Source organism: Streptomyces cadmiisoli (assembly GCF_003261055.1).
GTDB classification, from domain to species: Bacteria; Actinomycetota; Actinomycetes; order Streptomycetales; family Streptomycetaceae; genus Streptomyces; species Streptomyces cadmiisoli.
Window position 1 is genome coordinate 3793542 of sequence record NZ_CP030073.1, and the last position, 56130, is coordinate 3849671.

Genomic DNA, 56130 nt, shown 5'->3' on the forward strand with positions numbered 1-56130 from the left:
TCCTCGAAGATCTCCCTGACCCAGAACAGCCCGGGGGTGCCCGGCTCCTCCGAGACCGGTGACGGCTTCGGCGCGGCCACGGTCTGGGGCGACGTCAACGGCGACGGACACGCCGACCTCGCGATCGGCTCCCCCGGCGAGGACGACACCAGCGGCAACACCGACCGCGGCCAGGTCAGCGTCATGTACGGACCCGACTTCACCAAGGGCTTCTCGTACACCACCTCCACGGTGACCGCGAAGGGCGCCAAGCTCGGTACCGCGGTGGCCGTCGGCGACTTCGACGGCGACGGCAAGGCGGACGTCTTCTCCGCCGGCACCGGCACGGGCGGCAACTACCACGTCCGGCTCGCGGGCGGCGCCGTGAAGGCCGACCGGCTCACCACCGCCACGGGCTCGGTCGCCCACCTCGACGCCGCGACCGGCGACTTCAACCGGGACGGCTACGCGGACGTCGCCCTCAACTACCGGGACTCCGCGGGCATCGGCCGGGTGGTCCGCTTCGCCGGGTCCGCGACCGGCCTGGCCAAGGCCGGGGTCCTGTCCGTCAAGGGCGGGCGCGCCGTCGCCGCCGGCGACATCGACGCCAACGGCTACGACGACCTCGTCATCGGCCAGCCCGTCGCCGCCGAGTCCGGGGCCATCTCCGGCGGCCAGGTGACCATGCTGTTCGGCACGTCGACCGGCTTCACCACCACCGGTATGAAGGTCGTCCACCAGGACACCGCCGGGGTCCCCGGCGGCAACGAGTCCGGTGACGCCCTCGGCCTCTCGGTCTCGATCGGCGACTACAACGCCGACGGCCACCCGGACGTCCTGGCCGGCGCCGGCAACGAGGACCTCACCCGCGGCGGGGTGAACCAGGTCAACGCGGGCAGCGCGCTGCTGATCAAGGGCACGTCGTCCGGCCTCACCGGCTCGGGCGCGCTGGTGATCTCCCAGGACACGGCCGGTGTCCCCGGCTCCAGCGAGTCCGGCGACAAGGTCGGCTCGGCCGTCTCACTGGCCGACCTGTCGGGGTACGGACGCACCGACCTGATCCTCGGCGCGTCGGGCGAGGACGGCACCGACGGTGTGCTGATGTACCTCCCGAGCAACAGCACGGGCCTCGGCTACACCCGTACGGTCCTGCTCACCAAGTCCGTCATGGGCACCCCCACGGACGGCATGCTGGGCACGACCCTGACGCCGTAACCGCGGACCCGGGGGCCGGGGCCCGCCCTGAGCGGGCCCCGGCCGTCACGGCCGGGCGGCCTCCCGGGTCGCGTCCCGGCACAGCAACCGCAGCGAGCCCGCACCCGTGAAGCATCGGCGGGCCTCCTCGAACGGGTCCCACAGCCGGCCGTCGGGCGTGCGGACCCAGTGGTCGCCGCCCGTGGCCCACCACTCGGCGTCCGTCTGACGGACGATCACCTCCCCCGCGTACGCGCCGAGTCCGCGCAGCACGCTCTCCACGGCGGCGTACGGCGTGTCCTCCCGGCGCAGTTCGTCGATCAGCCGGTCGACGCGCCACAGGCTCTGCGCGGAGTAGTCGAGGTGCAGCCGCGCCCCTTCGCGCAGCGTAGAGACCACGTCCGCCGCCCAGCGAAGCGGCTTGGCCGCGGCCGAAGGTCTGGCTTCCTGCTGTGTCGTCACAGTCGTCGCACTCGTCACACTGGGAAAAGCGCGGCGGCGCGACGATTCGTCACTCGGACACAGGCGGTTCCCGCAACCGGCGCAGTATCGCCGCGGCGCCACCCCGGGACGGTCACAGAATCCTTTCCTCGCGGGTTCGGCGGTTCAGGCGAGCCGCGCCCGGCGCGACACCACCGCCCGCAGCACCCGGCGTCCCTCGGTGGAGACCTCCAGCGCCCGCCGCAGCCCGCCCGTGCCGTGCTCCGCGAGCAGTTCCAGGACGGTGATCTGGCGCCGCAGTTCGGCGGCGACCAGCGGTGACATCCCGTCCGTGCTGCCCGCGCGCCGGGAGTCGATCGAGGCCGCATCCTCCTCCGCGGGATCGAGGAGGCGGTGGATCTGCAGGGAGGCGACGGAGCAACCGTCGGCCCACACCCGCGCCTCGGCCGCGGACCGCACGCCCGGGGCGGCCGCCAGCATCCGCCGGACCAGCAGCGCCGCCTCGTCCTCGGCGTCCTCGGCACGGACGACGTCGCCCACGCCCAGTTGTGCGCGCGCCTTGTCCAGCAGCCCGCCCCACTCGCCCGCCTCCCCGCCGTCCGCGAGGTTCGCCCACAGCGGGCGCAGCACTTCGTCGTCACCGCCGAGCAGGGGCACGCAGCGATCCAAACAAGCCAGCCCGCTGGCGGCCAGTCCGCGCTCGTCGGCCTGCGCGATCAGTTCCACAAGGCTCATGCACGCCTCCCGATCCGGGGCGCCATCCCTTACGGAGCCCGCACTTTCCCTTACTGCGCGCGACGCCGCCGCAGTGTCACAGGGGTACCACGCCAAGTCGGTCGAGGAGGCGGAAGAATAGGTTTTCGGCCAACTGCTCAGGTTCGGCGGTCAGTACGTCGAGCAGCGGCTCCGCGGGCACGGCGTGCCCGGCCTCGGCGGCCCAGGCGACGGCTCGCTCGGCCGCGTCGCGCGGTTCCAGGAAGTAGTCGTCCAGCGTCAGGCCCTCGCTGCCCGCGCCGAGGTACCCGGCCGTCGCCGCCCGCGCCAGACAGGCCGTCCACGCGCCGCTGTGCGGGGCCGCCGCCTCGATCACCACGCAGGCGCTGTCCATGACGTATCCGAACAGGGCGGGCGCACCGGTCTCGGCGGCCAGCGCGTTCATGCTCCCGACGTCACCGTCGGCACCCGCGTGCTCCCACACCTGCCACCCGTCCGGCGCCGACTGCCGCAGCGCGGCGTCCGGCACCCCCGACAGCGCGTCCAGTTCCGCGAGCGGCCGCTCGTCGCGTCCCACGACGAAGTATCCCCAGTAGCCCATGTCCGTCCCCCCGGCGTCTCGGCTCGGCCCTGAGCGCCGAATACACCACAGCCGGAGGGCATTTCGCAGCCATTCGCACCGTCAGCCCAGCTGATCGGCCAGTTTGCCGAACTCCGCCCAGGTGAGTTCGGGTCTGGTCGGATCCCACAGCTTCTGGACGGTGGCCCGCAGCGGCATCCGGATCCCGGCCGCCACCTGGTCCTGCGTCTGGGAGTTCGCCAGGTCGCACCACACCGCGAGGGAACCGCCGAGGATCTGCGCGTCGTACTGCGCCGGCACCGCCTCGGTGCCGCGCAGCACACGCGGCGTCCACTGCTCGTAGATCCGCTGCCCGGTCGGATAGACGAAGGTCTGCGGCTCGCCGAGGACGTAGTAGAGGAACTCGTCGTTGTAGTTGACGACCTGGCGCCCCGCGGCCAGATACTCGGCCGGGACGCGCGCGCCGATCTCCTTGCCCGTCCAGTACGCGACCTTGATGTCCTTGTCGGGCTGGACGGAGGTCCCGGCGTAGAAGCCGTCGTTCCAGGCGCGCGGGACGCGGCCGTTGGCGCGCACCGTGGCGGCGCGGTCGTTGAGCCAGCCGGTGGCCAGGTCGGCGACGGTCCCGCCGGAGCCGTACTCCCGGCGCGCGGCGGCCGCGAGCTGCGGGTACGAGGCCTGCGGGTCGGACACCATGAGCGCCTGGTACTCGTCGCCGCCGAGGTGCCACTGATCGCCGGGGAACAGTCCGGCGTACTCGTCGAGCAGATCGTCGACGATCTCGGCGGCGGCCGGCTTCGAGATGTCCACCGCGCCCCTGGCGGGCACGCCCTGCGCGTTGCGCAACTGGAGATCGGGGTGGGCGGCGATCACGGCGCCCAGATGGCCGGGCGAGTCGATCTCGGGCACGACGGTGATGTGCCGGCTCCGGGCGAGCCGGACGATGCTCGTCACCTCGGCCTTGGTCAGATGCTGCGCGGACACGATCTCCGGATGCGACGCCGACTCGATGCGGAAGCCCTGGTCGTCGGAGAAGTGCAGGCCCAGCTGGTTGAACTTCAGGTCGCCCAGCTCGCGCACCCGGTCCTCTATCCAGCCGGCCGTGAAGTGCTTGCGCGCGATGTCCAGCATCAGCCCGCGCTGCGGCTTGGCCGGCTCGTCGCGCATCACGCCCTCGGGCGCCGTGGCACCGTCGCGCACGGTCTGCTTCAGGGTGCGGGTGCCGTAGAAGACACCGGCGTCGGCGGGCGCGCTGATGGTCACCTGTCCGCCGCGCACGGTCAGGGTGTACGACTCCGGGTTCGCGCTCCCGCCGCGGCCGAGCGCCAGCCGCAGGTCCCCCGCGCGCGTGTCGTCGCGGTCACCGCCGTACGACATCCCCAGTTCGCCCGCGATGAGCCGGCCCTCGTCGGCCAGCCCGGCGTCGCTGACCACCACGCGCTGGCCGCGCGCCGGGCGCCAGCCGGGACCGCGCTCGGGAGTGTGGCCCCGTACGGCCGGGATCGAGTTCGGGGCGGACGACAGCGGGTACGAGCGGGTGGGCGAAGGGGTCGGCTCGGCCGCGGTACCGCGGCCGGAGACGGTCGGGCCGCCGTCCTCCCCGGCCCACAGCCCGAGACTCAGCGCCACCGCGACCACGGCGGTGACGGCCACCGTGATCAGCACCCGCCTGTGCTTCACCTTCGTTGCCGGTGCCCGGCGCCTGTGCTGGCTCACCCGGCCAATTTAGTCGTCGAACGTCCACCACGCGCTCTCAAACTCTCCCGTGCGAGTGAATTTCGCGCATCCCTCGGACAGCCGATGACCACTCTCGATAACGTGACGACACATCCCACACAACATCCCCTGTCGACACACACGCAAAGCCCACGAGGACCCCCGCTGCCTGCGCACCGTCTCCCAGACCTTCCCGGCCACCTCGCCATACCGGAACAGAGCCGCGGCGGGCCCGCCGCGCTGGACCTGTTCAACACGGCGCCGGCCGAGGCCGTACAGCCCGTCCTCCTCGCCTGTCTGCACAGCCGCCCCTGGTCCCGCCGGCTGACCGCCCACCGCCCCTACCCCGACCTCGACGCGCTGCTGGCCGCGGCCGACGAGGCGGCGTACGACCTGACCCCGGTGGAGCTGGCCGAAGCGCTCGCCGGGGAATCCCTCCCGGAACTCCCCGAGGACGCCTATCTGGCGGCGCACACCGCGCTGAGCGCGGCCCAGGCCGCCTACGAGGCCCGATTCGGACACGTGTTCGTCATCTGTGTGGACGACCTCACCCCGGACGAGGTACTCGACCGGGTGCTGGCCGCCATCCGGTCACGGTTGGCGAACGATCCGGAGGAGGAGCGGATCGTGGCGGCGGAGGAACTGCGCCGGCTGGCGCGCGGGCGGCTGATCCGGGCGCTCAGGGGCACGGCCCCGTGACGGCACGCGGTTCCGCCACATGGGCCACCGACAGGGCCGCCGGCGGTCACAACAGCACCGCGCCGGCCGATAACAGGACAGCCCACCCCCAATAGGCCGTTCGATTGCCACTTTGATCACATCGGCAGGCCCGCCGTAAGCGCCGCAGGCAACCGTCGCTACGATGCTGGGGGCCGGTGGACCGTACCCGGCCGGGCCCGTCCGACCACCAAGCCGGCAGGCCTCGATCCCCACTCCCGGAGGGTTCTTCCGTGCCGGCTGGAACGCTGTACCGCGGCCGGGAAGGAATGTGGTCCTGGGTGGCTCACCGAGTCACCGGCGTCCTCATCTTCTTCTTCCTGTTCGTACACGTGCTGGACACCGCGCTCGTCCGTGTCTCCCCCGAGGCCTACGACGAGGTCGTGGCCACGTACAAGAATCCGCTCGTCGCCGTGCTGGAGTACGGCCTCGTCGCCGCCATCCTCTTCCACGCACTCAACGGCCTGCGCATCATCGCCGTCGACTTCTGGTCGCAGGGCCCGCGCTACCAGAAGCAGATGCTCTGGACCGTCGTCGGCGTGTGGGTCGTGCTGATGCTCGGGGCGATCTACCCCGTCCTCGGCCACGCCGCTCGTGAACTGTTCGGGAGCTGACGCCCATGTCCACCACCGAGACCACCGCTTCCGGGATCGGCCCCGTCGAGGGCGGCTCCGTCTACACGGTCGACAACCCGGCGCCCTTCATCGAGCCCCCGCGCAAGCGTACGAAGAAGACGCCGAAGAGCACCCGCGGCAACTTCGAGATGGCCGCGTGGCTGTTCATGCGGCTGTCCGGCATCGTCCTCGTCGTCCTGGTCATCGGCCACCTGCTGATCCAGCTCGTGCTGGACGGCGGCGTCTCCAAGATCGGCTTCGCCTTCGTGGCCGGCCGCTGGGCGTCCCCGTTCTGGCAGGTCTGGGACCTGGCGATGCTGTGGCTCGCGATGCTGCACGGCACCAACGGCCTGCGCACGGTCATCAACGACTACGCGGAGCGCACGAACACGCGCCTGTGGCTGAAGGGCCTGCTGTACACCGCCACGGTGTTCACGATCCTGCTGGGCACGCTGGTGATCTTCACCTTCGACCCGAACATCCGCTAGGCACGGGGCTGAGGTATTCCTGATGAAGATCCACAAGTACGACACCGTCATCGTCGGCGCCGGCGGCGCCGGTATGCGCGCCGCCATCGAGGCGACCAAGCGCAGCCGCACCGCGGTCCTGACCAAGCTCTACCCGACCCGCTCCCACACGGGCGCCGCGCAGGGCGGCATGGCCGCCGCGCTGGCCAACGTGGAGGAGGACAACTGGGAGTGGCACACCTTCGACACGGTCAAGGGCGGTGACTACCTGGTCGACCAGGACGCCGCCGAGATCCTGGCGAAGGAGGCCATCGACTCGGTCCTCGACCTGGAGAAGATGGGCCTGCCGTTCAACCGGACGCCCGACGGCACCATCGACCAGCGCCGCTTCGGCGGTCACAGCCGCAACCACGGCGAGGCGCCGGTCCGCCGCTCCTGCTACGCGGCCGACCGCACCGGCCACATGATCCTCCAGACGCTGTACCAGAACTGCGTCAAGGAGGGCGTGGAGTTCTTCAACGAGTTCTACGTCCTGGACCAGCTGATCACCGAGGTCGACGGCGTCAAGCGGTCGTCCGGTGTCGTCGCCTACGAGCTGGCGACCGGCGAGATCCACATCTTCCAGGCGAAGGCCGTGATCTACGCGTCCGGCGGCACCGGCAAGTTCTTCAAGGTCACGTCCAACGCGCACACGCTGACCGGTGACGGCCAGGCCGCCGTGTACCGGCGCGGTCTGCCGCTGGAGGACATGGAGTTCTTCCAGTTCCACCCGACCGGCATCTGGCGCATGGGCATCCTGCTGACGGAGGGCGCCCGCGGTGAGGGCGGCATCCTGCGCAACAAGGACGGCGAGCGCTTCATGGAGAAGTACGCGCCGGTCATGAAGGACCTCGCCTCGCGTGACGTCGTGTCCCGCTCCATCTACACGGAGATCCGCGAGGGCCGCGGCTGCGGTCCCGAGGGCGACCACGTGTACCTGGACCTGACGCACCTTCCGCCGGAGCAGCTGGACGCCAAGCTGCCCGACATCACCGAGTTCGCGCGGACCTACCTCGGCATCGAGCCCTACACGGACCCGATCCCGATCCAGCCGACCGCGCACTACGCGATGGGCGGCATCCCGACCAACGTCCAGGGCGAGGTCCTCGCCGACAACACGACGGTCGTCCCCGGCCTGTACGCGGCCGGCGAGGTCGCCTGCGTCTCCGTGCACGGAGCGAACCGGCTGGGCACGAACTCGCTGCTGGACATCAACGTGTTCGGCCGCCGGGCCGGTATCGCGGCGGCGGAGTACGCGCAGAAGGCGGAGTTCGTCGAGCTGCCGGAGAACCCGGAGTCGCTCGTCATCGAGCAGATCGAGCACCTGCGGACGTCCACCGGGACCGAGCGGGTGGCGACCCTGCGCCGTGAGCTCCAGGAGACCATGGACGCCAACGTCATGGTGTTCCGTACGGAGCAGACGATCAAGACGGCCGTGGAGAAGATCGCCGAGCTGCGCGAGCGCTACCGGAACGTCGCGATCCAGGACAAGGGCAAGCGGTTCAACACGGACCTCCTGGAGGCCGTCGAGCTGGGCAACCTGCTCGACCTGGCCGAGGTCATGGCGGTGTCCGCACTGGCCCGCAAGGAGTCCCGCGGCGGTCACTACCGCGAGGACTACCCGAACCGCGACGACGTCAACTTCATGCGCCACACCATGGCGTACCGCGAGGTCGGCGCCGACGGCACCGAAACCGTCCGTCTCGACTACAAGCCGGTCGTCCAGACCCGCTACCAGCCGATGGAGCGTAAGTACTGATGGCTACCCCCGTTCTGGACAAGGTCGAGGCGGAATCCACCTCCTCGCCCTACATCACCGTGACCTTCCGGGTCCGCCGCTTCAACCCGGAGGTCTCCGCGGAGGCCACCTGGGAAGACTTCCAGCTGGAGATCGACCCCAAGGAGCGTGTCCTCGACGGCCTCCACAAGATCAAGTGGGACATCGACGGCACCCTGACCTTCCGCCGCTCCTGCGCGCACGGCATCTGCGGCTCCGACGCCATGCGGATCAACGGCAAGAACCGCCTCGCGTGCAAGACGCTGATCAAGGACATCAACCCCGACAAGCCGATCACGGTCGAGCCCATCAAGGGCCTGACGGTCCTGAAGGACCTGGTCGTGGACATGGAGCCGTTCTTCCAGGCGTACCGGGACGTGATGCCCTTCCTGATCACGAAGGACACCAACGAGCCGACGCGTGAGCGTTTCCAGACGGCCGAGGACCGCGAGCGCTTCGACGACACGACGAAGTGCATCCTGTGCGCCGCCTGCACGTCCTCGTGCCCGGTCTTCTGGAACGACGGCCAGTACTTCGGCCCGGCGGCCATCGTCAACGCCCACCGCTTCATCTTCGACTCGCGCGACGAGGCGGGAGAGCAGCGGCTGGAGATCCTCAACGACCGTGACGGTGTGTGGCGCTGCCGCACCACGTTCAACTGCACGGACGCCTGCCCGCGCGGCATCGAGGTGACGAAGGCGATCGCCGAGGTCAAGAAGGCACTGATCACCCGGCGGTTCTGACGTCCTCTCCGCTTCGCCCGTGAGGGCCCCGTGACCGGTGAAACACCGGAGACGGGGCCCTCACGGGCGTCACGGCCACTTCACCCGAGGGGCCTTCCGAACGGGGGTTCCGCACTCGTTCCGGACTACAGCTGGCTGAGGATCGTCGGGTCGGTGATCTTTGTGTCGTCGGCCAGCATCATCGCCTTGCTGAGGATCACCGCGAGCATCCGGTCCCCCTCGTACGGCAGGTAACCCGGCTGCGGGGACGACGGGTTGGACTTCGGGACGATGCACAGGTACTGGTCGTTCGGGGTCATCAGGATGTTGCCCGAGCCGAGGTGGATCTTGTACGTGTGGCGCTCGCCCTTCACGTGCAGGAAGCGGCCCTCCAGGGTGCAGCGGTCGGCGACGGCCAGCCGGGGTATCAGGCGTTCGAGCAGGGTGCGGCGGGTCTCGGCGCTCTGGCTCAGCTCGCCGAAGCCGTACGACGTCCAGTACTCGCGGAAGCGGCCCTCGGGGCCGCCGTCCTGCCACGTCGGGTCGTTGCCGACGCTCGCGACACCGACGAACAGGTCGACGTCGCGCAGGACTTCGGACAGCACGAGCGGTGGGATCTCGGCGAGGGGGATCGGGTCGACCCGGGCCGTGTCGTCGGGCAGCCACATGCGGTACTCGCCGCCGTAGCAGTGCGCCCAGTTCTCCGGGGCGCCGATCGGGTAGAAGCGGACCTGGTCGGTGCGCAGGCGCAGGTAGCTGCCGGATTCCGTGGTGTCGACGCCGTAGTCCTCGCCCTCGCCCTCGATCCAGTACTCGGCGCGCAGGCCCCACTGCGGCAGTTCGCGGGTGGCCGGCGGCGCCTCGTCGTCGACGCACAGACGGAGCTTGTTGCGCCAGCCCCGGACGGCGGCCAGGGAGTGGAACTGGTGCTGCCGCAGAATGTGCGCCGCGAACCGGTTGGAGTAGGTGCCCGTGGCGCGCTCCGCGTCGGTGAGCAGGTACACCTCCCGGTGGGCCTGCTTGAACGGCTGGGTGATGCCGTGGCGCTCCAGCCAGTCCCGCCAGGCGACGATCCGGGCGGGTTCGTCGCCGACCGGGTGCCACAGCCCGACGTCGCCGCCGCCGGTCACCGGGTCGTCGGTGAGGGTGCGCAGCGCTCCGTCCGCGAATCCGACCGTGGTGCCGTCGACCGTCCACAGCAGGCGGCGGGCGAGGGTGCCGATCAGCGGATGGTCCAGGTAGCGCTCGCGCCACGTGTCGTAGGACCAGGTGCGCCGGGCGAGGAACTGGCGGTCCATGCGCTCGCTCTGCGCGGAGAGCATCTTGTCGATGTCCTTGACCGCGGCCTTCAGCTCCTTGAGCTCCTCGGCATGGTCCCGCTTCACGGCCGCGGGGACGCTCTTGACCTCCTTGCCGGCCGCGTTGCGCCAGCTGAGCTGCGCCTTGGCTCCGTGCACCACGACGAGGGCGGTCGCGTCGCCCAGCCGGTGGTGGGCCCGGCCGACCTCGGTCAGTCCGTAGGCGGGCACCGCCAGTTCCTCGATCTCCTCGCGGCTGAGGCCCATCGCCTCGGCCCGCGCGTCGAGCGCGGTGTTGAGCAGTTTGAGGGTGCCCTTGTAGGTGACGCGGGTGGCCAGGCGGGCCAGTTCGGCGAGGGCGGCCTCGCCGTCGAGGCGGGCGAGGGCGTTGACCCCGGCGTTGGCGACCTTGGGGTTCACCGGTCCGAGGCCGGGGACCTTGCGCAGCGCCGTCTCGACGAGGGCACCGAGGACCCGGGCGGACTCGGCGCGGGCGGGCAGGAAGGACAGCAGCCAGGTGATGCCGCGCAGCGCGTTGGCGTTGTACGCGTCGAAGGCGGCGTTGGCGTACGAGCCTTCGTAGGCCAGGTGCAGCGGGTGCGTGCGGGGCCGGCCGACGAGGGGCAGCCAGGACAGCAGCCGCTCGCGCGCCGCGTCCGCGCCGACGGCGCCGATCAGTGTGCGGCCGGCCTCCTCCCACTTCGCCGTGGGGCGGGTGGCGGTGGCGGTGGCCGCGTGCGCGAGCAGCCGGTGCCAGTCCTCACCGAGCCCGTCCAGCTCCTTCAGCGCCTGGTCCGACCAGGCCTCGCCGGGGTTGAGGACGGGGCCGGGGATCCGCCGGACGAGTGCGCCCAGTCTGCTCGCTCCGTTCCACAGCGTCAGCTGCGAGCGGCGGATCACGGCGACGAACAGCCCCGGCAGTTCGCGCCCCTCGGCGAGCTCGCGGTCCGCGATGCGGATCAGACCGTCGACGTCGTACTGCGTGTCCAGCTCGGCGGCGGCGCGCATCAGCGCGGACCGGCCCTCGTGCGACAGTTCGTCGGCCGTGTTCATCAGCCACCCACCAGCGGGACGAGCTTCAGGAACGTGACCTCGGTGCCGAGACCGAGGTCGATCTCCTCGTCCGCCTCGGTGACCTGCCGGTCCCCGACCAGCACGAGGAAGCCGTTCCCGGCGAACGCGCGGAGCGCCAGCTCGGTCTGCCGCTCGGGGTCTATCCGGCGGGGGGTGCGCAACGCGTACCCGTTCAGCACGCGCTCCGTGTCCTCGGGCTGCACGAGGCCCTGGAACACGCCCGGCGTGCGCGCGTTGTACTCGGCGACCTCCTGGAAGACCCGACGCCGGATCAACTCACCTACGGTGAGCCGCTCCTCGGCGACGGCCAGCTCCCAGCCCGCGCCCCTGTCCCCGGTCGTCGTCTCGTCGACGAACGTCACGATTGCCATGTCGCCGAATGTAGAGCCCACCACTGACAACGGGCCGCCGGGCGGGCAGCGCGGGTGCCCAGATGGGGAGCGCGGGTGTCCGGGCGGGACGCCGCGCCCGTCGGAGGGGTCCCGGGGTCCCCGGGCGCCGGGTCCGGCGCGGTCGGGGGATCGTGCGGCCGCAGGACCGGTCCGTCGCTTCTGCCACCGCCGGATGCGGGGAGCCCGCCGCATCGCCCCTCCCCGACCACGCAGCCCCCGGCCCGCTCCACCCCGCGCCCTCCCTTCCCCCTCCCCCTCACCTCAACGAGTGATCACATGGTCGGACCACGGTTCGGTGACCGCGGTCCCGGCCCGCCTCCCCCCTAGCCTGATGACATGTCAGATGACGAGTCGTACGAGCTGCTCGGTTTCGACAACGTGCTGCTGCCGGTCGGGGATCTCGACGAGGCGGTGAACTTCTACGAGCGCGCCGGGTTCACGACCGGCTTCCGGCTGGACGAGGCCGGGATCGCGCTGCTGAAGGTCGGGGGTGAGACGCCCGGGATCCTGCTGCGGCAGGAGCACGAGTTCGGGCACCGCCCGCCGCCGTGGCCCTCGGCGCGGCTGTGGGTGGAGGTGCCGGACGCCCGGACGGCCGCGCGCGTCCTGACCGACGCCGGCATCCCCCTCCTCGACGAGCCGTCCGCCGTGGCCACGGGCTGGACCGTCGAGGTCGCCGACCCGTGGGGCAACGTCCTGGGGTTCACCGACTACAGCAAGCGGCCGGAGCTGGGCCGCAGGCTCTGACGCCCGCCACGGGACCGGCGCTTCCGGCTGACTAGGCTCTCTTCCCGTGGCCGCGAAGAACGACAGCCCTCCACCGAGCGACCGGACCGCTGCGGACGGGCCGCCCGGCGAGGGCGGTGCCCCGAGCAAGTCCGAACAGACCCGTGCGCTGATCCTGGAGACGGCGATGCGGCTGTTCCGGGAGCGGGGGTACGACAAGACCACCATGCGGGCCATCGCGCGGGAGGCGGGTGTCTCCGTCGGCAACGCGTACTACTACTTCGACGGCAAGGAACACCTGATCCAGGGCTTCTACGACCGGATCGCCGCCGATCACCGGGAGGCGGTCCGCGAGGTCCTGGACCGGGAGACCGGCCTGGAGGCGCGGCTCGCGGGTGTGCTGAAGGCCTGGCTGGACGTGGCCACGCCGTACCACGAGTTCGCGGTGCAGTTCTTCAAGAACGCCGCCGATCCCGACAGCCCGCTCAGCCCCTTCTCCCCTGAGTCGGAGCACGCGCGCGTGGAGGCGGTCGGCGTGCACCGGGAGGTCCTCACGGGTTCGAAGGCGCGGGTGCCGGCGGATCTGCGCGATGTGCTGCCCGAGTTGATGTGGCTGGCCCAGATGGGCCTGTGCCTCTATTGGATCTTCGACCGGACCGAGGGGCGCGAGCGCAGCTACCGGCTGGCCGAGCGGGGGGCGCGGCTCACCGCCCGCGGGGTGTCCCTGGCCCGGTTCCGGGTACTGCGGCCGCTCGTGCACGAGGTGCACGAGCTGTTCACGGACTTTCTCCCGGGGATGGCCAGGGCCCTGCCGGATCCGGCGGGCAGGGCGCGGGGCGAGTGATCGCCGCCGCGCCGAGGAACCTCCCCGAACGGTGCGGAAGCCCTGAGCCGTCAAGAAACCCCGAACCGTGCGGAAGCCCTGAACCGTGAGACGTCCCTCGGCGCCGGACGGCGGCGGGCCGGTCGACGGCAACCCGCCCCCACCGCACGGTCGACGGCACCCGCCCGCCGCACCGTCGACGGCCTTCCTCCCTCGCTCAGTTGACGGCGTCCACCTCACCCTCCGCCAGCTCCAGGTCGTGCACCACCGGCCCGTCCGCCACCAGGACGTGCCCCGCCCGGGACGGGTGGGACTCCGCGGCGGCCGCGACCAGGTACGTCCCCGGGCCCGGCACCGCGACGATGTACGAGCCGTCCGCCAGCGTGGTCACCCGGTCCAGTTGCCGGCCGCCCCGGGACAGCAGTGTCACCGTCGCGTCCGCCACCCGCTCGCCGTCCGGCGTGCGGACGAAGCCGTGGATGACGGAGGCCGGGCCGTCCGGCTCCGGAGCCCGCTCCGGCGCGGACTCCTCACGCGGTTCCACCGCCAGATGCGGCAGCCGCTTGTCCAGACCGGCCGGCAGCCACCAGTTGGCCCGGCCCAGCAGGTGCATCACGGCCGGTACGAGCGCCGTGCGCAGGATGAACGCGTCCAGGGCGACCGCCGCCGCCAGGCCTACACCCGCCATGGCCGCGCCGTAGTCACCGCTGAGCACGAAGGCCAGGAAGACGCACACCATGATCAGGGCCGCGGAGTTGATCACCCGGCTGGTCTCCGCCAGGCCGACCCGTACCGCGCGCGCGTTGTCCTTCGTGTGCACCCATTCCTCGTGCATGCGGCTGACCAGGAACACCTGGTAGTCCATGGACAGCCCGAACAGCAGGGACAGCATGATGATCGGCAGGAACGCGGCGATCGGCCCCTCCTTGCCGAGTCCCAGCAGGTCCAGCCCCCAGCCCCACTGGAAGATCGCCACGAGTGCCCCGAAGGACGCGGCTGCCGCGATCAGGTTCATCACCGCCGCCGTCAGCGGCACCACCAGGGAACGGAAGGCGACCGTCAGCAGCAGGAAGCCGAGGCCGATGATCGTCGCGACGAAGTAGGGCAGCCGGTCACCCGTGACGGCCGCGAAGTCCTTCGACACGGCGGTCACCCCGCCGACGTGGGCCCGCGCCTCCTCCTCCGGGATGACGTCCTCGCGCAGGGTGTCGATCAGCCGGTCCGTCTCGACGGCCTGCGGTGACGTGGCCGGCACGACCTGGATGACGGTGACCCCGTTCGCGGGCGGTGCCGCGGCCACCTGGGCGACGCCCTCGGTGTCCCGGATCGCGGCGACCAGCCCGTCGGCGCCGTCACCGGCCACGACCACCTGGAGCGGGCCGTTGAAGCCGGGGCCGAATCCCTCGGCGAGCAGGTCGTAGGCCTGCCGGGTGGTCGAGGAGGCCTCGTCGTTGCCCTGGTCGACGGTGCCGAGCCGGAGCGACAGCACGGGCAGCGCGAGTACCACCATCACGGCGAGGCCGAGCGCGGCGACGGACCGCGGGCGCCGCTGGACGGTGGCCGACCAGCGCGCCGCGAGGCCGCCGGCCCGCTCGGGTTCGGGCCCCTGCTCGGCGAGGTTGCGGCGCTGGCGGCGGCTGAGGACCCGCTTCCCGAGGAAGCCGAGCATCGCCGGCAGCAGTGTGATCGCCGCCAGGACGCTCAGGACGACGGTCAGCGAGGTGCCGAGCACGACGCCGTCCAGGAAGCGCAGGTTCGTCACCAGCATCCCGGCGAGCGCGATGCACACCGTGCCGCCCGCGAACAGCACGGCCCGGCCTGAGGTGTTGAGCGCGGTGACCGCCGACTCCTCCGGGTCCATGCCGCGCAGGAGGCCGCGCCGGTGCCGCATGACGATGAAGAGGGCGTAGTCGATGCCGACGCCGAGGCCGATCAGCGTGGACAGCAGCGAGGCCAGTTCGGGCACGTTCGTGACGTGGCTGAGCAGCTGGACGGAGAACATGCCCGTGCCCACGCCGAAGACGGCGACCAGGATCGGCAGCAGCATCGCGAACAGCGAGCCGAAGGCCAGGAACAGGACGACGGCCGCCGCGCCGATGCCGACCAGTTCGGCGGTACCGGTGGGCGGTTCCTGGACGCGGGCGACGGCCTGGCCGCCCAGTTCGACCTGGAGGCCGTCGGTCCCGGCGGCCTGCGCGGTGTCGACGACGTCCTGGACCAGTTCCTTGGGCACGGCGTTCGCCTGTTCGGCGAAGGTGACCTGGGCGTACGCGGTCCGCCCGTCCTCACTGATCCGCGCCGCGCCCCCGTCGCCGTACGGACCGGCGACCTCGCCGACCCCCTCCATCCCCGCGATCTCCCGCAGCGCGGGTTCGACGCGGGAGCGCACGGCGTCGTCCCGCACCGATCCCTCGTCTACCCGCCACACCACCGTGTCGACGTCCCCCGAGCGCTGCGGGAAGGCCTTCTGCATCAGGTCGTAGGCGCTCTTGGAGTCCGTGTTCGGCAGGGAGAAGACCTCCGCGTAGTTGGTGCCCGTGCCCGTGGCCGAAAAGCCCAGGCCGAACAGGGCACCCACCCACAGCAACAGGACCACCAGCCGGTGCCGATAGCACCATCGTGCCAATGTCGCCACGCTCAACGCTCCTTATTCCGTGGTCGGTCGGTCCCCCAGGTCCTGGGCCACAGCATTGGCGGCGGCACGCGCGCGTGGACACGGTCCGCCCATGACTCTCAAGCAACTCCAAAGCGCGGGCGGCCCCGTTGTCGGTGGGCGCGCCGATACTGGGGGCATGACGACGGCTCCCGGCACCGTGCTGGTCGTGGAGGACGAGGTGAGCATCGCCGACGTCCTCACGATCGCCCTGCGCTTCCACCGCTTCGAGGTCATGACCGCGGGCACGGTCCGCGAGGCGCTCGCCCTGGCCGAGCGCACCCGCCCCGACGCGGCGCTGCTCGACGTCATGCTCCCGGACGGCGACGGCCGCGCCCTCGGCCGTGAACTGCGCGAGCGGCGGCCGGACCTGGCGCTGGTGTTCCTCACGGCGCGCGACTCGCCCGCCGAGATCGTCGGCGCGCTCGGCTTCGGCGACGACTACATCACCAAGCCCTTCAACATCGACGAGGTCGTCGCCCGGGTCACCGCGGTGCTGCGCCGCACCCGCCCCGCGGACGTGCTTCCGCAGCTCCCGCCGCTGCGTTACGGCGATCTGGAGCTGGACGAGACGACGTACTCGGTGCACCGGGCCGGCCGTTCGGTCGAGCTCACCCCCACGGAGTACGCGCTGCTGCGCTTCCTGGTGCGCAACGGCGGCCGGATCGTGCCCAAGGAGCAGTTGCTGCGGCACGTCTGGCAGTACGAGCACGCGCCGTCGGAGTCGACCGTCGTCGAGACCTACATCAGCTACCTGCGGCGCAAGCTGGACCCACTGGGAGCACCGGTGATCACCACCCGCCGGGGCGTCGGCTACGGGCTGGCATGAGGACCGTCAAGGGCCGCCGCGCACACGGCCCGCGCTCCCTGCGCGGCAAGCTGACGCTGGCCAACGTGGTGCTGCTGGCGCTCTCCATCGTCGCGGCGACCGCCGCCAGCCTGATGGGCCTGCGGCACTATCTGCTGGACGCCATCGACAGCGAGCTGCTGTCGTCCCGCAGGTCCGTCGGCGAGGCTCCGCTGACCTTCGAGCAGATCGACTCGCTCACCGCGCTGTTCGCCCTCAGCGAAAAAATGGGATCCGGCTCCTCCGGCGATGACACCGACACGCTGGTGCAGGGCTCCGTCTTCGTGGCCGTGGACGCGGCCGGCCGGCCTCTGGCGATCGGGGGCCTGCCGGTGACCGGGACGCAGCGCGCGCTGGCCGCCGCGGTGGCCGATCCGGCGCCGCTGGTCGCCGACACCGAGCCGCGCGACCTCCAGGTCCGGGGCGATCACTACCGCGTCACCGCCGGCCGGCTCGACGACGGCACCACCGTCCTGCTCGCCACCTCGACCGAGCCCGTCAGCCATGTCGTCGCCAAGGCCCTCAAGCTGGACCTCGCCGTCGGCTCCCTGCTGCTGGCCCTGCTGGCCTGCCTGACCATGATCAGCGTGCGCCGCCGCACCCAGCCGCTGGAGGACATGGTGGAGACGTCGACGGCGATCGCCGAGGGCGACCTGACCCGGCGCGTGCCGTCCAGTCGCGAGCCCACCCTGGAGGTGGAGCAGCTCCGGCTCGCCCTCAACTCCATGCTCCACCAGGTGGAGTCGGCGTACCGCACACGCGAACGCAGCGCCGCCCAGCTGCGCCGCTTCGTCGCGGACGCCTCGCACGAGCTGCGCACCCCGCTGTCGGCGATACGGGGCTACCTCCAGCTGTACGACAAGGGCATGCTGCGCGATCCGGTGGACCGAAAGCGGGCCTGGGAGCGGGTGATGGCGGAGGCGGACCGGATGGGCCGGCTGGTCGACGAACTGCTCGTCCTGGCCCGTCTGGACCAGCAGCCGCAGCTGCGCTTCCGCGACGTCGACCTGAGCCTGCTGGTGCGGGAGGCGGCGCAGGACCTGCGGGCTCAGCAGCCCGAGCGGCCCCTCACGGTGGCCGCGGACGGCGCGCTGCTGGTGCACGCCGACGAGTCCGGGCTGCGGCAGATCCTCGGCAACCTGCTGGCCAACGTGCGGATCCACACCCCCTCCGACGTGCCCGTGCGGCTCGCCGCGCAGCGCCGCGACGGGACGGTCCGGCTGTGCGTCGCGGACGACGGGCCGGGCCTCGACGCGGAGGACGCGGCCCGGGTGTTCGACCGCTTCTTCCGCGCGGGCGGCGGTGCGGGCAGCGGCCTGGGCATGGCGATCGTGCAGGGCGTGGTCCACGCGCACGGCGGCGAGGTGGCGGTGGAGACGGCACCGGGCGAGGGGCTGGCGGTGACGGTGACCCTGCCGGACCGTCCGGCGCCGGCGCCGGAGGACTGCGCCGGCGTACGGCCGCCGGACGCCGCGGCCCCGTCCCGGCCGTCGTAGGAGCTGCGCACGGGCGGCCACGAGGGCCCACACGTCTTGCCGCCGCCCCGGTTCCACACGCCCCACGCGGCGGCCGTGCGCTCCACGAGGTCCGGGCCGCGTCCGCTCTCCTCCTGCTCGTCCACGGTCCGCGGCCGGGGTTCGGGGCGGCCCTCGCCGGACACCTCTATGAGGCGGGAACCGTCGGCCAGGGCGGTCACCGCGACCTCGAACTCGTGCGCCCGCCAGGCCCCGTGGCGTACGGCGTCGGTGGCGAGTTCGGACACGAGCAGCACGGCGTCGGCGAGCGTCCGGTCGTCGGGGTGGCGCCCCCGCTCGGCCAGTTGGTCCCGTACCCGGCGCGGGGCCAGGCCGACGGACGCCGGGTGCCGGGTGCCGGGGCAGCCGGGGCAGCCGGGGCAGCCGGAAGGAGTGACGTCTCACCACGCTCGCTCCTCACCGCGCACACTTCCGTCACATGATGCTGTGCCGGGTGCTCCGCGCGGTGGCACTTGAGGTGTCCCGGCGCCCCGGGACCACGTCAGAAGCCGGTGAGCCGCCGCGGCCGGTCACCGTGTCGACGCCAGCTCCACGACCGTGATGTCGGAGGGGGCGCCCACCCGGGTGGGCGGACCCCAGGCGCCCGCGCCGCGGCTGACGTACAGCTGGGTGTCGCCGTAGCGCTCCAGGCCGGCCAGGGTGGGGTTCGCGGCGTCGGCGACGAGGTTGGCGGGCCAGAGCTGGCCGCCGTGGGTGTGGCCGGACAGCTGGAGGTCGACGCCGTACTCGACGGCGTCGTGGATCTGCACGGGCTGGTGGGCCAGCAGCACGCACGCGCGTGCCCGGTCCCGGTCGCCGAGTGCCTTGGCGTGGTCCGGCCCCTGGCCCACGGAATCGCCCGCGAGGTCGTTGACGCCCGCGAGGTCGAAGTGGGGCAGCTCCGTGCGGGCGTTCTCCAGGGGCCGCAGGCCGAGGCGCCGCACCTCGTCGACCCACTGCTCGGCGCCGGAGAAGTACTCGTGGTTGCCGGTGACGAAGTACGCGCCGTGGCGGGCCGTGAGCTGGGCCAGGGGCGCCGCGGCGGGCCCCAGGTCCCGCACGCTTCCGTCGACGAGGTCGCCCACCACCGCGATCAGGTCGGGCTGGGTCGAGTTGATCGTGTCCACCACCCGCTGGGCGAAGCCGCGGCCGAGAACCGGGCCCAGATGGACGTCGCTGACCACCGCGATCCGGAAACCGTGCGCCGTGCGCGGCAGTTTGGCCAGCGGCACGGTGACCCGCTTGACCCGCGGGCCGCGCAGCACGCCGTAGGTGCCGTGGGCGACGGTGCCGACCGCGGCCGCCGCGGCGGCACCGGCGACGACCCGGGAGACGAACAGGCGGCGCGACGGAGCGGGCGTGACGGCGGGCGGGCGCGGCGGTTCGACGGGCTCGGGCTGCGCGGGGGGCGCGCCGGCCGGTATCGCCTCGGGCTGCGGCTGCGGAACCGTCGCGGCCACGGCGGGCGCCCGCTCACGGTCCCGGCGTTCGAGGAAGCGGCGCAGCAGCGGCCGTACGACCTCGCCCGCCAGTACGGCCAGCAGCAGGTAGAGGGAGAGCGCCAGCCACAGGAAACCGGGCCAGGCGAGGGTCCGCTGGAGCCAGAAGGGAGCACCCGCGCGTTCGGCGACGAACGCGGTCACGGCGACCACCCAGCCGCCGGCGAGCAGCACCGCGCCGACGAGACGGACCGGGCCCGGGGCCCTCGTCGTGTCGCGGAACAGGCGGCGCCACAGGTACCAGTTCGCCGTCACGAGGACGCTCACGACGACGAGCAGGAAGACGATCACCATGCTGCTGTTCTCTCCTCGACCGGATGCCGGTGTCTATGAAGTTCGACGCAGTGCGCGCAGTCCGCGCAACCCGATGACCCCGACAACCGTCCCCAATACGAAGGAGACGACGGCGAGCGTCAGATGGACCCAGAAGTATGCCGTCGGATCTCCGTCGTCGAACGCCAGACCGCTGCCGTCCTTGATCAGGTTCTTGACGAAAGTGACCCAGATGACCCAGCTCCACACCCCGAAGGCGAGCAGGAACCAGGACATCGGGCGGCTGAGTTTCATGCGTTCAGTATCTCCGCCGGATGTCCGGTTCCGTTCGCGGGGTGGGGAGGGCGGCGGGACTTCCCGGCGCCGGGGCTGTACGTTCTCGCTCGTGCCCGCACCCAAGATGACCGCCAGGCGATCTCTACTGGCCGCTTCCACGACCTTTTTGTCCGTTTTGTTGACCACGCCCACCGCGTTCGCGGCGCCCGGTCCGTCGACCAGCCCGTCGGCCACTCCCCCGGCGAACATGTCGACCGTGGGTGGCGAGCGGCTCGGCCGGGCGGGCACCCAGGTGAACCTCGCCACAGGTGTCCCGGTGCTCCCCAAGGACGTCACGGCCCGCTCGTGGATCGTGGCCGACGCCGAGTCCGGCGAGGTGCTCGCGGCGCACAACGCGCACTGGCGGCTGGCCCCGGCCAGCACGTTGAAGATGCTGTTCGCCGACACGGTGCTGCCGAAGTTCCCCAAGACGATGAAGCACAAGGTCGCCGTCTCCGACCTCGCGGGCATCGGCGTCGGCTCGAGCATGGTCGGCATCAAGGAGGACGAGACCTACTCGGTCCACGACCTGTGGCTCGGCGTCTTCCTGAAGTCCGGCAACGACGCGGTGCACGTGCTGTCCCAGATGAACAAGGGCATCGACAACACCGTCAAGGAGATGAACGAGCACGCCGAGGACCTCCAGGCCCTCGACACGCACGTGGTCAGCCCCGACGGCTACGACGCGCCCGGCCAGGTCTCCTCCGCGTACGACCTGACGCTGATCGCCCGCTCCGGACTCCAGAAGAAGGACTTCCGGGAGTACTCCTCCACGGCCACGGCGAAGTTCCCCGGCGCCACGACGAAGAACAAGAAGGGCAAGTCCGTCCGCGGGTCCTTCGAGATCCAGAACACCAACCGGCTGCTGACCGGCGACTACGACATCTCCCAGTACCGGGGCATCGCGGGCGTCAAGAACGGCAACACCACCAACGCGGGCGCCACCTTCACCGGTGTCGCCGAGCGCGACGGCAGGGTGCTGCTGGTCACGGTCATGAACCCCGCCAAGAGCGGGCACAACCAGGTCTACAAGGAGACCGCCCGGCTGTTCGACTGGGGGTTCAAGGCGGCCGACAAGGTGGACCCGGTCGGCGAACTGGTGCCGCCGAAGGGCGCCGAGGGCACCGGTGGCGAGCCGGGCGCCAAGGCCTCCGCGGGCGCCCCCGGCGCGGGCGAGGCGGGCGGAGCGGGCGCCGCCGGCGAGTCGGGCAAGTCGGCCGCGAGCGCGGCCACGGCGAGCGGCTCCAGCGGCATCGGTGTCGCGCTCGCGATCACCGGCGGGGTGCTGGTACTGCTCGGGGCCGGTGTGTTCCTGGTCAACCGCCGCTGGCCGCTGCCGGATCTGGTGCGCCGCCGCCGCTGACGCCGCCGGCCTCCCCCGCCTCCTTGCTCTGCGTCGCCGTCCAGGCGGCGCAGTACAGCAGGAGTTTCGAGGTGAAGTTGATCCACAGCAGCAGCGCCACGGGGACGCCGAACGCGCCGTACATGCTCTTCGTGGCCACCCCCTGCAAGTAGCCGCTCAGCAGCAGCTTCAGTACCTCGAAGCCGACCGCGCCGATCAACGCCCCGACGATCAGCCGCCGTCGGGACGGTTCGACGCCCGGCAGCAGCGTGAGCATGTACAGCAGCAGCAGGAAGTCGCACAGCACGGCGACGAGGAACGCGGCGACACGCAGCAGCAGACTGCCCCAGCCGTGCTCGGCCAGGCCCAGCTGGCGGATGATCCAGCCGACCGCGGCGGAGGCGACGGCCGAGGCGGCGAGGGTGACCAGCAGCGCCCCGCCGAGGCCGACGAGCACACCCGCGTCCTTGGCCTTGAGCACGAAGGGGTTCTCCTCGTCGTCGGGCAGCTCCCACACCGCGCGCAGGCAGTCCCGCATCGACCCGACCCAGCTGATGCCGGTCAGCAGCAGCAGGGCGGCGGCGATGAGGCCGACGGTGCCCGCGTTCTCCACCAGGGAACCGATGTTCAGCTGCTCGGAGATGCCGGGGATCTGCTCGGCGATCTTGTCCTCCAGCTCCTTCTGCCGGTCCGGCCCGAGCGTGGCGGCGCCGATCGCGGCCCCCACGGTGAGCAGCGGGAACAGCGCGACGAAGCTGGTGAACGTCATCGCCGCGGCCAGCCGTGTCCACTTGACCCGGTCCAGCCGCTCGTACGACCGCCAGGCGTGCGTGAGCATCAGACGGCCGGCCAGTGGGCCGACGACGGGGAGCTTCTTCAGCCAGTCCATGATCCGACCCTGCCCTCCGTGCGGCCGTGAATGCGGTCCGGGGCGTCCGTCGCGTCCGACGGGGCCGGCGTCCCCGCCGGTTCCGCCGATTTCGACGCCCGTTGTCCGAGTGCCCCGGAACCGCATGTCACTGTTCACGTCAACACCGCGGGAATTCCGGCAATATTGGGCGACATCCCATTAATCACCCATTTCGGGGAGGCGGCGAATGTCCCCGAAACCAATGGCCGCCCCGGGCACTACGGTCACCGAAGAGTCCGCCACAGGCCCGCCACCAGGAGTGTGATCGTCGTGAAGGACGCCTCCGGCCTCCCCCAGTCCCTCCTCGTCCTCGGCGGTACGTCCGAGATCGCGCTCGCCACCGCCCGCCGGATGATCGCCCGCCGCACCCGCACCGTCCGGCTGGCCGGCCGGCCCTCACCCGGCCTGGAGCGGGCCGCCGAGGAGCTGCGCGCCCTCGGCGCCGACGTCCGCACCGTCACCTTCGACGCGCTCGACCACGAGTCCCACGAAACGGTCCTCGGCAAGGTATTCGCGGAGGACGACATCGACATGGTGCTGCTCGCCTTCGGCATCCTCGGCGACCAGGCGTACGACGAACGCGAGCCGGCCGGCGCCGTGCGGGTCGCGCAGACCAACTACACGGGCGCCGTGTCGGCGGGCCTGGTCGCCGCCCGCGCCTTGCAGACACAGGGACACGGCTCGCTCGTGGTGCTGTCCGCCGCGGCCGGCGAACGCGCCCGCCGCGGCGACTTCATCTACGGCTCCAGCAAGGCGGGCCTGGACACCTTCACCCAGGGCCTGGGCGACGCGCTGTACGGCACGGGCGCGCACGTGATGGTCGTACGCCCCGGCTCCGTGCGGGCGAGGACGGCCGCCGGTCCGGCCCGCTCACCGCTGTCGACCACCCCCGAAGAGGTCGCGACGGCGATCGAACTCGGCCTGCGCCGGGGCTCGGAGGCGGTGTGGGTGCCGGCGTCGCTGCGCCCGGTCACGACGGTGCTGCGGCACCTGCCGCGCGCGGTGTTCCGGCGCCTGCCGCTCTAGGACCTGTCGTCAAATTCCCGCCTGCCCCGCGACGCCCGGGCCGCCCTTCGGGCAACGACAGCAATGTGACGACAGGCCCTAGCGGCGGCGCCTGGGGGCCGCCCGCCGTGTGTCACGGCTCCTGCCCGCCGCCGGCTTCGGCCGGCCCCGCCGGGCCGGGTCACCGGCTGGGGATGGTGCCCCGCTCCACATGAGCGGCCTGCGGCGGCACCACCGCGCCGCCGAAGGTGAAGTCGCGCAGCTTGCGCCACACGGCGTCGGCCCCTTGCTCGTACAGGCCGAAGCCGGTGCAGGCCCACTCGGCACGGTAGTCGGCGAGCTCGGCGTAGGCGCGGTCCATGGCCTCGTCGGCGATGCCGTGCGCCACGGTGACGTGCGGGTGGTAGGGGAACTGCAGTTCGCGGGCGAGCGGCCCGGACGGGTCACGGACCTGCTGCTGGAGCCCGGCACAGGCCTCGGCGCCTTCGACCACCTGGACGAACACCACCGGTGACAGCGGGCGGAAGGTGCCGGTGCCGGACAGTCGCATCGCGAAGGGGCGCCCGGCCGCCGCGACCGCGCCGAGGTGGGCCTCGATCACGGCCAGGTCCGGTTCGCCGACCTCCGTCGGCGGCAGCAGGGTGACATGCGTGGGGATGCCGTGAGCGGCGGCGTCGCCGAAGCCCGCGCGCCGCTGCTGGAGCAGGCTGCCGTGCGGCTCCGGGACCGCGATCGACACCCCGATCGTTACGGTCCCCACGTCGTCTCCTGTCGTCGTGTCGAGTACGGCTCGTGCGGGCACGGACGGCCGCGGATGCGGCCTGTGGCTATCGACTGTACGGCCACGGAACTGCCCTGGGCAGGCGCAGCCGTAGTGATGTGCAGCGCTGTGCGGTGGTGAGCGCCGAGTGCCGGCCCGGTGTCCGCCCCGTGCCCGGGGCCCGGTGCTCGGCTCGGTGCCCGGCTCAGTGCTTGGCCGGGAGGAAGCCCACCCTGTCGTAGGTCTGCGCCAGCGTCTCCGCGGCGACGACACGTGCCTTCTCCGCGCCCTTGGCGAGGATCGAGTCGAGCGTCTCGGGGTCGTCCAGGTACTGGTTGGTCCGCTCCCGGAACGGCGTCACGAACTCGACCATGACCTCGGCCAGGTCCGTCTTCAGCGCGCCGTAGCCCTTGCCGGCGTACTGCTGCTGGAGTTCCTCGACGGTCGTCCCGGTGAGGGTCGCGTAGATCGTCAGGAGGTTGCTGACGCCCGGCTTGGCCTCGGGGTCGAAGCGGATCACGGTGTCCGTGTCGGTGACCGCGCTCTTGACCTTCTTGGCGGTGGTCCTCGGCTCGTCGAGCAGGTTGATCAGGCCCTTCGGCGTCGACGCCGACTTGCTCATCTTGATCGACGGGTCCTGGAGGTCGTAGATCTTCGCCGTCTCCTTGAGGATGTACGGCTTCGGGACCGTGAACGTCCGGCCGAAGCGGCCGTTGAAGCGCTCGGCGAGGTCCCGGGTGAGCTCGATGTGCTGGCGCTGGTCCTCGCCGACCGGCACCTCGTTGGCCTGGTAGAGCAGGATGTCGGCGACCTGGAGGATCGGGTACGTGAACAGCCCGACGGAGGCGCGGTCGGCACCCTGCTTGGCGGACTTGTCCTTGAACTGGGTCATGCGGGACGCCTCGCCGAAGCCGGTGAGGCAGTTCATGATCCAGGCGAGCTGGGCGTGCTCGGGGACGTGGCTCTGGACGAACAGCGTGCAGCGCTCCGGGTCGAGACCGGCCGCGAGGAGCTGGGCGGCGGCCAGCCTGGTGTTCGCCCGCAGGTCCGCCGGATCCTGCGGGATCGTGATCGCGTGCAGGTCGACGACCATGTAGAACGCGTCGTGCGACTCCTGGAGGGCCACCCACTGGCGCACGGCGCCGAGGTAGTTGCCGAGGTGGAACGAGCCTGCGGTCGGCTGGATTCCGGAGAGCACACGGGGTCGGTCAGAGGCCATGCCCACCATTCTCTCAGGTCCCGGGGACCGGTCCGGAACCGCTTCGGAACGGATGGGAACCGATCGGCCTCCAGCGGTGTAACAAGAGAGTGAGGACGCGGGAGGGGGGCCGCATCGTCGATGAGGCCGCGGTGATCGCACGCGTACGCGCCGGAGAGCCGGAGGCGTACGCGGAGCTGGTGCGGGCCCATACGGGCATCGCCCTGCGGGCGGCCGCGGCACTGGGGGCGGGCGCGGACGCGGAGGACGTGGTGCAGCAGGCCTTCGTCAAGGCGTACTGCGCGCTGGGCCGGTTCAGGGACGGCTCGGCGTTCCGGCCGTGGCTGCTGTCGATCGTGGCGAACGAGACGAGAAACACCGTGCGGACGGCGGCCCGCCAGCGCACCCTCGCCGGGCGCGAGGCGGCCTTGGTCGAGGCCGAGCCGCCGATACCGGAGACGGCGGACCCGGCGGTCGCGACCCTGCACACGGAGCGCCGCGCGGCCCTGCTGAGCGCGCTGGACGAGCTGAGCGAGGAGCACCGGCTGGTCGTCACCTACCGCTATCTGCTGGAGATGGACGAGTCGGAGACCGCCCAGGCGCTGGGCTGGCCACGCGGCACGGTGAAGTCCCGGCTCAATCGCGCGCTGCGCAAGCTGAGCCGGCTGCTGCCGGACTTCGAGCCCGGGGAAGGGGGTGACGAGCGTGCGTGACAGGTCGTACGACGGCGCGGGCGAGCCCCGGCGCGGGCGGGACGGCACCGCGGACTCCGGGCTGCCCGAGGAGCTGCGGGCGCTCGGCCGGTCCCTGGATCCGCCGGGGGCGGACGGGGCGGAGTCGATGGTCGAGCGGGTGCTGGAGCAGCTGCTCGCCGAGCGGGTGCCCGTGCCGGTGCCCGAGCCGCCGGGGTTCGGCGGGCGGCTGCGGGCGGTGCGCCGGTGGGCGCGGGTGCGGTGGCACTCGCTGACGGCCGCGCTGTGCGGGTTGCTGACCGTGCTCGCGCTCACACCCCCGGTGCGCGCCGCGGTCGTCGACTGGTTCGACTTCGGCGGCGTCGAGGTGCGCTACGACCCGTCGGCGGTGCCCTCCGACGGCTCCGGTGCGCCCGGCTGCGGCCGGTCGGTGCCGTCGGCGCAGGCCGCGCGGCGGGCGGGTTTCGAGCCGCTGGTGCCCGGGGCGCTGGGCGAGCCGGACTCGGTGGCGGTGGCCGGCGTGCCGGGCGGGCGGTCCGTGGTGACCCTGTGCTGGCACGAGCGGGGCGGCACGATCCGGCTGGACCAGTACGCGGCGGGCCTGGACATGACCTTCGTGAAGACGGTGCGCGAGCAGCCGCAGTGGCTGACGCTGGACGCCGCCGGGGCGGGGTCGGAACCGGCCCTCTGGTTCGCACGGCCGCACCTGCTGAGCTTCTGGCTGGTGGACGGCGACGGGGACCGCTTCTCCCGGGCGGAGCGGACGGCCGGGCCGACGCTGCTGTGGACGCACGGGACGCCGGACGGCGAGGTGACGCTGCGGCTGGAGGGTGTGGCGGCCCGGGAGCGCGCGGTGGACCTGGCGCGGTCGGTCGGGGAGGGCTCGGGCGGGCCGTCCGAAGTGCCCGGCGAATAGTGCGGGCGAAGTGGGAACCCCGGCGGGCCGGGCGGTGTACCAGGAGTGACACGCGGCTCGCGGACGAGCCGCACGGGGATCGCCCGGTAGGGGGTTCGAATGCGCGGGCACGTGATGTGGTGGAAGGACAGCCGTCGTGAACTGGCGGCGCTGGCGGCGGTGTTGGCGGCGGCGCTGGCGCTGCTGATGGGGAGTGCGCCGGTCGCTTCGGCGGGCGGCCCGACGAGCGTGCTGATCGTCTCTCCGGAGAGCACGCGGACGGCGGCGCTGTACTCCACCGACGAGGAGTACGACCGGTTGCAGCAGCTGCTGGGCGAGCCGTCCACGGCGACGGCGGTCAAGCCGCCCGAGGCCGATCTGTCCCGGGCACGGCTGATCAATGTCACCTGGATGGTGCACGACGTGTCGCCCTGGCGGTACGACCAGGTGTACCCGTCCTCCGAAGACGGCAAGGTCTGGATCCACACGTCGAGGAACCTGCCGGACACGGTGAACGGCGTGTGGCACCGCGCCGAGCGGCCGGCCGAGCTGCGCACGCTGCTCGAGGGGCTGGGCGTGCTGGGTCCGGCCGCCGAGAAGGGGTCCGGCGGGGTTCTCCCTCAGGACGGGCCGTCGCAGGAGTCCGCCGCGGGTGACGGGGCCGGTTCCGGCGCCTCCGGCGGCGAGGCCGCCGCCTCGCCGACCGGCGCTGCCGCCGCGGGGGCGGGCTCGGGATGGTGGTGGGCGCTGCCGGGCGCGGCGGCCGGAGCGGTGCTGGCGCTGGTCCTGCGTCCGTTCGCGGGCCGTGTCCCGCTGGGCCGGCTGCGGCCGGAACCAGGCCCGAGGCAGGAGCTGCGTGACATATGAGTCGCGGAGCGCGGCGCCGGGCTCACCGGCGCCGGGCGCCCGGCGCGCTGCGGAAACACCGCGCGGTGGTCCGGCCGGGGCCGGACCACCGCGGCGGGCGATCACGAGATGAGCTGTCCGGTCTCCGAGCCCGGTGCGGGCCTTTCGTCCGCGTCAGCCGAGGTCGATCTCCGGGTAGAGCGGGAAGCCGGCGACCAGGTCGGTGGCCCGGCGGGAGATCTCGTCCGCGATCTTCGGGTCGAGGATGTGCTGGGCCTTGGACGGTGCGCCCTTGGCGGTGGTGCCGGGCTCGGTGGTGGCCAGCACGCGGTCGATGAGACCGGCGACCTCGTCCATCTCGGCGGTACCGAGGCCGCGCGTGGTCAGGGCGGGGGTGCCGATGCGGATGCCGGAGGTGTACCAGGCGCCGTTGGGGTCGGCCGGGATGGCGTTGCGGTTGGTGACGATGCCCGAGTCCAGCAGGGCGGCCTCGGCCTGGCGGCCGGTGAGGCCGTAGGAGGAGGTGACGTCGATCAGGTTGAGGTGGTTGTCGCTGCCGCCGGTCACCAGGGTCGCGCCGCGGCGCATCAGGCCCTCGGCGAGGGCGCGGGAGTTGTCCACGATGCGCTGGGCGTAGTCCTGGAAGGAGGGCCGGCGCGCCTCGGCGAGGGCGACAGCCTTGGCGGCCATCACGTGCGGGAGCGGGCCGCCGAGGACCATCGGGCAGCCGCGGTCCACCTGGTCCTTGAGGGAGTCGTCGCAGAGCACCATGCCGCCGCGCGGGCCGCGCAGCGACTTGTGGGTGGTGGTCGTGACGATCTGGGCGTGCGGGACCGGGTCGAAGTCACCGGTGAGGACCTTGCCGGCGACGAGCCCGGCGAAGTGCGCCATGTCCACCATGAGCGTGGCACCGACCTCGTCGGCGATCTCGCGCATGATCCGGAAGTTCACCAGACGGGGGTAGGCGGAGTAGCCGGCCACGATGATCAGCGGCTTGAACTCGCGGGCGGTGGCGCGCACGGCCTCGTAGTCGAGGAGGCCGGTGCCGGGGTCGGTGCCGTAGGAGCGCTGATCGAACATCTTGCCGGAGATGTTCGGGCGGAAGCCGTGGGTGAGGTGACCGCCGGCGTCCAGGGACATGCCGAGCATGCGCTGGTTGCCGAAGGCGCGACGCAGCTCGGCCCAGTCGGCCTCGGTGAGGTCGTTGACCTGGCGCGCGCCGGCCTTCTCCAGGAAGGGGGCCTCGACCCGCTGGGCGAGGACGGCCCAGAAAGCGACGAGGTTGGCGTCGATGCCGGAGTGCGGCTGGACGTAGGCGTGGCGGGCGCCGAACAGCTCGCGGGCGTGCTCGGCGGCGAGGGCCTCGACGGTGTCGACGTTGCGGCAGCCGGCGTAGAAGCGGCGGCCGACGGTGCCCTCGGCGTACTTGTCGCTGAACCAGTTGCCCATCGCCAGCAGCGTGGCCGGGGACGCGTAGTTCTCGGACGCGATCAGCTTGAGCATCTCCCGCTGGTCGGCGACCTCCTGCCCGATGGCGTCGGCGACGCGCGGTTCGACGGCACGGATGACGTCGAGGGCGGAACGGAAGGCGGTGGACTCGGTGGAGAGTGGCTGCTGCTCTGACATGTCGGCCTCCGGGCTGCGTGGCTTTCGGCGTGCGCGGTTCACGGTTCGGCCCAGGCGCACGGCACTCGCTCGCCAGGCCCGTGTCCGGGCCTCGGGGGCCGCTCCCCGATGGTCGGTCCCATCCCAGCGCGCCAGTCACGGCCCGCCGGTCAGCCTACCGGGCGCGCCGGACGATCCAGTTCCCACGTCCACCATGCGAGCGACGATAGGAAAGGGGCGAGCCTCATCTCCGGGAGTTGCCGTGACCGCTACGGAAAGCCTCATCGCCGCCGCAGAAGCCCACAGTGCGCCCACGTATCACCCGTTGCCGGTGGTCGTCGCCAGCGCCGACGGGGCGTGGATGACGGACGTGGAGGGCCGGCGCTATCTGGATCTGCTGGCCGGCTATTCGGCGCTGAACTTCGGGCACGGCAACCGGCGGCTGATCGATGCGGCGAAGGCGCAGCTGGAGCGGCTGACGCTGACGTCGCGCGCCTTCCACCACGATCGTTTCGCGGCGTTCTGCACCGAGCTGGCGGAGCTGTGCGGCATGGAGATGGTGCTGCCGATGAACACGGGCGCGGAGGCGGTGGAGTCGGCGGTGAAGACGGCCCGGAAGTGGGGGTACCGGGTCAAGGGCGTGTTCGCGGAGATGGCGAAGATCGTGGTCGCGAGCGGCAACTTCCACGGCCGTACGACGACCGTCATCAGCTTCTCCACCGACCCGGAGGCGCGGGCGGACTTCGGGCCCTACACGCCGGGCTTCGAGATCGTGCCGTACGGGGATCTGGCGGCGATGCGGGAGGCGCTGACCGAGAACACGGTCGCCGTCCTGCTGGAACCCGTTCAGGGCGAGTCGGGGGTGATCGTGCCCCCGGCCGGTTACCTCCCGGCGGTGCGGGAGCTGACCCGGGAGCGGAACATCCTGTTCATCGCCGACGAGATCCAGTCCGGGCTGGGGCGGACGGGGAAGACCTTCGCGTGCGAGCACGAGGGCGTCGTACCGGACGTCTACGTGCTGGGGAAGGCGCTGGGCGGCGGGATCGTGCCCGTGTCGGCGGTGGTGTCGTCGGCCGATGTGCTCGGGGTGTTCCGGCCCGGGGAGCACGGGTCGACGTTCGGCGGGAACCCGCTGGCCTGCGCGGTGGCGCTGGAGGTGATCGCGATGCTGCGTTCGGGTGAGTTCCAGGCGCGGGCCGCGGAGCTCGGCGGGCATCTGCACCGGGAGCTGGCGGCGCTGGTCGGCACCGGGCGGGTGTCGCAGGTGCGCGGGCGGGGGCTGTGGGCGGGCGTGGACATCAACCCGCGGTACGGCACGGGGCGGGAGGTGTCCGAGAAGCTGATGGACCGGGGGGTGCTGGTGAAGGACACCCACGGTTCCACGGTCCGCATCGCGCCGCCACTGGTGATCTCGAAGGAAGACCTGGACTGGGGGCTCGCGCAACTGCGCAATGTGCTGGGCGCTTAGAGCGGGAGCCGGGACGGTCCCACCGGCGCCCGCCTCTCTGTCCGCCCGACCGACCCGCCCGACCGACCGCCCCGACCCGCCCGACAGCCGGTCCACCCGCCCGTCCGTCGCCGGCTACCCGTCCAGCCGTCCCCCTAAAGGATGACGTGCGGCAGGAAGCGGGCGTACTCGTCGGTGATCAGGCCGGCCGATTCGCGGATGCCGAGGCCGGCCGACTCGTCCTCCACGATCCAGGCGCCGAGGACGACATGGTTGCCGTCGAAGTCGGGCAGGGGGGCCAGTTCCTGGTAGCAGCAGGGCTCCTCGCGCGAAACGGGGTCCGCGCCCGGCCGGTGGACGGTCACTCCGGCGCCCTCGCGGCCTAGCAGCGGTTTGGCGACGTAGCCGGTGGTGGTGGCCAGTTCGCGCGGGCCGTCGAGGTGGGCCGGCAGCAGGTTCGGGTGACCGGGGTAGAGCTCCCAGAGGACGGCGAGCAGCGCCTTGTTGCTGAGCAGCATCTTCCAGGCGGGTTCGATCCACAGCGTGGTGCCGGTGCCGCCGCCGTTGTCGAGGGTGTCGAGCACGTGGTCGGCGAAGCGGTCGGTGGTGAGCCACTCCCACGGGTAGAGCTTGAAGCAGCTGCGGATGAACCGGAGGCTGTTGTCGACGAAGCGGCCGGACAGCCGGTCCCAACCGATCTCCTCCATCGAGATCCAGTCCGTGTCGAGCCCGGCCTGTTCCGCGGTCTCCTTGAGGTAGGCGACGGTCATCAGGTCCTCGCCGAGCTCGTCGGCGCTGGAGTGCGCGAAGTACAGGGGGTTGCCGGGCGGCAGCAGGGCGGAGTGCTTGCGCCAGGCGGCGACGAGGCGTTCGTGGAGGGAGTTCCACTGGTCGGCGCCGGGGAAGCGCTCCTCCATCCAGAACCACTGGGGGGAGGCGGCCTCGACCAGGGAGGTGGGTGTGTCGGCGTTGTACTCCAGCAGCTTCGCCGGGCCCGTTCCGTCGTAGCGCAGGTCGAAGCGGCCGTAGACGGAGGGGAGTTCGGCGCGGCGCCGCCAGGCCTCGGCGACCACGCGGGCGATCCGCGGGTCGGTGATGCCGAGGTCGGCGAAGCGGTCGGCGGCGACGATGTGCTCGGCGGCGGCGAGGCACATGCGGTGCAGCTCCTCGACGACGTCCTCCAGCGCCTCGATCTCCGCGAGGGAGAAGACGTAGTAGGCGCTCTCGTCCCAGTAGGGGCGCAGGGAGTCGTCGGGGTAGCGGGTGAGCGGGTAGATCAGCCCCTGTTCCTCGACTGTCTGCTGCCAGCCGGGGCGGGGCTCGATGGTGCGGCGTTCCACGGGGAGGCTTCCTTGCGTGTCGGGCGGAGTCCGTGCGGGGCCGCCCGCTCAGCCGCCGCCGCTGCCGCCGGAGCAGCCGAAGCCGCCGCGGTCGACCGCTTCGCTGCGGCTGAAGGTGCCGTAGTCGGCGTAGCTCCCGCTGACGTCGGCGTCGTAGTACCAGTCGGCGTCGACGGTGGCGCCGCCCGACTTCCGGTTCTTGCCGTACGAGGAGCCCGACGAGGAGGAGTTGCAGTTGTTGTCGGCGACGATCCTGTAGCCGTTGGCGTAGTCGTAGCTGTCGCGGTCGACGCAGCGGCGGTCCGGTTCGGACCCGCAGGAGGTGAGGGCCGCGGCTATGACCCCCATACCGCCGAGCACGACGGTGCTGGAGCGCAGCCGGCGCCGGTTTTCTGCCATGTCCTCGTCTCCCCGTCGACAGTCGTTCCGACGGGTGATCATAGGGGAGGGACTTGAATGTGCGCGATCACGTCAGGCGGGAAGGAACCCTGCTTCCGGGGCGCCGCGCTCCTAGGGTGTGGGGCATGACCACCTACGGCAGCGACACGACGACCGTGCGGTGCGCCCCCGCGCCCGTTTCCCGTCCCGACCGGGCCTCCGCGGGCAGTGCCGCGTGGTGAGCAAGGCGGAGGCGTTCCGCGCCCTGCACCGGCGGCCCGGTCCGGCCGACCCGCTCGTACTGCCCGGTCCGTGGGACGCGGTGAGCGCCCGGATCCTGGCCGAGGCCGGGTTCCCCGCGCTGGCGACCCCGAGCGAGGGAGTGGCCGCCGCTCTCGGGTACGCGGACGGGGCGGTTCCGGCGGACGAGATGTTCGCGGCGGTCGCCCGGATCGCGCGGACCGTGGACGTACCGGTGTCCGCGGACATCGAGAGCGGCTACGGCCTGCCGCCGCGTGAGCTGGTGGAGCGGCTGGTGGAGGCCGGCGTCGTCGGCTGCAACGTCGAGGATTCCGCGGGCGGTGTCCTCAAGGATCCGCGGGCGCATGCCGAGTGGCTCGCCGAGATGCGGGCGGCGGCGGGCGACCGGCTGTTCGTCAACGCGCGGATCGACACGTTCATCCACGGGATCACCGATCCCGAGAAGGCCGTCGAGCGGGCCGTGCTGTACGGCGCGGCGGGCGCCGACTGCGTCTATCCGATCGGCGCGCCCCCACAGGTGCTGCCGGTGCTGCGCTCCGCGATCGAGGGGCCGATCAACGCGTTCGCCGGGCTCGACGGGCCGGACCCCGCCGAGCTCGGCGAACTGGGCGCCACCCGGGTCACCTTCGGCGGGGCCCTCCAGCAGCGCGCCGCGGACACGCTGCGCGGGATCGTGGCGGGCCTGCGGCGTCCCCGGACGTAGCGGTCGCGGCCGGTCAGGGCAGCCACGCGCGCCAGGTGGACTCGTGGCTGTCCACCCACTTCCTGGCCGCCTCCTCGGGGGTCAGCCGCTGCTCGGCGATCATCAGGGAGACCGCGTTCTGGTCCTCGGTCGTCCACCGGAACTTCTTCAGGAAGGCCGCCGCCTCGCCGCCGTCCCGGGCGAAGTCCGCGTTGAGGTACTTCTGCAGCGGGGTGTGCGGATAGGCGCAGGCGACCGCGGCCGGATCGGCGTCGCAGCCCTCCTCGTAGGCGGGGAGCTTCACCTCGGTCATGGGGACCTTCCGGAACAGCCACTGGGGCGAGTACCAGTACGTCAGGAAGGGCTTCTTCTCCTTGGCGAACTGCTTGATCTGGGTGATCTGCGCGGCCTCCGAACCGGCGAACACCACCTGGTAGTCCAGCTTCAGGTTCTTCACCAGTGCCTTGTCGTTGGTGACGTAGGACGGGGAGCCGTCCATCAGCTGGCCCTTGCCGCCGCTCTCCGGGGTGCGGAACTCGTCGGCGTACTTGTCGAGGTTCTTCCAGTCGGTGACGTCGGGGTGCTGCTTCGCGAAGTACGTCGGGACGTACCAGCCGATGTGGCCGGTCACCCCGAGGCCGCCGCCGTTCACGATCGTCTTCTTGTCCTCGACGTACCGCTGCTCCTCCTCGGGGTGTCCCCAGTCCTCCAGGAGCGCGTCGACGCGGCCCTGGCTGAGGGCGTCCCAGGCGGGGACCTCGTCGATCTGGACGGTGTCGACGCGGTAGCCGAGTTCGTGTTCGAGCAGGTACCGGGCCACGGCGACGTTCGCCTGGGCGCCCACCCAGGACTGCACGGACAGGGTCACGCTCTTGGTGCCCTGCGCCCCCGCGAACGGCGAGGCCTGCTGGGTCATGTCGGCGGCACCGCAGCCGGTGGTCAGAGCGAGCAGACCGGCCGCCGCCACTGTGCCCGTACGCGTACGCATGTCAGGCTCCCTTCTTCGCACGGCGATCGGTCGGCTGCGTCACCCGGTCCAGCATCAGGCCCAGGCAGACGATCGCCGCTCCGGCCACCAGACCGGTCGCCAGGTCGCCCTGCGCGAGGCCGAAGACCACGTCGTAGCCGAGCGCGCCGCCGCCGACCAGGCCGCCGATGATCACGACGGCGAGGACCAGGACGACACCCTGGTTGACGGCGAGCAGCAGCGCCGGGCGGGCGAGCGGCAGCTGGACCTGGCGGAGCTGCTGCCCGCCGGTCGCGCCGAGCGAGCGGGACGACTCCATGGCCGCGGGGTCGACCTCGCGCAGTCCCTGCGCGGTGATGCGGACCACGGCCGGGAGCGCGTACACGACGGCCGCGGCGACGGCGGGGGCGCGGCCCACGCCGAACAGTGCGACGACCGGGATCAGGTACACGAACTGCGGCATCGTCTGGAAGACGTCGAGGACGGGGCGCAGCAGCCGTTCGAAGCGGTCGCTGCGGGCCGCGGCGACCGCGGTCGCGAAGCCCAGCACGAGGGTGACGGCGACGGCCGCCAGGACCTGGGAGAGCGTGTCGAGCGCCGGCTCCCACACCCCGAGGACACCGATCGCGGCCATGGCGAGGACCGCGGTGAGCGCGGTGCGCCAGGTGCCGATCAGCCAGGCGAGGGCGGCCACCACGAGCAGCACCGACCACCAGGGCAGCCACAGCAGTCCGTCACGCAGCGGGTCCAGCACCCACGTGGTGAACCGCCCGGCCCAGTCGGCGGTGCCGCCGACGACCGGCACCCCCGAGTACAGATGGGCGGTCATCCAGTCGACGGCGCGGTTGACGGGCTCGGCGATGTTCAGCGTCCAGGCTTCGGGCCAGTCGGTGCGGCCGAGCAGCCGCCCGGCGACCGCGACAGCCAGGGCGGCGCCCAGGGCGTACGTCCATCCCGCTCGGTGTCCTGCGGTGCCGCCGTCGCCGGCGGCCGCCGTCACCCGGTCCAGGACGACCGCGAGCAGCACGATCGGGATTCCGGCGGCGAGCGCCGCGCCGACGTCCACGGTGGCGAGCGCCTGGTACACACGGTCGCCGAGGCCGCCCGCGCCGATCACCGACGCGATGACGGCCATGGACAGCGCCATCATGATCGTCTGGTTGAGGCCCAGCAGGAGCTGCCCGCGGGCCAGCGGGATCCGGGCGGTCACCAGGCGCTGGCGGGCGGTGGCGCCGAGGGACTCGACGGCCTCCAGGACACCCTGGTCGGCGCCGCGCAGGCCGAGCGCGGTGAGGCGGGCCATGGGCGGGGCGGCGTAGACGACGGTGGCGAGGACGGCCGCCGGGACACCGATGCCGAAGACGAGCACCACGGGCAGCAGATAGGCGAACGCCGGCAGCACCTGCATGGTGTCCAGGACCGGCCGCAGGGCCCGGTCCATACGGTCGGACAGTCCCGCCGCCAGGCCCAGCAGGGCGCCGACGGCCACCGACGCGAGCACCGCGACCACCATCAGGGCCAGCGTCTGCATGGTCGGCACCCACATGCCGAGCAGGCCGCAGGCCAGGAACGCGGCCGCCGTGCCGAGCGCCTGCCGCACCCCGGCGAAGCGCCAGGCCAGAAACGCCGCGACGGCGGTGACACCGGCCCAGCCCGCCGCGAGGAGGGCGAGGTAGACGGCGCGTACGCACAGGACGACGGCGTTGCTGACGTGGCCGAAGAAGTAGAGGAACAGGGGGTGGCTGTCCCGGTTGTCGATGATCCAGTCGCTGACACCGGTCAGCGGCCCGGTCAGGTCGACGGTCAGGGCCTCGGGCCAGGCGCCGCCGGTCCAGCGGGCCTGGGCGAGGGGCACCAGGACGACGGCGGCGAGGGCCAGGAGGCCGAGTTTGGCCGCGGCGCGGTTTCTGAGCAGGGCGGGCAGCGCCCGCGGGGCGGTCGCGGTGATCGATGCCATCAGACCGCCTCCGTGCGGGTGCGCACCGCTCCCGCGGTACGTCCGTTCGGGGTCACGCCCGCCACGACGCCGAGCAGCCCCTCGGAGTCCACCGCGCCGACGCAGCGTCCGGCGTCCATCACGCGGACCGGGCCGCCGCTGCGCGCCACCGCCTCGATCGCCTCGGACACCGTGGCGCCCGGAGCGAGCGCCGGACCGGAGTCCGCCTCCCGCGCGGACGCGGGCCGCATCGCGGAACGCACCGTGATGACCTGCTCGCGGGGAACGTCGCGGACGAACTCGCGGACGTAGTCGTCGGCCGGTGAGCCGACGATGTCCTCGGGAGTGCCGAGCTGGACGATTCGGCCGTCCCGCATCAGGGCGATGCGGTCGCCGAGCTTGAGGGCCTCGCCGAGGTCGTGGGTGATGAAGACCATCGTGCGGCCCTCCTCGCGGTGCAGCCGGACGACCTCCTCCTGCATGTCCCGCCGGATCAGCGGGTCGAGAGCGCTGAACGGCTCGTCGAACAGCAGCACCTCGGGATCGACCGCCAGCGCCCGCGCCAGCCCCACCCGCTGCTGCTGGCCGCCGGACAGCTGGCCGGGCCTGCGCTGCTCCATGCCCTCCAGGCCGACCTTGGCGACGACCTCGGCGGCCCTGGCCCGCCGTTCGGCCCGGCCCACGCCCTGGATCTCCAGGCCGTAGGCCACGTTGTCGAGGACGGTGCGGTGCGGGAGCAGGCCGAAGTGCTGGAAGACCATCGCGGCGCGGTGCCTGCGCAGTTCGCGCAGCCGGGCCCTGTCCATCGCGCGGACGTCCTCGCCGTCGATGGCGATGGTGCCGGCCGTCGGCTCGATGAGCCGGGTCAGACAGCGGACCAGCGTGGACTTGCCGGAGCCGGACAGGCCCATGACGACGAACACCTCGCCCTTGCGCACCTCGAAGCCGACGTCGCGGACGGCGGCGGTGCAGCCGGTACGGGCCCGCAGCTCGGCGGGGTCGAGGGCGGTGAGGCCGGGGTCCGCGGGGACCCGTTCGGGCTTGGGGCCGAACACCTTCCACAGCCCGTCGACGGAGAAGACCGGGGTACTCATCACGCACCGCCCCCGATCAGCTCCACGGCCCGTTCCCCGACCATCAGCACCCCGATCATCGGGTTGACGGCGGGCATGGTCGGGAACACCGACGCGTCGGCGATCCGGATGCCGTCCAGGCCGCGGATCCTCAACTGCGGGTCCACCACCGCGTCCGGGTCGTCGGCGGCGCCCATCCGGCAGGTGCCGGCGGGGTGGTAGACGGTGTGCGCGACCTTGCGGGCGTACTCGCCGAGCTCCTCGTCCCCGGTGACGTCGGGGCCGGGGCAGACCTCGCGCTTGAGCCAGTGGGCGAGCGGCTCGGCCGCGGCGATCTCGCGGGCGAGCCGGATGCCGTCGACGAGGGTGCGGCCGTCGTGGTCGTCCTCGTCGGTGAAGTAGCGGAAGTCGAGGGCCGGTTTCACGGACGGGTCGGCGCTGGTCAGGTACAGCCGGCCGCGGCTCCTCGGCTTGGGGATGTTGGGGGTCATCGAGACGCCGAACGGGGGGCGTTCGTAGCCCAGGCGCTCCGGGTTGTCCGTGAACGGGATCTGGTAGAAGTGGAACATCAGGTCCGGGCCCGCGTGTTCGGGGTCGCGGCGCACGAACAGACCGGCGTCGGAGTCCATCGCGGAGTTCTCCGGGATGGGTCCGTGGGTCTCCCAGACGATCACCGATTCGGGGTGGTCGAGCAGGTTCTCGCCGACACCGGGCAGGTCGTGCGCCACCGGTATGCCGAGCGCCTCCAGGTCCGTCTTCGGGCCGATGCCCGAGTGCAGCAGCAGCCGCGGGGAGTCGACCGCGCCCGCGCACAGCACCACCTCGTTGCGGGCCCGTACGAGGAGTTCCTCGCCGTCCTTCGTGCGGACGTGGACGCCTTCGGCGCGGGTGCCGTTCAGCTCCAGCCGGTACGCCCAGGTCTCCAGGAGGATCGTCAGGTTGGGCCGCTCGTCCATCACCGGGTGCAGATACGCCACCGACGCCGAGGACCGCTTGTTGTTCTCGGGGTGGTAGGCGAGGTCGAAGAAGCCGACGCCCTCGGTGAACGGCTTCTTGTTGAAGCCCTCGACGCGGGGCACGCCGAGCGCCGAGCGGGCGGCGTCGACGAAGTCGCGGGCGATGGCGTTCCGGTCCTTCTCGTCGACCGGGACGATGTTGTTCAGCAGACGGGCGAAGTACGCCTCCATCCGGACGGCGCCCCACCCCTCGGCGCCGGCCTCCTCCCACTCGTCCCAGTCGGAGGGCAGCGGCTTGAACGCGATGAGCGTGTTGTGCGAGGAGCAGCCACCGAGGACGCGGGCGCGGCTGTGCCGGATGTGGGAGTTGCCGCGCGGCTGCTCGGTGGTCGGGTAGTCGTAGTCCAGTTCGCCGCCGAGCAGACCCATCCAGCGGCGCAGGGTCAGGACGTCGTCGCGGCCGACATCGCTCGGGCCTCCCTCGATCACGGCGACGGTGACGTCGGGGTTCTCGGTGAGGCGGGAGGCGATGACGGAGCCGGCGGTGCCGCCGCCGATGACGACGTAGTCGTAGACGCGGGTGGTGTCGGACATGGGGTGGTACTCCAGGGTGAGGGGGGTGGCCGGGAGGGGACGTCGGGCTCAGCCGGAGAACCAGCGCACCGGCCGGGGCGCGAGGTTCTGGTAGACGTGCTTGGCCTCGCGGTACTCGGCGAGTCCGGCCGGGCCGAGCTCGCGGCCGACGCCGCTCTTGCCGAAGCCGCCCCACTCCGCCTGCGGGAGGTAGGGGTGGAAGTCGTTGATCCAGACGGTGCCGTGCCGCAGCAGGCCCGCGACCCGGCGGGCCCGCCCGGCGTTGGCGGTCCAGACGGCGCCGGCCAGGCCGTACTCGGTGTCGTTGGCGAGTGCGACGGCCTCGTCCTCGGTGCGGAAGGTCTCGACGGTCAGGACCGGACCGAAGACCTCCTCGCGGACGACCTTCATGTCGCGGTGGCACTCGTCGAGGACGGTCGGCTCGTAGAAGTAGCCGGTGGCGGGCCTGCCCTCACCGGGTTCCGGCCGCTTGCCGCCGCAGCGCAGCACCGCGCCCTCGGCCAGCGCGGAGGCGACGTACGCCTCGGTCCTGGCGCGCTGCTGCTCGGAGACGAGGGGGCCGCACTCGACGCCGGGCTCGGTGCCCCGGCCGAGGCGGATCCTGGCGGCCCGGCGGGCGAGTTCGCTGACGAACCGTTCCCGCACGCTCTCCTCGATGATCAGCCGGCCGCCCGCCGAGCAGACCTGGCCGCTGTGCATGAAGGCCGCGTTGAGGGCCTGGTCGACGGCGGTGTCGAAGGCCTCGTCGGTGGCGCAGGCGTCGGCGAAGACGACGTTGGGGTTCTTGCCGCCGAGTTCGAGGGCGACCTTCTTGACGCCCGGCGCGGCGGCGGCGGCCACCTTGGTGCCGCTGACCAGGCCGCCCGTGAAGGAGACCAGGTCCACGTCGGGGTGCTCGGTGAGCCGGGCGCCGACGGTGTGGCCGGGTCCGGTGACGATGTTGGCGGCCCCCGCGGGCAGTCCGGCCTCCGCCAGCAGCTCGATCAGCGCGACGGTCGTCATCGGGGTGATCTCGCTCGGCTTGATCACAAAGGTGTTGCCGGCCGCGAGGGCGGGGGCGATCTTCCAGCTGGCCTGGAGGAGGGGGTAGTTCCACGGCGTGATCAGCGCGCAGACACCGACCGGCTCGTGGACGACGACGCTGTGGATGTCGGGCGAGCCCGCGTCGACGACCCGGCCGGGGGCCTCGGCGGCGACCAGGTCGGCGAAGTAGCGGAAGGCGTCGGCCACGCAGTCGATGTCGACACGGCCCTCCTCGACGGTCTTGCCGGCGTCCCGGCTCTCCAGCAGGCCGAGCCGTTCCCGGTCGCGCGCCAGCAGGCCGGCGACGCGGCGCAGCAGGGCGGCGCGCTCGGCGACGGGGGTGCGCGGCCAGTCGCCCCGGCCGCCGTCGAAGGCGCGCCGGGCGGCCGCCACCGCGAGGTCCGTGTCCTTCTCGTCACCCTCGGCGACGACGGCGAACGGCCGGCCGTCCGCGGGGTCGAGGATCTCGCGTGTGGCGCCGGAAACGGCGTGCCGCCACTCCCCCTCGATGTGCAGGGTGCCGCGCGCCCGCGGCTCCTGATCCGTGTGGTGTTCCGTTCTGTCCGCCATGCCTGGTCTTGCCTTCCGCTCCTGTTCAGGACCGTGAGCGCCTGCCCTGGGGCCGCGCCGGCATGCGAAATCGGTGAGCGAAAGTGCGCTGTGTCACTGAAGATGCGGACAAATGGGTTGAAATGCCTGGTGGTGGGTGAGGGGTGCTCGCTGTCACATCGCCGTGTCGCAGGTCACCGTCGACGGGCAGAACCAGTCCAGGCCCGTGCCGGCCAGCTCGAACTCGTCGTCCCGGCCGTCGTCGTCCCGGCCGTAGGCGGCGATCGCGTACCGCGCGCCGTCCGCGGCCACGAACCGCACGTCGACCACATGCCACGTGCCCACGTCCGGCTCGCCCCGGATCGAGTCGGCCAGATACTCCAGCCTCGCCCCCGTGACGTCCCCGGCGAGGTCGTCCAGGGCGAGCCGGTCGAAGCCGGGCGCCTTCGCGGTCTGCGGCGACAGGAACAGGTCGAAGGACTCCTGCGGCGACGCCTCCGCCACCTCGAACACCTGGAGCCGCTGCTCGCCGGTCGGGCTGCGGAAGTTGACCACGTCCATGCCGTACTCGGACGCGACGGTCTGCCGCGTCCAGCCGATGGGCAGGGCGATCCGGAAGCCCTGCGGATCCACGAACGGCGCGTAACCGACGGGGAGTTCGGGGCCGGTGGGGCTCGGTGAAACGGACGGGGACGGCTCCGCCTCCGGTGTCGCGGAGAGGTAGGTGTCCGACGACACGGAGGGCGACACGCTCCCGCCCGCCTGAGGCTCGGCGGACCGTCCGGGCCCGTCGTCGGCGTCCCCCCTGTTCACCTGCACCAGTACGAGCGCCACCGTCACCCCGACCACCGCGGCGGCCGCCACCACCGCGGCCCACATCTGCCGCCGCTCCCGCCACCCCGGCGCGGCCGGCGGCGACGGCCGGACCGGATCGGGCCACGGGACCGGCGGTGCCGGGACACCGGCGCCGTCACCCTGTGGCAGGTACTCGGGCCGGGCGGGCGGGGGCGGCGTGACATGGGCCGTCCCCTCGGTGCCGTCCTCCCAGCGCTGGGTCCGCTCGTTCCAGTACCGCTCTCCCCCGCTCATCGCGCACCCCTCACATTCCGAGCAGCCCCGCCACGGCTCCGGCCGAGGCGAGCAGGCTCACCAGGGCCTCCGAGTCCGTGAGCAGTTGCCGCAGCCGCTGGAGCCTGCCCTGCCCGACCGCTCCGGTACGGGTGATCTCCTCCTCGGTGCCGGCCAGTTCCGTGTCGAGTTCGGCGGTCCGCCCGTCGGCCCGCACCCGGGTCAGGTCGGCGCGCAGTTCCCGCACCGCCGCCAGCAGTTCCTCGGCCGCCGGGTCGCGGCGGTCGCCCGTGCCGTGGTGGCTCTCGGCCCGCGCGTGGCTGCCGATGGCGAACGTGCTGTGCGAGACGTCGCCCAACCGGACGCTCGGCTCATCCCCTGTGGTCATCGTCGTCGGGTCCCCTCTGCGTGGTCGACGCGGCGCGTGCGTTGGCGCCCACCGCGAAGGTGCTGTCCTTGACGGAGTCGATGTGCACACCGCCGTTGCTGATGTTCACGACCTTCTGGACGAACTCGCCGGTCCGGTAGCCGTGCGCGGCCAGGGCCGTCCGCACCCCGTGCGCGATACGGTCCTGCACGCTCCTGAGGTACCGGTCGACGTCCATCTGCTGGAACAGCGACCCGGAGGGCGCCGCGCCCAGTTCGCGCACCGAGAGCGCGGGGCCCTCGGGCAGCGCGTTGCCGTACCCGCCGGTGAGCGACTGCCAGCCGTGCGCGGCGCCTTGGCACAGCGTCACCACGGAGCGGATCGCCGAGCCGGGCACCTGGCCGACGGCCCAGGTCGCCTGGCCGAGGGCGCTGTTGCTGCGGAAGCGGTGGGCCGTGCGGTCGGCGTCCTTGAAGTCGGCGCGGATCGGCTGGAGCACATGCGGGGCGATCTCCAGCATCAGCATCCGGCCCTGGGTGTGGACGCGGACGAAGACCGTGACGACCAGTTCCTCCTCCCAGCCGCCGACCCGGACCCGCAGGAAGTGGCGGCGCTTCTCGGCGCCCTCCTCCACCGCGCGGGCCCGGTGCGCCTCGAACGCGGACTGGTCGTAGGGCGCTTCCTCGCGGCGGGCGAGACCCTCCGCGGGCAGGAACACGCACTCGTCGATCTCCAGCCAGCGCAGCCGGTCCCGCACCGCCTCGCCCGCGTACTCCGCGGGCAGCCGCAGCCCTTCGAGCAGCGGACGGATGGTGTCCAGCACCGTGCGGTTGCTGAGCGGCCGGGCCTTCTTCGACTCGTCGGACCGCAGTTCGACGGCGAGCACCCAGGTGTCGTAGGCGGCGCCCGCGCCGCAGAACGGGTGTGCCTCCTGGTACATGATCAGCGGCTTGTGCTGTTCCAGCCGGATGCGTTCCTTCAGACGCTGGAACCGCCGGCTCTCCGCGCTCTCCGCGGGGTCGGAGGCGGCGTCGGCGAAGCGTGCCGGGGCCAGCTCACCGTCCAGCGCGCGGGCGAACTGGCTGCGCTGGGCGCCGGTGCACAGGGCGACGGCCACGAACAGCACCAGCGCGAGCCACGCCTGGAGCGGATGGACGGTGCCGTCACCGCCGGCCAGCTGGGACAGGCCCGGCAGCAGCTCCTTGAGGAAGGCCCCGAAGCCCGAGGAGTCCTCGGGCGGACCGTACGGGCCGTACGTGGGGTCGTAGGTGCCGGACGAGGAGGAGTCGTCGTCGGTGCCGGTGAACGCGAGGACCACGGTGGCCACCAGGAACACGGCGAAGACGACACGGCCCAGCCAGCGCATGACGAACGCGGACAGCCGGCGCGCGACGGGCGGGTTGTCGTCGCCGCCGCGCACGCCGGCGGCCAGGGCCAGCATCAGGCCGGGCAGCAGATAGCCCGCGAGCAGCATGTCGGTCGCCAGCAGGCCCACCACCCACAGCCCGACGATCGCCCCGGCCCAGGCCAGCTCGAGACGCCGGGCGCGCAGGGCGTGGGCGAGGACCCGTGCCGCGTCGAGACCGAGCGAGGGCGCGACGATCCGCTGCTCGTTGAGGTGCAGTTCCTCGATGACCCGGTCGCGGTAGGCGGAGTCCAGGTAGGAGCCCGCGCACAGCAGGCGGGTCGCCTCGCTGGCGTGCGGCGGGGTGGGAGGCGGCGCCGGGGTGGCCGGTGGCACGGCCGGTTCGGGCGTCGGCGGTGATTGCGATGGCACATTGGCGGTAGTCACACGATCCCCCGATACATGAAATGTCGTGTGTCCCAAGTCACTTGAGTGACCCTCAGGATAGAGGGCGCAAGAGGGTCGGGCGAGAGAAAAGTCACGGATCGGAAGGGATTGATCGCGCCATGTGAACACATGTGCCCCTCACCGGGCCGATTTCCCCGACCTCCCGGCCGCCCGGCCACTGGACCCCGCCCTTTCCTTTGACTAAAGTCAAAGAAATATGGAACCAGTGTCGACGGAGCAGGTGGCGGCCTTCCGCCGCTTCAACCGCTGCTTCACGCGCCGCATCGGGGTCCTCGACGACCACTACCTCGGGCAGGACCGCCCGCTCGGGGAAGCCAGACTGCTGTTCGAGATCTGCCGGTCCGGTCCCGCGGTGTCCCTGCGCGAACTGCGCGGCCGGCTGGGGCTCGACGCCGGTTACCTGAGCCGGATGGCGAAGACGCTCCAGGCGCAGGGCCTGATCCGGTTCGGCACCGATCCCCGGGACAGCCGGCTGCGGACGGTCGAGCCGACCCCGGCCGGCCGGGCGGAGGTCACGGAGCAGCAGAAGCGGGCCGACGCCCTGGCGGCAGGGCTGCTCGGCGGGCTGAGCGGCAGCCAGCGCGCGCGGTTGACCGAGGCGATGGACACCGCCCGGCGCCTGCTGCGCCTGGCCGGCATCACCGTGCGCCTGGTCGACGGGGCCTCGGCGGACGCGCGCGCCTGCCTGGACGCCTACGCCGCCGACCTCGCGGAGCGGTTCCCGGAGGGTTTCGACCCGTCCGACCTGGTACGGCCCGAGGAGGTGTCCGGGGACGCGGGCGCGTTCCACGTGGCGTACGAGGAGGGGCGCCCGGTCGGCTGCGGCGGACTGCGGCGCCTGGAGCCGGGCATGGGCGAGATCAAGCACGTGTGGGTGCACCCGGACGCCCGGCGGCTGGGCCTGGCCCGCCGGATCCTCGGGGAACTGGAGCGCGAGGCCGCCGGACGGGGCATGACCGCGGTACGGCTCGACACGCACGCGGTGCTCACCGAGGCCCGGGCGATGTACCGGGCGTGCGGCTACACGGAGATCCCGGCATACCTCGAACACGTCTACGCCAGCCACTGGTTCGAGAAGCGACTCACCGGCACGGCGCCCGACTGACCGGCACCGCTCCCGGCCCACCCGCGCCGCGGCACTCCGCGCGACCCGCTCCACGCCACGTGGTCCGCGCGACCCGCTCCACGCCACGTGGTCCGCGCGATCCGCTCCACGCCACGTGGTCCGCGCGACCCGGTCCGCTCCTCGCTACGCGGCCCCCTGCGCCGCGGACTTCGCCAGTTGCACGGCTTCGAGCAGGCCGAGCCCCGGGGCCGCCTCGCGCAGGTGCTTGATCGCCTTGACCGAGTCGACCGGCCCCTCGTACCCGACGGCGGCCAGCCGCTCGCGCACCCAGCGGGCGCGCAGGTCCGCGTCCGAGGCCCGGGCGGCGCGCTCGGCGATCCCGACGGCCCGTTCCAGGCCCGGGCGTTCCTCGGGTCCCGCCTCGGCCAGTGCCTGCCGCAGGTCCGCGACGGCGGCGTCGGCGTCGCGCACGAAGAGGATGGTGCGTGGGTGCTTGTCTCGTCCGGCCATACGGCCATCCTCGGGGCCGCACCGTCCGGCCCTCCACCCACTTGAGGTGTTCCAGAGCCTCGGCGCGTGCCGCGGGCCCGTGGACACGACGATCCCCGGGCCGCGGCGGCCCGGGGATCGTCGTGTCGTGAAGCGGGGTCAGATGAGGCCGAGGCTGCGGACCGCCTCGCGCTCCTCCTCCAGCTCCTTGACGGAGGCGTCGATACGGGCGCGGGAGAACTCGTTGATCTCCAGGCCCTGGACGATCTCGTACCTGCCGTCCTTGGTGGTGACCGGGAAGGAGGAGATCAGGCCCTCCGGGACGCCGTAGGAGCCGTCCGACGGGATGCCCATGGAGGCCCAGTCGCCCTCGGCGGTGCCGTTGACCCAGGTGTGGATGTGGTCGACGGCGGCGTTCGCGGCCGAGGCGGCCGAGGAGGCGCCGCGGGCCTCGATGATGGCCGCGCCGCGCTTGGCGACGGTCGGGATGAAGTCCTCGGCGAGCCACTTCTCGTCGCCGACGACCTCGGCGGCGTTCTTGCCGGCGACCGTGGCGTGGAAGATGTCCGGGTACTGGGTGGCCGAGTGGTTGCCCCAGATGGTGAGGCGCTTGATCTCGGAGACCGGGGTGCCCGTCTTCTTCGACAGCTGGGTCAGCGCGCGGTTGTGGTCCAGGCGCGTCATCGCGGTGAAGCGCTCCGCCGGTACGTCCGGCGCGGCGGCCTGCGCGATCAGCGCGTTGGTGTTGGCCGGGTTGCCGACGACCAGGACCTTGATGTCGTCCGCGGCGTGCGCGTTGATGGCCTGGCCCTGCGGCTTGAAGATGCCGCCGTTGGCCTCCAGGAGGTCACCGCGCTCCATGCCCTTGGTGCGCGGGCGGGCGCCCACGAGGAGGGCGACGTTGGCGCCGTCGAAGGCGACGTTCGGGTCGTCCGAGATGTCGATGCCCTGGAGCAGCGGGAACGCGCAGTCGTCCAGCTCCATCGCGGTGCCCTCGGCGGCCTTCAGCGCCGGGGTGATCTCCAGGAGGCGGAGCTTGACCGGCACGTCCGCGCCGAGCAGCTGGCCGGAGGCGATGCGGAAGAGCAGGGCGTAACCGATCTGGCCGGCCGCGCCGGTGACGGTGACGTTCACGGGAGTGCGGGTCATGGCGTTCTCCGTATGACAGCTGGCGGTGGGGCGTCCCTGCCCCGGCTTTTTTGATCGATCTCTCGGCATCAAGAGATCCAGCGGCCAGGCTATCGCGCATCGAGGATCCCGGACGTCCGGGTCGGTGTGGCCCAGCCCACAAGACCACAAAAGGCGGCGGCCGCCCGTCCGGGAGAGGAGGAACGGAACGGCCGCCGGGTGGGGGTACCGTTGCCGGACTCCCGTGGGGGTACGGTTCGCGTGCCCGCGAACACGGCGGCCATTCCTGTCAGCGCCCGGTCTTTTTCCGGCGGGCCGGAACCGGCCCGCCGACCTGCGTCAGTCCGTGCAGCCCTCCTGCCCCGACGCCAGCGTGGCGCACGCCGTCGCCTCGCCCGCGTCCCGCACCGCCACCATCGGCGTGTACGCGATGGTGTCACCGGCGAGCGTGATGGAGCCGTCCTCCTTGGCCTTGCCGGCGGTCACCTCGACCTCGTCGCCCTGGACCGCCTGTGTGATGCGCCCCCACGCCGCGCCGCAGGTCTCGCTGTAGCGGACCTCGACGACGGTGGCGCCGACGGTCGCCGTCTTGGCGGTGGTCACCAGGTCCCCGCTGCACCCCATGCTCTCCGCGTCCTTGCCGGTGCAGCTCTCACCGCTGCACTTCACGCCCGGCGGCAGATCGGCTTCGGTGGTGACGGACGGCGACGGGGAGGGAGCCGCGGTGCCGCCGTCGCCGTCCCCGCCCTTCGTCAGGTAGAACGCCCCGGCGACCACGACGACCACACCGACGACTCCGGCGAGGAACATCGTCGCCCGGCGCTTGCCCGACGAGCCGCGGGCGGCCCGGCGGCCACCGGAGCCCGGAGCGCCGGGGCCGGCCGGCGAGGCCGACGGTGCGCCGGCGGTACCCGGCGCGGCACCGGCACCCGCGCCGCCGCCCGCCCCGTAGCCGGTACCGGCCCCCGGTCCGGGCCGGGCGCCCGGTCCGCGGACACCGGACTGCGACGGCCCGGCGTATCCGGCCACGCCCCACGAGTTGCCGCCCGAGGAGGACGCCGGACCGCTGGTCCGCGCGCCGCTCTCCCGCGCGTCCGCGTCGGGTGCGGTGGGCTGTGCCGGCACCGACGGAACCACGCCCGCCGGTCCCGCGATCCCCGGTGTCGCCGTCGCGCTGCCGCCACGGCGGGCCCCCCGGCCGCCCTTGGCGTTGGCCGGCGGCGCACCGAACTCTCCCAGTGCCGCGCGGGCCTGGGAGATCCGTATCGCCTCCATGGTCATGTCGTGGCGCATCTCCGAACGGCTCCAGGCGCGTTCGGCGAGCTCCCACATCGTCGTGACATGGATGGGATTGGTGCCGGTGACCTCGGCCAGGGCGACGATGGCACCCTTGGGCGCGAGGAGCCGGCCGTTGAGGTAACGCTCCCAGGACGTCTTGCTGTAGCCCGTGCGGTCGGCCACCGCCGCGACGCTCAGGCCACTGCGGTCCACGAGGCGCCGCAGCTGGCTCACGAACTCTCTGATCTGCGGATCGATCTCGTCCGGCAAGGCTTTCCAACGAGGCATTGCTTCCCCCCTCTTCCCCCCGGTTCGTGCTGGTTGTTCCCCCGCGCGTACTGCCCCCTGCCGAGTCCTCGTTCTGGCTACCCACAGGGATGCGCCGGATCAGGATCTCAGTTCCCGGGGCGAGGGCGCACGGGGGCATTGGCGGCGCGGACATGCACCGTTGCACGCCCGCTGGTCCGCGGTCCAGCTCGGGACGTCCCGGACCGTCCCGATTGGGGAGATTAGCCCCGCTGTGCAGTGCCTTGGCCCGGCATCCCGGAACTGTCAATACATCGACACAACCGGCACACACCGGTGACCTCGTACGCCCCTGCGGTGCCACTCCCGCCCACACGCAACCGCGCCGGGCCTGTGTCAGGGCGCGGACACGGTGGCGGAACGGTCACCTCCGAGCCACAGCGTACGGACAGCTGTTGAACGGGCCGTTCGCCGTGCGGGAGTTTGGGTGCGGCGGCGGCCCGTCCTTGCTCGGGGGAGGGGACGGGTCGCCGCTGGTTCCTCAGCTGCTGCTGACCGTGAAGTGCAGGGTGTCCTTCAGGAACGGGATCTCCAGCCAGGGCTTCGGCTGCACCATCAGGGCGAGCAGGACGATGACCAGGCCCAGGCCGCCGTAGGTGACGATGTCGGTGAAGCGGGAGCGCACCGCGAGCATGCCGACGCCGGGCAGCAGCCAGCGCAGCGCCGCCGCGCAGAGCAGGGCGACACCGATCAGCAGCGTGCCGATCCGGAACAGGTCCAGCGCCGTCACCAGCAGGCCGAGCCCCACCAGGGCCAGTACGGCGAGCATCGGCCACTGCCGCGCCGGCGCGGGCGCGGCACCGGACGCGGCGCGCCCGCCGCCCTCGGGCCGCGCGGTGTCCTTGGTGAACAGCGGGAACCGCCGGGTGACCCGCCGCGGTGTGCCTTCGGCGTCGGGCGCGCTGATCGGGTCCCGGACGACGAGTCCACCGTCCTCGCGGGCGGCGTCCTCGTTGCCGCCTATCTCCTCCCCGCCGTCACCCCGCGCGGGCCGACCCCCCGCGGAGCCGTTCGGCGAGACGCCGTTGCTCAGCGCACCGCCCGCCGAGGAGCCGTTCGGCGAGACGCCGTTGCTGTACGCGCCGTCCTTCGCGGAGCCGTTCGGCGAGACACCGTTGCTCAACGCACCCTCCCCCGAGGAGCCGTTCGGCGAGACACCGTTGCGCCGGGCGGCGCCGGTGTCGCCCGGCGCGCCGGTGTCGGCGCCGGGATCCCGTGGTGCCGATCCGTCGCGTGCGGCGCCGGTCCGCCCGGCGTCCTTCCGGTCAGCCGACACTGCGCTCCGCCGCCTCGACCACGTTCACGAGCAGCTGCGCCCGGGTCATCGGACCGACACCGCCGGGGTTCGGGGAGATCCAGCCGGCGACCTCGGCGACGCCGGGGTGGACATCGCCGACGATCTTGCCCTCGGCGCTGCGGGACACGCCGACGTCGAGGACGGCCGCGCCGGGCTTGACGTCCTCGGGCCGGACGAGGTGGGCGGAACCGGCCGCGGCGACGATGATGTCCGCGCGGCGCAGATGGGCCGACAGATCACGGGTGCCGGTGTGGCACTGGGTCACCGTGGCGTTCTCGCTGCGCCGGGTCAGCAGCAGCGGCATCGGACGGCCGATGGTCACGCCGCGGCCGACGACGACCACCTCGGCGCCCTTGATCTCCACGCCGTGCCGGCGCAGCAGCGTGATCACGCCGTTGGGCGTGCAGGGCAGCGGGGCCGGCTCGTTGAGGACGAGGCGTCCGAGGTTCATCGGGTGCAGGCCGTCGGCGTCCTTGTCCGGGTCCATCAGCTCCAGGACGCGGTTCTCGTCGATGCCCCTGGGCAGCGGCAGCTGGACGATGTAACCGGTGCAGGCCGGGTCCTCGTTCAGCTCCCGGACGACCGCCTCGATCTCTTCCTGCGTCGCCGTGCCGGGCAGTTCCCGCTGGATGGAGGCGATACCGACCTCTGCGCAGTCCCGGTGCTTGCCGGCGACGTACTTCTGGCTGCCGGGGTCGTCCCCGACCAGGATCGTGCCGAGGCCGGGCGTGACGCCCTTCTCCTTCAGCGCCGCCACGCGGACGGTCAGATCGGACTTGATCGCGGCTGCGGTGGCCTTGCCATCGAGAATCTGGGCGGTCATGGCCCCATCCTCCCGGATGACCGGGTCATGGTTCCAATCCGGGTGGCCGGGACCCCGCCGCCCGTATCCGCCCATGATCGGTGATGTTGCACTTGCACAACACATCCGGAATGCGGCTGGACAAGCCGACGGTGGCTGAAGAACGATTATCGCAACAGTGTCGCGGACAGTACCGGGGGGACGAACCGCATCTGTAGGACCTTCCTCCGAATCCGGCCGCGCGTCGTCCCCGCACTCCAGAGGCAAAACGGAGGAAAGACCGCCATGAGTTTCGGCGACCCGAACAACCCCTACGGGCACGGGCAGCCGCCCCAGCAGCCCCCCGCCCCCGGATACGGGTACCCCCAGCAGACGCCGCCCGGCGCCCCCCAGCAGGGCTACGGCTACCCGTCGGCCCCGCCGCTCCAGCAGCCGTACGGCGGCGGCTACGCCCCGGGCGTGCCCGCCCAGATGCCGGGCGTCACCCGCGCCTCGCAGATCATGCTCGGTGTGATCGCGCTGGCCCACGCGGTGATCGCGGTGCTGTACGGGGTCGCGCTCAGCGAGTGGGACAAGACCATGGCCGACGCGGGCGTCACCGGTGACTCGGAGGCGGAGGCGATCGCCGACCTGGGCAAGGGCGTCGTGGTCTTCCTGCTCGGTCTGGCGGCCGTCTTCGCGCTGCTCGGCCTCGCCCTGCTGGTCCAGTACGCCAAGGGCGGCAACGGCGTGCGCGTCTGCTCGATCGTCTACGGCTCGTTCGCGATCGTCACGGGCATCGTCATGATCGCGGCGTACGGCATCGGGCTGATCATCATCGCGATCTCCATCCTCCTGATCGTCTTCTCCGCGAAGCGCGCCAGCGCAGAATGGTTCCGCCGCCCGCGCTACTGATCGGCGGCGCCCGCGGCGCCCGACGCGCTCACGCGACGGAACGGTTCGCGCCATTCACACCGAGGGCCGTGTCTCACCCGTGCAAGGGAGGGACGCGGCCCTGGTGCGTCGCCCTACTCTGATGCGGTAGCCGCCAGGCACGGGGAGAAGCACCTTGTACAGCATCATCGTGGTACCTCCGCCGAGCTCGCAGGACGAGCGGGACCGCACCGCCCAGATCCGCCTCGCCCCCGGCGAGCGGCTCACCTTCGGCCGCGGCGCGGGCAACGACGTCGTGATCGCCCACGACGGCGTCTCGCGCCGCGCGGGTGAGATCGCCGCGCAGGGCGCCTTCTGGATACTCAGCAACCTCAGCCGGGACCAGACGTACGTCGTCGAGAACCCGGAGGGCGCGGGTGAGCACATCAAGGTGGCGCCGGGGCGGCTGGACGCGCCCGTGCCGTTCGAGTTCTCCCGGATCGTGCTGCCCGCGGCGGGCGACCTGCTGCCGGTCGACGTCTGGGCACCCCGCCACGACCACCTGCGCCCCGAGGGCGGGCTGGACGGGGTGACCACCGCGCCCGCCTTCTCCCTGGACCGCAGCAAGCGCTACTACGCGGTGCTCGCCGCGCTGTGCGAGCCGCGGCTGCGCGGCGAACCGCACGCCCCGCTGCCCACCGTCGACCAGGTCGTCGAGCGGCTGCAACCGGGCTGGCCCGCCGCGTCCCGCACCTCGGTGCAGTGGAACATCGACTACCTGGCGGTCAAGCTGCGTCTGAAACCCGGCCCGGAGACCGCCGACAGCGGTCCGCGGCTCAACGGCAAGAAGGAGTCCCTGGTCTCCCTCGCCCTCCGCTTCGACCTGGTGCGGGAGGACGACCTCGCCGTCCTCGCCGCCGCCGTACCGGGCGGTGCGGGCAACCGGTGACCGAGCCGTACGCCGTACCGGTGCCCAAGGGGTACCGGGTGGGGTCCTGGGAGGTGCGGGCGCCGATCGCCACGGGTGCCTTCGGCAGCGTCTACGAGGCCCGGCGCACCGACCCCCGGGAGGACCTGCCGCGCACCGCCGCCCTGAAGTTCCTGCCGACCGGCACCAACACCCCCCGCCATCTGTCCCACCTGCGGGAACTGGTCGACCGCGAGGTGGAGTTGCACCGCCGCCTCAGACGCCCGCGGCTGATCCGGATGTACGAGACCCTCACCGTCGACGACCCCGGCCGCCCCGCGCTCGACGGCGCCACCGTCCTCGTACTGGAACGGGCGGAGGGCTCCTTGGCCGCCCTGCTGGCCGGTACGCCCCGGCCCGGGAACGGGCCGGCGCTGCTCGCGCAGATCTGTGAGGGCCTCCACCAGCTGCACGCGGCCGGCTGGGTGCACGGGGATCTGAAACCGGCCAATGTGCTGCTGATGCGGGACGGTTCGGCGCGGCTGGCCGACTTCAACATGGCCGCCGAGCTCGAGGGCACGCACGCGTACACGCCCGCCTTCTCCACCCCCGACTACACCCCGCCGGAACTGCTGTGGTCCGAGATCGGCGAGCGCGGCCGACGGATCCGCCCCTCCGCCGACGTCTGGGCCTTCGGGGTCCTCGCCCACCTCGTCCTGACCGGCTCCTTCCCGCTGCCCGGCGGCACCCCGACGGCCCGCCGCGACGCGGCCGCCGCCTACGCCCGCGGCACCGAGGAACTGCGCCTGTCCCCCGGCCTGCCGGACGCCTGGCGGGACATCGTGCGCGCGTGCCTGGCCCGTACGCACGCCGAACGCATCACCACCGCGGCACTGCTGCGCCGGGTGTCCGCGGCCACCGGCACCGGCCGGCGGTCGCTGCGTCTGCCGCCCGGCCCGCGCCGCGTCTCCCGCCGCGGCGCCGTCGTGGCCGCCGCGGCCGCCACCTGCGCGGCGGTGGGCCTCGGCTTCGGCATCAGCGCCTGGGCCGACCGCGGCCCGGACGGCAGCCGGGGCAGCCGGGCCCGGGAGACCACCGCCGCCACCTACGGCGCCGCCGAACTCCGTACCGACAAGGGCGTCCCCGCCGCCTACCGCCTGCTGATCGTCGAGACGGCGCACGACTGCGACCGGCCGGGTGTCACCCCGACGCTGATCGCGGCCATGCTGAAGGTGGAGAGCGGCTTCGACCCCGATCTGTCCGACCCCGCCAAGGACGAGTACGGCATCGCCCGCTGGACCCCGAGCGTGCTGCGCTGGTGGATGCATGACGACGGCACGCCCGCGGAGTCCGTCCCCGAGCCGCCCTTCCCTCCCGCCGAGTCGATCCCCGCGATGGGCCGGTATCTGTGCTGGATCGCGCCGCGCCTGGACGCCGACCTGCCCGGCGACCACCGGGTGCTGATCGCCGCCGCCTACCGGACGTCCTACCGGAAGGTGAACGACGCGGGCGGGGTTCCCCCGAAGTACCGCGACTACGCCGCCCGCGTCGCGCACCACCTCAAGGAGTACACGCCGCGGGACCGGACGTGACCCTGAGAGAACTGAGGTACCGGCCGCGCGGGCTCCTTGGGACGCTCGGACGTGCCGCCTCCCGCGGCCCGCACCCGCGTCCCCGCTGACCCTGATCCAGCGCGGACGCGCCGCGGCCTCCGGCCCCCTCGGGGGAGGGCCGGAGGCCGCGTGGGTGCCGCGCCGGTGTCAGTGGAAGAAGTGGCGCGTACCGGTGAAGTACATCGTGACGCCGGCCTTCCGCGCCGCCTCGACGACCTGCTCGTCACGGACCGAACCGCCCGGCTGGACCACGGCCCGCACACCGGCCTCGGTGAGGATCTCCAGCCCGTCGGGGAACGGGAAGAACGCGTCCGAGGCGGCGAACGAGCCCTCGGCGCGCTCGGCACCAGCCCGCTCGACCGCCAGCTTCGCGGAGTCGACCCGGTTGACCTGGCCCATGCCCACGCCGACCGAGGCGCCGTCCTTGGCCAGCAGGATCGCGTTGGACTTCACGGCCCGGCACGCCCGCCAGGCGAAGGCCAGCTCGCGCAGTTCCCCGTCGCTCAGTGCCTCACCGGTCGCCAGGGTCCAGTGGGCGGGGTCGTCCCCGTCGGCCTGGAGGCGGTCGGCGGCCTGGAGCAGGGCACCGCCGTCGATCGGCTTGACCTCGACCGGGTCGGCCGGGCCGTTGGGCGCCCTGAGCACGCGGATGTTCTTCTTCTTGGCGAGCGCCTCCAGCGCGCCGTCCTCGTAGTCCGGCGCGACGATGACCTCGGTGAAGATCTCGGCGACCTGCTCGGCCATCTCCTTGCTGACCGGGCGGTTCACCGCGATCACACCGCCGAACGCGGACAGCGGGTCGCAGGCGTGCGCCTTGCGGTGCGCATCGGCGACGTCCGCGCCGATCGCGATGCCGCAGGGGTTGGCGTGCTTGATGATCGCGACGCACGGCTCGTCGTGGTCGTACGCGGCACGGCGGGCGGCGTCCGTGTCCGTGAAGTTGTTGTACGACATCTCCTTGCCGTGCAGCTGCTCGGCCTCGGCCAGGCCGGACCCGGTGCCGTCGACGTACAGGGCGGCCGGCTGGTGCGGGTTCTCGCCGTAGCGCAGGGTGTTCTTGCGCTCCCAGGTGGCGCCGAGGAAGTCGGGGAAGCCGCTGTCGTCGACGGGGGCGTAGTCGCCGGCGAACCAGCTCGCGACGGCCACGTCGTACGCCGCCGTGTGCTGGAACGCCTCCGCCGCGAGCCGCTTGCGGGTGGTGAGGTCGAAGCCGCCGTTGCGGACCGCGGCGAGCACGTCGCCGTACCGTGCGGGGCTGGTCACGACCGCGACGGACGGGTGGTTCTTGGCGGCGGCGCGGACCATGGACGGGCCGCCGATGTCGATCTGCTCGACGCACTCGTCGGGCGAGGCGCCGGAGGCGACGGTCTCACGGAACGGGTAGAGGTTGACGACCACGAGGTCGAACGGCTCGACACCGAGCTCGGCCAGCTGCCGCTGGTGGTCCTCCAGCCGCAGGTCGGCGAGGATGCCCGCGTGCACCTTGGGGTGCAGGGTCTTGACCCGGCCGTCCAGGCACTCGGGGAAGCCCGTCAGCTCCTCGACCTTGGTGACGGGGACGCCGGCGGCGGCGATACGGGCGGCGGTGGACCCGGTGGAGACGAGTTCCACGCCCGCCTCGTCCAGGCCACGGGCCAGCTCCTCCAGCCCGGTCTTGTCGTAGACGCTGACGAGCGCCCGTCGAATGGCCCGCTTGTTGCTCTCGGCGGTCACTGGATAACTACCTTTCGTCCCTCAATGCGATAGCCGTTGCGGGCGAGCAGCCCCACGACCTCGACGAGCAGCCTTCGCTCGACTTCCTTGATGCGCTCGTGCAGCGCACTCTCGTCGTCCTCGTCCCGGACCTCGACCACGCCCTGGGCGATGATCGGGCCGGTGTCGACGCCGTCGTCGACGAAGTGGACGGTGCAGCCGGTGACCTTGGCGCCGTACGCGAGCGCGTCGCGGACACCGTGGGCGCCGGGAAAACTGGGCAGCAGGGCGGGATGCGTGTTCACGAAGCGCCCGCCGAACCGGGCGAGGAACTCCTTGCCCACGATCTTCATGAACCCCGCGGAGACGACCAGATCGGGCTCGTACGCGGCGACGGCCTCGGCGAGGGCGTGGTCCCACTCCTCGCGGGTGGCGTGATCCTTCACCCGGCACACGAACGTGGGCAGCCCGGCGCGCTCGGCCCGCGCCAGCCCCTCGACACCGGCGCGGTCGGCTCCGACGGCCACGATCTCGGCTCCGTAGGTCTCGGCACCGGCGGCGGCGATGGCGTCGAGCAGCGCCTGGAGATTGGTGCCGGATCCGGAGACCAGCACGACAA

General features: G+C 72.3%; 51 protein-coding genes and 1 pseudogene (2 of these 52 running past the window's edge). 21 read left to right on the forward strand and 31 right to left on the reverse strand.

Features of this window, described 5'->3' with window-relative positions; genetic code table 11:
* Positions 1 to 1194: the final stretch of an FG-GAP-like repeat-containing protein gene (locus DN051_RS16075; protein ID WP_112438958.1), read on the forward strand. Its footprint begins 1521 nt before the window's first position; 1194 of the gene's 2715 nt are visible here — the last part of the coding sequence; its start codon lies beyond the left edge, outside the window; it ends in the stop codon at positions 1192 to 1194.
* Positions 1195 to 1239: 45 nt separating this feature from the next.
* Here DN051_RS16075 and DN051_RS16080 read toward each other — a convergent pair whose 3' ends face one another.
* From DN051_RS16080 to DN051_RS16095, 4 genes are all read right to left on the reverse strand, one after another.
* Positions 1240 to 1635: a hypothetical protein gene (locus DN051_RS16080; protein WP_162624944.1), complete on the reverse strand. Its 396-nt coding sequence runs from the start codon at positions 1633 to 1635 to the stop codon at positions 1240 to 1242.
* A gap of 144 nt (positions 1636 to 1779) precedes the next feature.
* A complete protein-coding gene (locus DN051_RS16085) occupies positions 1780 to 2349 on the reverse strand; it encodes a hypothetical protein (protein ID WP_112438960.1) in 570 nt (189 codons plus the stop codon).
* Positions 2350 to 2425: 76 nt separating this feature from the next.
* Entirely contained in the window at positions 2426 to 2929 is a 504-nt protein-coding gene (locus DN051_RS16090; protein WP_053760087.1) for a hypothetical protein, read from the reverse strand.
* 81 nt (positions 2930 to 3010) lie between these two features.
* A complete protein-coding gene (locus DN051_RS16095) occupies positions 3011 to 4573 on the reverse strand; it encodes a beta-N-acetylhexosaminidase (protein ID WP_246041095.1) in 1563 nt (520 codons plus the stop codon).
* 135 nt (positions 4574 to 4708) lie between these two features.
* Between DN051_RS16095 and DN051_RS16100 the strand changes: the two genes are divergently transcribed.
* The 5 genes from DN051_RS16100 (at position 4709) to DN051_RS16120 (ending at position 8981) form a co-directional block, all read left to right on the forward strand.
* Positions 4709 to 5323 (forward strand): 2-oxo-4-hydroxy-4-carboxy-5-ureidoimidazoline decarboxylase, encoded by a 615-nt coding sequence (locus DN051_RS16100; protein ID WP_112438962.1) that lies wholly within the window; start codon positions 4709 to 4711, stop codon positions 5321 to 5323.
* Between the two features lie 287 nt (positions 5324 to 5610).
* On the forward strand, positions 5611 to 5955 hold the full coding sequence (sdhC, locus tag DN051_RS16105; protein WP_053760085.1) for a succinate dehydrogenase, cytochrome b556 subunit: 345 nt from the start codon (positions 5611 to 5613) through the stop codon (positions 5953 to 5955).
* Between the two features lie 5 nt (positions 5956 to 5960).
* The gene (locus DN051_RS16110) at positions 5961 to 6443 is read left to right on the forward strand and encodes a succinate dehydrogenase hydrophobic membrane anchor subunit (RefSeq protein ID WP_053760084.1); all 483 of its coding nucleotides are present in this window, start codon (positions 5961 to 5963) and stop codon (positions 6441 to 6443) included.
* A 22-nt stretch (positions 6444 to 6465) separates the two neighbouring features.
* Positions 6466 to 8220 carry a succinate dehydrogenase flavoprotein subunit gene (sdhA, locus tag DN051_RS16115; protein ID WP_053760083.1) on the forward strand — a complete coding sequence of 585 codons (1755 nt, stop codon included), beginning with the start codon at positions 6466 to 6468 and terminating at the stop codon, positions 8218 to 8220.
* Positions 8220 to 8981: a succinate dehydrogenase iron-sulfur subunit gene (locus DN051_RS16120; protein ID WP_053760082.1), complete on the forward strand. Its 762-nt coding sequence runs from the start codon at positions 8220 to 8222 to the stop codon at positions 8979 to 8981. Before sdhA ends, DN051_RS16120 begins: the two co-directional genes overlap by 1 nt.
* 125 nt (positions 8982 to 9106) lie before the next feature.
* Here the strand turns inward: DN051_RS16120 and DN051_RS16125 are convergent, their stop codons facing one another.
* Positions 9107 to 11311 (reverse strand): DUF4132 domain-containing protein, encoded by a 2205-nt coding sequence (locus DN051_RS16125; protein ID WP_112438963.1) that lies wholly within the window; start codon positions 11309 to 11311, stop codon positions 9107 to 9109.
* Positions 11311 to 11703, reverse strand: a complete 393-nt coding sequence (locus DN051_RS16130; RefSeq protein ID WP_112438964.1) for a hypothetical protein — start codon at positions 11701 to 11703, stop codon at positions 11311 to 11313. Before DN051_RS16130 ends, DN051_RS16125 begins: the two co-directional genes overlap by 1 nt.
* 357 nt (positions 11704 to 12060) lie before the next feature.
* Here DN051_RS16130 and DN051_RS16135 point away from each other — a divergent pair, with 357 nt between their 5' ends.
* Positions 12061 to 12471 carry a VOC family protein gene (locus tag DN051_RS16135; RefSeq protein WP_053760080.1) on the forward strand — a complete coding sequence of 137 codons (411 nt, stop codon included), beginning with the start codon at positions 12061 to 12063 and terminating at the stop codon, positions 12469 to 12471.
* Between the two features lie 46 nt (positions 12472 to 12517).
* Positions 12518 to 13294 carry a TetR family transcriptional regulator gene (locus DN051_RS16140; protein ID WP_053760079.1) on the forward strand — a complete coding sequence of 259 codons (777 nt, stop codon included), beginning with the start codon at positions 12518 to 12520 and terminating at the stop codon, positions 13292 to 13294.
* A 196-nt stretch (positions 13295 to 13490) separates the two neighbouring features.
* Here the strand turns inward: DN051_RS16140 and DN051_RS16145 are convergent, their stop codons facing one another.
* Positions 13491 to 15899: an MMPL family transporter gene (locus tag DN051_RS16145; protein WP_112438965.1), complete on the reverse strand. Its 2409-nt coding sequence runs from the start codon at positions 15897 to 15899 to the stop codon at positions 13491 to 13493.
* Between the two features lie 166 nt (positions 15900 to 16065).
* On the opposite strand from DN051_RS16145, the gene DN051_RS16150 reads away from it, so the two are divergent.
* Both DN051_RS16150 and DN051_RS16155 read left to right on the forward strand, forming a co-directional pair.
* The gene (locus DN051_RS16150) at positions 16066 to 16755 is read left to right on the forward strand and encodes a response regulator transcription factor (protein ID WP_053760077.1); all 690 of its coding nucleotides are present in this window, start codon (positions 16066 to 16068) and stop codon (positions 16753 to 16755) included.
* A complete protein-coding gene (locus DN051_RS16155) occupies positions 16752 to 18269 on the forward strand; it encodes a sensor histidine kinase (RefSeq protein ID WP_112438966.1) in 1518 nt (505 codons plus the stop codon). Before DN051_RS16150 ends, DN051_RS16155 begins: the two co-directional genes overlap by 4 nt.
* A 12-nt stretch (positions 18270 to 18281) precedes the next feature.
* Here DN051_RS16155 and DN051_RS46510 read toward each other — a convergent pair.
* From DN051_RS46510 to DN051_RS46515, 3 genes and pseudogenes are all read right to left on the reverse strand, one after another.
* Positions 18282 to 18695 (reverse strand): annotated as a pseudogene (locus tag DN051_RS46510) (ATP-binding protein); the annotation flags it as partial.
* A 122-nt stretch (positions 18696 to 18817) separates the two neighbouring features.
* Complete coding sequence (locus tag DN051_RS16165) at positions 18818 to 20080, reverse strand: metallophosphoesterase (protein ID WP_053760075.1); 1263 nt, start codon at positions 20078 to 20080, stop codon at positions 18818 to 18820.
* 33 nt (positions 20081 to 20113) lie between these two features.
* Complete coding sequence (locus DN051_RS46515; RefSeq protein ID WP_053760074.1) at positions 20114 to 20353, reverse strand: SCO4848 family membrane protein; 240 nt, start codon at positions 20351 to 20353, stop codon at positions 20114 to 20116.
* Between the two features lie 91 nt (positions 20354 to 20444).
* Here DN051_RS46515 and DN051_RS16170 point away from each other — a divergent pair, with 91 nt between their 5' ends.
* Positions 20445 to 21737 (forward strand): D-alanyl-D-alanine carboxypeptidase family protein, encoded by a 1293-nt coding sequence (locus DN051_RS16170; RefSeq protein ID WP_053760073.1) that lies wholly within the window; start codon positions 20445 to 20447, stop codon positions 21735 to 21737.
* Here DN051_RS16170 and DN051_RS16175 read toward each other — a convergent pair.
* The gene (locus DN051_RS16175) at positions 21691 to 22605 is read right to left on the reverse strand and encodes a YihY/virulence factor BrkB family protein (RefSeq protein ID WP_053760072.1); all 915 of its coding nucleotides are present in this window, start codon (positions 22603 to 22605) and stop codon (positions 21691 to 21693) included. The two genes, DN051_RS16170 and DN051_RS16175, sit on opposite strands and share 47 nt — an antisense overlap.
* Positions 22606 to 22896: 291 nt before the next feature.
* On the opposite strand from DN051_RS16175, the gene dprE2 reads away from it, so the two are divergent.
* Positions 22897 to 23652 carry a decaprenylphospho-beta-D-erythro-pentofuranosid-2-ulose 2-reductase gene (dprE2, locus tag DN051_RS16180; RefSeq protein WP_053760134.1) on the forward strand — a complete coding sequence of 252 codons (756 nt, stop codon included), beginning with the start codon at positions 22897 to 22899 and terminating at the stop codon, positions 23650 to 23652.
* Between the two features lie 160 nt (positions 23653 to 23812).
* On the opposite strand, the gene DN051_RS16185 is transcribed toward dprE2, so the two are convergent.
* Together DN051_RS16185 and trpS are read right to left on the reverse strand one after the other, a co-directional pair.
* A complete protein-coding gene (locus DN051_RS16185; protein WP_053760071.1) occupies positions 23813 to 24391 on the reverse strand; it encodes a 2'-5' RNA ligase family protein in 579 nt (192 codons plus the stop codon).
* Between the two features lie 205 nt (positions 24392 to 24596).
* Positions 24597 to 25610, reverse strand: coding sequence for a tryptophan--tRNA ligase (gene trpS, locus DN051_RS16190; protein ID WP_053760133.1), 1014 nt, complete (start codon positions 25608 to 25610; stop codon positions 24597 to 24599).
* A gap of 131 nt (positions 25611 to 25741) precedes the next feature.
* On the opposite strand from trpS, the gene DN051_RS16195 reads away from it, so the two are divergent.
* The 3 genes from DN051_RS16195 (at position 25742) to DN051_RS16205 (ending at position 28043) form a co-directional block, all read left to right on the forward strand.
* Positions 25742 to 26302: an RNA polymerase sigma factor gene (locus tag DN051_RS16195; protein WP_112438967.1), complete on the forward strand. Its 561-nt coding sequence runs from the start codon at positions 25742 to 25744 to the stop codon at positions 26300 to 26302.
* On the forward strand, positions 26286 to 27197 hold the full coding sequence (locus DN051_RS16200; protein ID WP_425471774.1) for a hypothetical protein: 912 nt from the start codon (positions 26286 to 26288) through the stop codon (positions 27195 to 27197). The genes DN051_RS16195 and DN051_RS16200 overlap by 17 nt, the downstream gene beginning before the upstream one ends.
* Positions 27198 to 27296: 99 nt before the next feature.
* A complete protein-coding gene (locus DN051_RS16205; protein WP_246041036.1) occupies positions 27297 to 28043 on the forward strand; it encodes a hypothetical protein in 747 nt (248 codons plus the stop codon).
* Between the two features lie 153 nt (positions 28044 to 28196).
* On the opposite strand, the gene DN051_RS16210 is transcribed toward DN051_RS16205, so the two are convergent.
* Positions 28197 to 29648 (reverse strand): glycine hydroxymethyltransferase, encoded by a 1452-nt coding sequence (locus DN051_RS16210; protein WP_053760068.1) that lies wholly within the window; start codon positions 29646 to 29648, stop codon positions 28197 to 28199.
* A gap of 193 nt (positions 29649 to 29841) precedes the next feature.
* Here DN051_RS16210 and rocD point away from each other — a divergent pair, with 193 nt between their 5' ends.
* Positions 29842 to 31095 carry an ornithine--oxo-acid transaminase gene (rocD, locus tag DN051_RS16215; RefSeq protein ID WP_425471775.1) on the forward strand — a complete coding sequence of 418 codons (1254 nt, stop codon included), beginning with the start codon at positions 29842 to 29844 and terminating at the stop codon, positions 31093 to 31095.
* 134 nt (positions 31096 to 31229) lie between these two features.
* On the opposite strand, the gene DN051_RS16220 is transcribed toward rocD, so the two are convergent.
* Together DN051_RS16220 and DN051_RS16225 are read right to left on the reverse strand one after the other, a co-directional pair.
* Positions 31230 to 32414, reverse strand: coding sequence for a glutathionylspermidine synthase family protein (locus DN051_RS16220; protein ID WP_053760066.1), 1185 nt, complete (start codon positions 32412 to 32414; stop codon positions 31230 to 31232).
* 48 nt (positions 32415 to 32462) lie between these two features.
* Entirely contained in the window at positions 32463 to 32813 is a 351-nt protein-coding gene (locus DN051_RS16225) for a hypothetical protein (protein WP_053760065.1), read from the reverse strand.
* A gap of 217 nt (positions 32814 to 33030) precedes the next feature.
* Between DN051_RS16225 and DN051_RS16230 the strand changes: the two genes are divergently transcribed.
* Positions 33031 to 33756, forward strand: a complete 726-nt coding sequence (locus tag DN051_RS16230; RefSeq protein ID WP_112442305.1) for an isocitrate lyase/PEP mutase family protein — start codon at positions 33031 to 33033, stop codon at positions 33754 to 33756.
* A 13-nt stretch (positions 33757 to 33769) separates the two neighbouring features.
* Here DN051_RS16230 and DN051_RS16235 read toward each other — a convergent pair whose 3' ends face one another.
* The 8 genes from DN051_RS16235 to DN051_RS16270 all read right to left on the reverse strand — a co-directional run bounded on the left by DN051_RS16235 (position 33770) and on the right by DN051_RS16270 (position 44060).
* The gene (locus DN051_RS16235; protein ID WP_053760064.1) at positions 33770 to 34723 is read right to left on the reverse strand and encodes an ABC transporter substrate-binding protein; all 954 of its coding nucleotides are present in this window, start codon (positions 34721 to 34723) and stop codon (positions 33770 to 33772) included.
* Between the two features lies 1 nt (position 34724).
* Positions 34725 to 36659 (reverse strand): ABC transporter permease, encoded by a 1935-nt coding sequence (locus tag DN051_RS16240; protein WP_112438969.1) that lies wholly within the window; start codon positions 36657 to 36659, stop codon positions 34725 to 34727.
* Positions 36659 to 37732 (reverse strand): quaternary amine ABC transporter ATP-binding protein, encoded by a 1074-nt coding sequence (locus DN051_RS16245; RefSeq protein WP_053760062.1) that lies wholly within the window; start codon positions 37730 to 37732, stop codon positions 36659 to 36661. Before DN051_RS16245 ends, DN051_RS16240 begins: the two co-directional genes overlap by 1 nt.
* Positions 37732 to 39261, reverse strand: a complete 1530-nt coding sequence (locus DN051_RS16250; protein WP_053760061.1) for a GMC family oxidoreductase — start codon at positions 39259 to 39261, stop codon at positions 37732 to 37734. Before DN051_RS16250 ends, DN051_RS16245 begins: the two co-directional genes overlap by 1 nt.
* Positions 39262 to 39309: 48 nt before the next feature.
* Positions 39310 to 40854 (reverse strand): aldehyde dehydrogenase family protein, encoded by a 1545-nt coding sequence (locus tag DN051_RS16255; RefSeq protein ID WP_112438970.1) that lies wholly within the window; start codon positions 40852 to 40854, stop codon positions 39310 to 39312.
* A 153-nt stretch (positions 40855 to 41007) separates the two neighbouring features.
* A complete protein-coding gene (locus DN051_RS16260; protein WP_246041037.1) occupies positions 41008 to 41922 on the reverse strand; it encodes a hypothetical protein in 915 nt (304 codons plus the stop codon).
* A 10-nt stretch (positions 41923 to 41932) separates the two neighbouring features.
* Positions 41933 to 42289 carry a hypothetical protein gene (locus tag DN051_RS16265; protein ID WP_053760059.1) on the reverse strand — a complete coding sequence of 119 codons (357 nt, stop codon included), beginning with the start codon at positions 42287 to 42289 and terminating at the stop codon, positions 41933 to 41935.
* Positions 42273 to 44060 carry a hypothetical protein gene (locus DN051_RS16270; RefSeq protein ID WP_053760058.1) on the reverse strand — a complete coding sequence of 596 codons (1788 nt, stop codon included), beginning with the start codon at positions 44058 to 44060 and terminating at the stop codon, positions 42273 to 42275. The genes DN051_RS16265 and DN051_RS16270 overlap by 17 nt, the downstream gene beginning before the upstream one ends.
* 217 nt (positions 44061 to 44277) lie before the next feature.
* Here DN051_RS16270 and DN051_RS16275 point away from each other — a divergent pair, with 217 nt between their 5' ends.
* Positions 44278 to 45186, forward strand: coding sequence for a bifunctional helix-turn-helix transcriptional regulator/GNAT family N-acetyltransferase (locus DN051_RS16275; RefSeq protein WP_079001074.1), 909 nt, complete (start codon positions 44278 to 44280; stop codon positions 45184 to 45186).
* A gap of 144 nt (positions 45187 to 45330) precedes the next feature.
* On the opposite strand, the gene DN051_RS16280 is transcribed toward DN051_RS16275, so the two are convergent.
* The 5 genes from DN051_RS16280 to DN051_RS16300 all read right to left on the reverse strand — a co-directional run bounded on the left by DN051_RS16280 (position 45331) and on the right by DN051_RS16300 (position 50468).
* The gene (locus DN051_RS16280; protein ID WP_112438971.1) at positions 45331 to 45657 is read right to left on the reverse strand and encodes a hypothetical protein; all 327 of its coding nucleotides are present in this window, start codon (positions 45655 to 45657) and stop codon (positions 45331 to 45333) included.
* A gap of 138 nt (positions 45658 to 45795) precedes the next feature.
* Positions 45796 to 46785, reverse strand: a complete 990-nt coding sequence (locus DN051_RS16285) for a malate dehydrogenase (RefSeq protein WP_053760055.1) — start codon at positions 46783 to 46785, stop codon at positions 45796 to 45798.
* Between the two features lie 318 nt (positions 46786 to 47103).
* The gene (locus tag DN051_RS16290; protein WP_112438972.1) at positions 47104 to 48330 is read right to left on the reverse strand and encodes a helix-turn-helix domain-containing protein; all 1227 of its coding nucleotides are present in this window, start codon (positions 48328 to 48330) and stop codon (positions 47104 to 47106) included.
* A 499-nt stretch (positions 48331 to 48829) separates the two neighbouring features.
* Positions 48830 to 49312, reverse strand: a complete 483-nt coding sequence (locus DN051_RS16295; RefSeq protein ID WP_053760129.1) for a DUF3017 domain-containing protein — start codon at positions 49310 to 49312, stop codon at positions 48830 to 48832.
* A 301-nt stretch (positions 49313 to 49613) separates the two neighbouring features.
* Entirely contained in the window at positions 49614 to 50468 is an 855-nt protein-coding gene (locus tag DN051_RS16300; protein ID WP_053760053.1) for a bifunctional methylenetetrahydrofolate dehydrogenase/methenyltetrahydrofolate cyclohydrolase, read from the reverse strand.
* Between the two features lie 264 nt (positions 50469 to 50732).
* Between DN051_RS16300 and DN051_RS16305 the strand changes: the two genes are divergently transcribed.
* The 3 genes from DN051_RS16305 (at position 50733) to DN051_RS16315 (ending at position 53798) form a co-directional block, all read left to right on the forward strand.
* Positions 50733 to 51341 carry a hypothetical protein gene (locus DN051_RS16305; protein ID WP_053760052.1) on the forward strand — a complete coding sequence of 203 codons (609 nt, stop codon included), beginning with the start codon at positions 50733 to 50735 and terminating at the stop codon, positions 51339 to 51341.
* A 154-nt stretch (positions 51342 to 51495) separates the two neighbouring features.
* A complete protein-coding gene (locus DN051_RS16310; RefSeq protein WP_053760051.1) occupies positions 51496 to 52248 on the forward strand; it encodes an FHA domain-containing protein in 753 nt (250 codons plus the stop codon).
* Complete coding sequence (locus DN051_RS16315; RefSeq protein ID WP_112438973.1) at positions 52245 to 53798, forward strand: serine/threonine protein kinase; 1554 nt, start codon at positions 52245 to 52247, stop codon at positions 53796 to 53798. Before DN051_RS16310 ends, DN051_RS16315 begins: the two co-directional genes overlap by 4 nt.
* Positions 53799 to 53966: 168 nt before the next feature.
* Here DN051_RS16315 and purH read toward each other — a convergent pair whose 3' ends face one another.
* Both purH and purN read right to left on the reverse strand, forming a co-directional pair.
* Positions 53967 to 55532: a bifunctional phosphoribosylaminoimidazolecarboxamide formyltransferase/IMP cyclohydrolase gene (gene purH / locus DN051_RS16320; protein ID WP_112438974.1), complete on the reverse strand. Its 1566-nt coding sequence runs from the start codon at positions 55530 to 55532 to the stop codon at positions 53967 to 53969.
* On the reverse strand, positions 55529 to 56130 hold the 3' portion of the coding sequence (gene purN, locus DN051_RS16325) for a phosphoribosylglycinamide formyltransferase (protein WP_112438975.1). The gene runs 28 nt beyond the window's last position; the window shows 602 of its 630 coding nt (coding positions 29–630); the start codon falls outside the window, past its right edge; its stop codon occupies positions 55529 to 55531. The genes purH and purN overlap by 4 nt, the downstream gene beginning before the upstream one ends.

Coding starts and splice junctions, on each gene's coding strand:
- DN051_RS16085 (WP_112438960.1), bottom strand. CDS start 2,349: ATGAGCCTTGTGGAACTGATCGCGCAGGCCGACGAGCGCGGACTGGCC.
- DN051_RS16090 (WP_053760087.1), bottom strand. CDS start 2,929: ATGGGCTACTGGGGATACTTCGTCGTGGGACGCGACGAGCGGCCGCTC.
- DN051_RS16100 (WP_112438962.1), top strand. CDS start 4,709: ATGACCACTCTCGATAACGTGACGACACATCCCACACAACATCCCCTG.
- sdhC (WP_053760085.1), top strand. CDS start 5,611: ATGTGGTCCTGGGTGGCTCACCGAGTCACCGGCGTCCTCATCTTCTTC.
- DN051_RS16110 (WP_053760084.1), top strand. CDS start 5,961: ATGTCCACCACCGAGACCACCGCTTCCGGGATCGGCCCCGTCGAGGGC.
- sdhA (WP_053760083.1), top strand. CDS start 6,466: ATGAAGATCCACAAGTACGACACCGTCATCGTCGGCGCCGGCGGCGCC.
- DN051_RS16120 (WP_053760082.1), top strand. CDS start 8,220: ATGGCTACCCCCGTTCTGGACAAGGTCGAGGCGGAATCCACCTCCTCG.
- DN051_RS16125 (WP_112438963.1), bottom strand. CDS start 11,311: ATGAACACGGCCGACGAACTGTCGCACGAGGGCCGGTCCGCGCTGATG.
- DN051_RS16130 (WP_112438964.1), bottom strand. CDS start 11,703: ATGGCAATCGTGACGTTCGTCGACGAGACGACGACCGGGGACAGGGGC.
- DN051_RS16135 (WP_053760080.1), top strand. CDS start 12,061: ATGTCAGATGACGAGTCGTACGAGCTGCTCGGTTTCGACAACGTGCTG.
- DN051_RS16150 (WP_053760077.1), top strand. CDS start 16,066: ATGACGACGGCTCCCGGCACCGTGCTGGTCGTGGAGGACGAGGTGAGC.
- DN051_RS16155 (WP_112438966.1), top strand. CDS start 16,752: ATGAGGACCGTCAAGGGCCGCCGCGCACACGGCCCGCGCTCCCTGCGC.
- DN051_RS16165 (WP_053760075.1), bottom strand. CDS start 20,080: ATGGTGATCGTCTTCCTGCTCGTCGTCGTGAGCGTCCTCGTGACGGCG.
- DN051_RS46515 (WP_053760074.1), bottom strand. CDS start 20,353: ATGAAACTCAGCCGCCCGATGTCCTGGTTCCTGCTCGCCTTCGGGGTG.
- DN051_RS16175 (WP_053760072.1), bottom strand. CDS start 22,605: ATGGACTGGCTGAAGAAGCTCCCCGTCGTCGGCCCACTGGCCGGCCGT.
- trpS (WP_053760133.1), bottom strand. CDS start 25,610: ATGGCCTCTGACCGACCCCGTGTGCTCTCCGGAATCCAGCCGACCGCA.
- DN051_RS16205 (WP_246041036.1), top strand. CDS start 27,297: ATGCGCGGGCACGTGATGTGGTGGAAGGACAGCCGTCGTGAACTGGCG.
- DN051_RS16210 (WP_053760068.1), bottom strand. CDS start 29,648: ATGTCAGAGCAGCAGCCACTCTCCACCGAGTCCACCGCCTTCCGTTCC.
- rocD (WP_425471775.1), top strand. CDS start 29,842: ATGCGAGCGACGATAGGAAAGGGGCGAGCCTCATCTCCGGGAGTTGCC.
- DN051_RS16225 (WP_053760065.1), bottom strand. CDS start 32,813: ATGGCAGAAAACCGGCGCCGGCTGCGCTCCAGCACCGTCGTGCTCGGC.
- DN051_RS16235 (WP_053760064.1), bottom strand. CDS start 34,723: ATGCGTACGCGTACGGGCACAGTGGCGGCGGCCGGTCTGCTCGCTCTG.
- DN051_RS16240 (WP_112438969.1), bottom strand. CDS start 36,659: ATGGCATCGATCACCGCGACCGCCCCGCGGGCGCTGCCCGCCCTGCTC.
- DN051_RS16245 (WP_053760062.1), bottom strand. CDS start 37,732: ATGAGTACCCCGGTCTTCTCCGTCGACGGGCTGTGGAAGGTGTTCGGC.
- DN051_RS16250 (WP_053760061.1), bottom strand. CDS start 39,261: ATGTCCGACACCACCCGCGTCTACGACTACGTCGTCATCGGCGGCGGC.
- DN051_RS16255 (WP_112438970.1), bottom strand. CDS start 40,854: ATGGCGGACAGAACGGAACACCACACGGATCAGGAGCCGCGGGCGCGC.
- DN051_RS16260 (WP_246041037.1), bottom strand. CDS start 41,922: ATGAGCGGGGGAGAGCGGTACTGGAACGAGCGGACCCAGCGCTGGGAG.
- DN051_RS16265 (WP_053760059.1), bottom strand. CDS start 42,289: ATGACCACAGGGGATGAGCCGAGCGTCCGGTTGGGCGACGTCTCGCAC.
- DN051_RS16275 (WP_079001074.1), top strand. CDS start 44,278: ATGGAACCAGTGTCGACGGAGCAGGTGGCGGCCTTCCGCCGCTTCAAC.
- DN051_RS16280 (WP_112438971.1), bottom strand. CDS start 45,657: ATGGCCGGACGAGACAAGCACCCACGCACCATCCTCTTCGTGCGCGAC.
- DN051_RS16285 (WP_053760055.1), bottom strand. CDS start 46,785: ATGACCCGCACTCCCGTGAACGTCACCGTCACCGGCGCGGCCGGCCAG.
- DN051_RS16290 (WP_112438972.1), bottom strand. CDS start 48,330: ATGCCTCGTTGGAAAGCCTTGCCGGACGAGATCGATCCGCAGATCAGA.
- DN051_RS16300 (WP_053760053.1), bottom strand. CDS start 50,468: ATGACCGCCCAGATTCTCGATGGCAAGGCCACCGCAGCCGCGATCAAG.
- DN051_RS16305 (WP_053760052.1), top strand. CDS start 50,733: ATGAGTTTCGGCGACCCGAACAACCCCTACGGGCACGGGCAGCCGCCC.